43 protein-coding genes are annotated in these 57,671 nt (G+C 73.5%); 20 read left to right on the top strand and 23 right to left on the bottom strand.

Going from position 1 to position 57,671, the window contains the following annotated elements; translation table 11 throughout:
- Positions 1-303: 303 nt before the first annotated feature.
- Both CP982_RS08365 and yczE read right to left on the bottom strand, forming a co-directional pair.
- Positions 304-1,071 (bottom strand): glycerophosphodiester phosphodiesterase family protein, encoded by a 768-nt coding sequence (locus tag CP982_RS08365; RefSeq protein ID WP_150509939.1) that lies wholly within the window; start codon positions 1,069-1,071, stop codon positions 304-306.
- Positions 1,068-1,730, bottom strand: coding sequence for a membrane protein YczE (gene yczE / locus CP982_RS08360; RefSeq protein ID WP_372503339.1), 663 nt, complete (start codon positions 1,728-1,730; stop codon positions 1,068-1,070). Before yczE ends, CP982_RS08365 begins: the two co-directional genes overlap by 4 nt.
- Before the next feature lie 155 nt (positions 1,731-1,885).
- Between yczE and CP982_RS08355 the strand changes: the two genes are divergently transcribed.
- Positions 1,886-3,382, top strand: coding sequence for an SCO1417 family PLP biosynthesis transcription factor (locus CP982_RS08355; RefSeq protein ID WP_150509938.1), 1,497 nt, complete (start codon positions 1,886-1,888; stop codon positions 3,380-3,382).
- A gap of 10 nt (positions 3,383-3,392) precedes the next feature.
- Here CP982_RS08355 and CP982_RS08350 read toward each other — a convergent pair whose 3' ends face one another.
- Positions 3,393-4,970, bottom strand: coding sequence for a hypothetical protein (locus CP982_RS08350; RefSeq protein WP_150509937.1), 1,578 nt, complete (start codon positions 4,968-4,970; stop codon positions 3,393-3,395).
- 37 nt (positions 4,971-5,007) lie between these two features.
- Positions 5,008-5,202, bottom strand: coding sequence for a hypothetical protein (locus CP982_RS08345; RefSeq protein ID WP_030560547.1), 195 nt, complete (start codon positions 5,200-5,202; stop codon positions 5,008-5,010).
- A 323-nt stretch (positions 5,203-5,525) separates the two neighbouring features.
- Here CP982_RS08345 and CP982_RS08340 point away from each other — a divergent pair, with 323 nt between their 5' ends.
- The 5 genes from CP982_RS08340 to CP982_RS08320 all read left to right on the top strand — a co-directional run bounded on the left by CP982_RS08340 (position 5,526) and on the right by CP982_RS08320 (position 11,067).
- Positions 5,526-5,918, top strand: a complete 393-nt coding sequence (locus CP982_RS08340; RefSeq protein ID WP_150509936.1) for an ankyrin repeat domain-containing protein — start codon at positions 5,526-5,528, stop codon at positions 5,916-5,918.
- Between the two features lie 304 nt (positions 5,919-6,222).
- Complete coding sequence (locus tag CP982_RS08335; RefSeq protein WP_150509935.1) at positions 6,223-7,641, top strand: SDR family oxidoreductase; 1,419 nt, start codon at positions 6,223-6,225, stop codon at positions 7,639-7,641.
- 152 nt (positions 7,642-7,793) lie between these two features.
- On the top strand, positions 7,794-8,918 hold the full coding sequence (locus tag CP982_RS08330; RefSeq protein ID WP_150509934.1) for a glycosyltransferase family 4 protein: 1,125 nt from the start codon (positions 7,794-7,796) through the stop codon (positions 8,916-8,918).
- Complete coding sequence (locus CP982_RS08325; protein ID WP_150515377.1) at positions 8,918-10,213, top strand: glycosyltransferase; 1,296 nt, start codon at positions 8,918-8,920, stop codon at positions 10,211-10,213. The genes CP982_RS08330 and CP982_RS08325 overlap by 1 nt, the downstream gene beginning before the upstream one ends.
- Entirely contained in the window at positions 10,210-11,067 is an 858-nt protein-coding gene (locus tag CP982_RS08320; RefSeq protein ID WP_150509933.1) for an SGNH/GDSL hydrolase family protein, read from the top strand. Before CP982_RS08325 ends, CP982_RS08320 begins: the two co-directional genes overlap by 4 nt.
- Here the strand turns inward: CP982_RS08320 and CP982_RS08315 are convergent.
- The 5 genes from CP982_RS08315 to CP982_RS08295 form a co-directional block, all read right to left on the bottom strand.
- Positions 11,024-11,932: a 5-oxoprolinase subunit C family protein gene (locus CP982_RS08315; protein ID WP_150509932.1), complete on the bottom strand. Its 909-nt coding sequence runs from the start codon at positions 11,930-11,932 to the stop codon at positions 11,024-11,026. The genes CP982_RS08320 and CP982_RS08315 overlap by 44 nt on opposite strands.
- Positions 11,929-12,543, bottom strand: a complete 615-nt coding sequence (locus CP982_RS08310) for a 5-oxoprolinase subunit B family protein (protein WP_150515376.1) — start codon at positions 12,541-12,543, stop codon at positions 11,929-11,931. Before CP982_RS08310 ends, CP982_RS08315 begins: the two co-directional genes overlap by 4 nt.
- A gap of 23 nt (positions 12,544-12,566) precedes the next feature.
- Positions 12,567-13,331, bottom strand: coding sequence for a LamB/YcsF family protein (locus tag CP982_RS08305; protein WP_150509931.1), 765 nt, complete (start codon positions 13,329-13,331; stop codon positions 12,567-12,569).
- An 86-nt stretch (positions 13,332-13,417) separates the two neighbouring features.
- Positions 13,418-14,185, bottom strand: coding sequence for a putative hydro-lyase (locus CP982_RS08300; RefSeq protein WP_229879017.1), 768 nt, complete (start codon positions 14,183-14,185; stop codon positions 13,418-13,420).
- Positions 14,182-15,483, bottom strand: coding sequence for an MFS transporter (locus CP982_RS08295; RefSeq protein ID WP_150509930.1), 1,302 nt, complete (start codon positions 15,481-15,483; stop codon positions 14,182-14,184). Before CP982_RS08295 ends, CP982_RS08300 begins: the two co-directional genes overlap by 4 nt.
- 234 nt (positions 15,484-15,717) lie before the next feature.
- On the opposite strand from CP982_RS08295, the gene CP982_RS08290 reads away from it, so the two are divergent.
- The 4 genes from CP982_RS08290 (at position 15,718) to CP982_RS08275 (ending at position 23,792) form a co-directional block, all read left to right on the top strand.
- Positions 15,718-16,422 carry a GntR family transcriptional regulator gene (locus CP982_RS08290; protein ID WP_150509929.1) on the top strand — a complete coding sequence of 235 codons (705 nt, stop codon included), beginning with the start codon at positions 15,718-15,720 and terminating at the stop codon, positions 16,420-16,422.
- A 93-nt stretch (positions 16,423-16,515) separates the two neighbouring features.
- Entirely contained in the window at positions 16,516-18,042 is a 1,527-nt protein-coding gene (locus CP982_RS08285; protein ID WP_150509928.1) for a hypothetical protein, read from the top strand.
- A gap of 76 nt (positions 18,043-18,118) precedes the next feature.
- Positions 18,119-19,012 carry a hypothetical protein gene (locus tag CP982_RS08280; protein WP_150509927.1) on the top strand — a complete coding sequence of 298 codons (894 nt, stop codon included), beginning with the start codon at positions 18,119-18,121 and terminating at the stop codon, positions 19,010-19,012.
- Between the two features lie 91 nt (positions 19,013-19,103).
- Positions 19,104-23,792: a hypothetical protein gene (locus tag CP982_RS08275; RefSeq protein ID WP_150509926.1), complete on the top strand. Its 4,689-nt coding sequence runs from the start codon at positions 19,104-19,106 to the stop codon at positions 23,790-23,792.
- Between the two features lie 18 nt (positions 23,793-23,810).
- Here CP982_RS08275 and CP982_RS08270 read toward each other — a convergent pair whose 3' ends face one another.
- The 5 genes from CP982_RS08270 to CP982_RS08250 form a co-directional block, all read right to left on the bottom strand.
- Entirely contained in the window at positions 23,811-24,926 is a 1,116-nt protein-coding gene (locus CP982_RS08270) for an aromatic ring-hydroxylating oxygenase subunit alpha (protein WP_150509925.1), read from the bottom strand.
- Positions 24,927-24,936: 10 nt separating this feature from the next.
- The gene (gene solA / locus CP982_RS08265; RefSeq protein WP_150509924.1) at positions 24,937-26,133 is read right to left on the bottom strand and encodes an N-methyl-L-tryptophan oxidase; all 1,197 of its coding nucleotides are present in this window, start codon (positions 26,131-26,133) and stop codon (positions 24,937-24,939) included.
- A 30-nt stretch (positions 26,134-26,163) separates the two neighbouring features.
- The gene (locus CP982_RS08260; RefSeq protein WP_150515374.1) at positions 26,164-28,698 is read right to left on the bottom strand and encodes a GcvT family protein; all 2,535 of its coding nucleotides are present in this window, start codon (positions 28,696-28,698) and stop codon (positions 26,164-26,166) included.
- Positions 28,699-28,802: 104 nt separating this feature from the next.
- Entirely contained in the window at positions 28,803-29,888 is a 1,086-nt protein-coding gene (locus tag CP982_RS08255) for an S-(hydroxymethyl)mycothiol dehydrogenase (RefSeq protein WP_150509923.1), read from the bottom strand.
- Positions 29,889-30,078: 190 nt separating this feature from the next.
- Positions 30,079-30,822, bottom strand: a complete 744-nt coding sequence (locus CP982_RS08250) for an IclR family transcriptional regulator (RefSeq protein ID WP_150515373.1) — start codon at positions 30,820-30,822, stop codon at positions 30,079-30,081.
- 775 nt (positions 30,823-31,597) lie between these two features.
- On the opposite strand from CP982_RS08250, the gene CP982_RS08245 reads away from it, so the two are divergent.
- Together CP982_RS08245 and CP982_RS08240 are read left to right on the top strand one after the other, a co-directional pair.
- On the top strand, positions 31,598-31,954 hold the full coding sequence (locus tag CP982_RS08245) for a bifunctional 3-phenylpropionate/cinnamic acid dioxygenase ferredoxin subunit (protein ID WP_150509922.1): 357 nt from the start codon (positions 31,598-31,600) through the stop codon (positions 31,952-31,954).
- A complete protein-coding gene (locus CP982_RS08240; RefSeq protein WP_150509921.1) occupies positions 31,951-33,492 on the top strand; it encodes an NAD(P)/FAD-dependent oxidoreductase in 1,542 nt (513 codons plus the stop codon). The genes CP982_RS08245 and CP982_RS08240 overlap by 4 nt, the downstream gene beginning before the upstream one ends.
- A gap of 191 nt (positions 33,493-33,683) precedes the next feature.
- Here the strand turns inward: CP982_RS08240 and CP982_RS08235 are convergent, their stop codons facing one another.
- Positions 33,684-34,355, bottom strand: coding sequence for a hypothetical protein (locus CP982_RS08235; protein ID WP_372503338.1), 672 nt, complete (start codon positions 34,353-34,355; stop codon positions 33,684-33,686).
- A 669-nt stretch (positions 34,356-35,024) separates the two neighbouring features.
- On the opposite strand from CP982_RS08235, the gene CP982_RS08230 reads away from it, so the two are divergent.
- Genes CP982_RS08230 through CP982_RS08210 form a run of 5 tightly spaced genes read left to right on the top strand, consistent with a single transcriptional unit; the run spans position 35,025 to position 43,315 of the window.
- On the top strand, positions 35,025-38,075 hold the full coding sequence (locus CP982_RS08230) for a sensor histidine kinase (RefSeq protein ID WP_150509920.1): 3,051 nt from the start codon (positions 35,025-35,027) through the stop codon (positions 38,073-38,075).
- On the top strand, positions 38,072-38,512 hold the full coding sequence (locus CP982_RS08225) for a roadblock/LC7 domain-containing protein (protein ID WP_150509919.1): 441 nt from the start codon (positions 38,072-38,074) through the stop codon (positions 38,510-38,512). The genes CP982_RS08230 and CP982_RS08225 overlap by 4 nt, the downstream gene beginning before the upstream one ends.
- Before the next feature lie 9 nt (positions 38,513-38,521).
- Complete coding sequence (locus tag CP982_RS08220) at positions 38,522-38,929, top strand: DUF742 domain-containing protein (RefSeq protein ID WP_144002210.1); 408 nt, start codon at positions 38,522-38,524, stop codon at positions 38,927-38,929.
- 25 nt (positions 38,930-38,954) lie between these two features.
- On the top strand, positions 38,955-42,692 hold the full coding sequence (locus tag CP982_RS08215) for a hydantoinase B/oxoprolinase family protein (protein WP_150509918.1): 3,738 nt from the start codon (positions 38,955-38,957) through the stop codon (positions 42,690-42,692).
- 17 nt (positions 42,693-42,709) lie between these two features.
- Positions 42,710-43,315, top strand: coding sequence for a GTP-binding protein (locus CP982_RS08210; protein WP_144002206.1), 606 nt, complete (start codon positions 42,710-42,712; stop codon positions 43,313-43,315).
- A gap of 181 nt (positions 43,316-43,496) precedes the next feature.
- On the opposite strand, the gene glpK is transcribed toward CP982_RS08210, so the two are convergent.
- From glpK to CP982_RS08185, 5 genes are all read right to left on the bottom strand, one after another.
- On the bottom strand, positions 43,497-45,032 hold the full coding sequence (gene glpK / locus CP982_RS08205) for a glycerol kinase GlpK (protein WP_150509917.1): 1,536 nt from the start codon (positions 45,030-45,032) through the stop codon (positions 43,497-43,499).
- A 76-nt stretch (positions 45,033-45,108) separates the two neighbouring features.
- A complete protein-coding gene (locus CP982_RS08200; protein WP_150509916.1) occupies positions 45,109-45,864 on the bottom strand; it encodes an MIP/aquaporin family protein in 756 nt (251 codons plus the stop codon).
- Between the two features lie 398 nt (positions 45,865-46,262).
- Positions 46,263-47,453 carry a lipid-transfer protein gene (locus CP982_RS08195; protein ID WP_150509915.1) on the bottom strand — a complete coding sequence of 397 codons (1,191 nt, stop codon included), beginning with the start codon at positions 47,451-47,453 and terminating at the stop codon, positions 46,263-46,265.
- Positions 47,450-47,875, bottom strand: a complete 426-nt coding sequence (locus tag CP982_RS08190; RefSeq protein ID WP_150515371.1) for a Zn-ribbon domain-containing OB-fold protein — start codon at positions 47,873-47,875, stop codon at positions 47,450-47,452. Before CP982_RS08190 ends, CP982_RS08195 begins: the two co-directional genes overlap by 4 nt.
- Positions 47,876-47,959: 84 nt before the next feature.
- Positions 47,960-48,763 (bottom strand): M15 family metallopeptidase, encoded by an 804-nt coding sequence (locus CP982_RS08185; protein ID WP_150509914.1) that lies wholly within the window; start codon positions 48,761-48,763, stop codon positions 47,960-47,962.
- A 71-nt stretch (positions 48,764-48,834) separates the two neighbouring features.
- Between CP982_RS08185 and CP982_RS08180 the strand changes: the two genes are divergently transcribed.
- Positions 48,835-49,368, top strand: coding sequence for an NUDIX domain-containing protein (locus tag CP982_RS08180; RefSeq protein WP_150509913.1), 534 nt, complete (start codon positions 48,835-48,837; stop codon positions 49,366-49,368).
- 25 nt (positions 49,369-49,393) lie between these two features.
- Here the strand turns inward: CP982_RS08180 and CP982_RS08175 are convergent, their stop codons facing one another.
- Positions 49,394-51,763, bottom strand: a complete 2,370-nt coding sequence (locus tag CP982_RS08175) for a glycoside hydrolase family 31 protein (protein ID WP_150509912.1) — start codon at positions 51,761-51,763, stop codon at positions 49,394-49,396.
- Between the two features lie 213 nt (positions 51,764-51,976).
- Between CP982_RS08175 and CP982_RS08170 the strand changes: the two genes are divergently transcribed.
- Both CP982_RS08170 and CP982_RS08165 read left to right on the top strand, forming a co-directional pair.
- Positions 51,977-53,959 carry an acetoacetate--CoA ligase gene (locus tag CP982_RS08170; RefSeq protein ID WP_150509911.1) on the top strand — a complete coding sequence of 661 codons (1,983 nt, stop codon included), beginning with the start codon at positions 51,977-51,979 and terminating at the stop codon, positions 53,957-53,959.
- Between the two features lie 76 nt (positions 53,960-54,035).
- On the top strand, positions 54,036-54,926 hold the full coding sequence (locus CP982_RS08165) for a hypothetical protein (protein WP_150509910.1): 891 nt from the start codon (positions 54,036-54,038) through the stop codon (positions 54,924-54,926).
- Between the two features lie 94 nt (positions 54,927-55,020).
- Here CP982_RS08165 and ptsP read toward each other — a convergent pair whose 3' ends face one another.
- Positions 55,021-56,691 (bottom strand): phosphoenolpyruvate--protein phosphotransferase, encoded by a 1,671-nt coding sequence (ptsP, locus tag CP982_RS08160; protein WP_150509909.1) that lies wholly within the window; start codon positions 56,689-56,691, stop codon positions 55,021-55,023.
- Positions 56,692-56,771: 80 nt separating this feature from the next.
- Complete coding sequence (locus CP982_RS08155; protein WP_138958474.1) at positions 56,772-57,221, bottom strand: PTS sugar transporter subunit IIA; 450 nt, start codon at positions 57,219-57,221, stop codon at positions 56,772-56,774.
- Positions 57,222-57,671: the final 450 nt, after the last annotated feature.

Genomic DNA, 57,671 nt, shown 5'->3' with positions numbered 1-57,671 from the left:
ATCGTGCCTCCCGGGCTTGTCGCCCACAGGACAGGTGTCGCTGTCGTCGTCATCCGGACAACGTCCGGTCGGCGGTAAAGATTCCCGTACCGGGCCATGCGTCGCCGTCGTATGCCGCCCCTTGTTGTACCCACCGACGCCCGGTTTGTCACATCTGACAACAGATGTCACCCAGCGTTGCCGAAATCTCAGCACGCAGTAACGGTCCGCCTGGTAGGCCAAAGGCGTACACTACCGGCCTTCGCCGCTCGTTGCTAAATCAGGCCCGGAATCGGCTGGTCCGCGCCCTGCGCCCCGAGGTGATCACACCCAGGAGCCGCGGTCCTTGAGGACGTCGCGCAGTGTCTCTGTGTGATCCGTCATGATCCCGTCGACCCCGAGGTCGAGCAGCGCGTGCATGCGGGCCGCGTCGTTGATCGTCCACACGTGCACCTGGAGCCCGCGCGCGTGGGCCATGCGCACGAAGCGGTGATCGACCACCCGGACACCCGACTGCGCCTCGGGCACCTGCGCGCACACCGCGGACACCCGCGGGACGGCCGGGAAGCCCAGGGAGCGCAGCCGCAGCGCCAGGACGCCGCGCGTCCCGTACGACGTCGCGAGGCGCGGGCCCGCGAGCCGCTGGGCCCGCGCCACCCGCGCCTCGGAGAACGAACCGACGCAGACCCGGTCCCAGGCACGGGCGCGCTCGACCAGGTCGAGCAGCGGCACCAGCGCCGGCTCGGCCTTCACGTCCACGTTCCAGCGCGCCTCGGGGAACGCCTCCAGGAGGTCCTCGAAGAGCGGCACCGGCTCCCGCCCCGCCACGCGCGCGTGGCGCACCTCGTGCCACGGCAGCGCCGCGATGGAGCCGGTCCCGTCCGTGACCCGGTCGAGCGTGGCGTCGTGGAACGCCACGAGCCGGCCGTCCGCCGTGGCGTGTACGTCGGTCTCCAGATAGCGGTAGCCCTGGTCGACGGCGCGCCGGAACGCCACCGCGGTGTTCTCCAGGCCGTCGGCCGTGCCCCCTCGGTGGGCGAAGGCGAGCGGACCCGGATGGTCGAGGTACGGATGGCGTACGCGCGTGGTCACCGCCGCAGTATCGCCCGCTCCGATGGCCCGCCGGCGGCCACCACGCCCCTGGCCGATGGCGCCGGGACGGCGAAGAGGCGCAGGAAGAACTGGGCGAGCGGGCCGATCGCCACGGCGTATACGACCGTGCCCACGCCGAGGGTGCCGCCGAGCGCGAAGCCGGTGACGACCACGGCCACCTCCACCAGCGTGCGCATCAGCCGGATCGAGCGGCCGGTGCGCTCGTGCAGGCCCGTCATCAGGCCGTCCCGGGGGCCCGGCCCGAACTTCGCCGCGATGTAGAGGCCGGTCGCCACGCCGTTGAGGACGATGGCCGCCGTCATCAGCGGGATCCGTATGCCGAGCCCGTGCGCGTCCGGGACGAGCGCGAGCACGCCGTCCATCGCCAGGCCCACGACGAAGACGTTCGACACCGTGCCGAGGCCGGGGCGCTGCCGCAGCGGGATCCACAGCAGAAGCACCGCGGCGCCCACGAAGATCGACACGACGCCGATGGAGATCCCGGTCCGCTCGGCCAGGCCCTGGTGGAGCACGTTCCACGGCTCCAGGCCGAGGCCCGAGCGCACGAGCAGCGCCGAGCTCGCGCCGTACAGGACCAGGCCCGCGTACAGCTGCACGAGGCGCCGGGTGAGGCGGTCGCCGCCCGGCAGCCTCGGCACGGACCGGCCCCGGCGCGCCGGGGCCGGAATGGACGGATCTGGATGCTCCCTGGACAAGAGATGCCCCCCGTGGTGGTAGTGGCCTGACTCATGACACTCTGTGGCTTGGCGCAAGGCGCCAACCATGGCCAATTCGATGAAGGTGGACTGGGATCATGGCTCAGTGGACATCAGCGGTGGGCGCGACCCAGCTCGCCCGGCTGCTCACCTCCCAGCAGGCGCGCCCCGCGGGCGCGGGGACCCGCCGCCCGCCCGCCTACCGCGCCCTCGCCGACGGCATCAGGCTCCTCGTCCTGGAGGGACGCGTTCCCGTGGCCGCCCGCCTGCCCGCCGAGCGGGAACTCGCGGTCGCGCTCTCCGTGAGCCGCACCACGGTCGCCGCCGCCTACGAGGCGCTGCGCACCGAAGGGTTCCTCGAGTCCCGCAGGGGCGCGGGCAGCTGGACCGCGGTCCCGGCCGGAAACCCGCTCCCCGCGCGCGGGCTCGAACCCCTGCCGCCCGAAGCCGTCGGCTCCATGATCGACCTGGGCTGCGCGGCCCTGCCCGCCCCCGAGCCCTGGCTCACCCGTGCCGTACAGGGCGCCCTTGAAGAGCTGCCGCCCTACGCCCACACCCACGGCGACTACCCGGCGGGACTGCCCGCCCTGCGCGCCATGCTCGCCGAGCGCTACACCGCGCGCGGGATCCCGACCATGCCGGAACAGATCATGGTCACCACCGGCGCCATGGGCGCCATCGACGCGATCTGCCACCTCTTCGCGGGCCGCGGCGAACGCATCGCCGTCGAGTCGCCGTCGTACGCCAACATCCTCCAGTTGATGCGCGAGGCGGGCGCACGGCTCGTGCCCGTCGCGATGGCCGAGGGGCTGCACGGCTGGGACCTGGACCGCTGGCGGCAGGTGCTGCGCGACGCGGCGCCCCGTCTCGCGTACGTCGTCGCGGACTTCCACAACCCGACCGGTGCCCTCGCCGACGAGGACCAGCGCCGCAAGCTGGTGGACGCGGCGCGCTCCGCGGGCACCGTCCTGGTCGTCGACGAGACCATGAGTGAACTCGCCCTCGACGACGTCGAGATGCCACGGCCCGTCTGCGGCTTCGACCCCGCGGGGGCCACCGTCATCACCGTCGGCTCGGCCAGCAAGGCCTTCTGGGCGGGCATGCGGATCGGCTGGGTGCGGGCCGCGCCCGACGTGATCCGCAGCCTGGTGGCGGCGCGCGCGTACGCCGACCTGGGCACGCCCGTCCTGGAGCAGCTCGCCGTGAACTGGCTCCTGAACACCGGCGGCTGGAACGAGGCGGTGAACGTGCGCAGGGCCCAGGCCCGCGACAACCGCGACGCGCTGGTCGCCGCCGTGCGCAGGGAGCTGCCCGACTGGGAGTTCGAGGTGCCGCGCGGCGGCCTGACTCTGTGGGTGCGCACCGGCGGCCTCTCCGGCTCGCGCCTCGCCGAGGTCGGCGAACGCGTCGGCGTCCGGGTGCCGTCCGGGCCCCGCTTCGGTGTGGACGGCGCCTTCGAGGGCTATGTGCGGCTGCCGTTCACCGTCGGGGGAGCGGTCGCGGACGAGGCGGCGGTGCGGCTCGCGGCCGCGGCGCGCCTGGTGGAGACGGGGGCGGGCGGCGGGATGCAGGCGCCGCAGTCGTTCGTGGCCTGAGGCGCGCGCCTCAGCCCTCCGCGACGGCGGGTGCCGCCGCGAGGGCCGCGTCCGCGGGTGTCGTACGCCCCGGAAGGAGTTCGAGGACCGCGCGGCGGTGCGCCTCGCTCGTCGCGTCGTCGTAGGGGTCGGGTGTCGCCGGGACCTGGAGGCGGTGCACCGGGCCCGTGCCGAGGCGGGCGTAGCCGCGGCCTGCCGGGACCTCGGCCGTGGGGGTCGTGTGCGGCGCCGCCCCGAGGATCTGCTCCAGCTGGTCGGGGGCGGTGGGGCCGAGCACCACGCGCGCGCGGGTGTGCTGCCGCACCGCGTCGCTGAGGGCGTCCACGCTGTCGAGCTGGTCGGCGACGACGACGGTGACGCCCGCCGCGCGGCCGTGCCGCAGCGGCACCTGGAGCAGTTCCTGGGGGTCCCGGTGCCCGTCGGCCGCGGCCAGGTGGCCGAGCGTGCTCGGCCGGTCGAGGAGGATCCACAGCGGGCGCCTGGTGTCCTCGGGCGGCGACTGGCCCGCCTGCCGGGCCCGGTTGGCGGCGATGAGCCGCCGCTCGGTCTCGTGTGCCGCCCACTCCAGACTTGCGAGGGCCCCGGCGAGCCCGCATTCCACGGCCAGGACGCCCTCGCGCCCGGCGAGGCACGCGTAGTCGCCGGTGCCCGTGCCGTCGACGACCACGACGTCGCCGTGCCGGAGAGCTTGCAGGGCGATCGAGCGGAGCAGCGTGGTGGTGCCGCTGCCGGGCTGGCCGACGGCGAGCAGGTGCGGCTCGGTCGAGCGGGGCCCCGTGCGCCACACGACGGGCGGCACGTCGCGCTGGTCGTCGCCGTCGGCCACGGGCAGCGTGCGCTGGACCGAGGTCGGGTCGGTGAAGCCGAGGACGGTCTCGCCGGGGGCGGTGACGAACCGCTGGGCGGCGATGTCGGTGGGCAGCGGCGGCAGCACGTCCACGGTCAGGCTGTTGCCCTCCTCGTCCCACTCGAAGTGGTACTCGCGGCCGCGCCCCGACTTGGCGTGCAGCAGCTGCTCGATCCGCGCGCGGGACTCGGCCTCGCCGTCCGTGAAGTACGCGGGGTAGCGCACCACGAGGTGGGACACGCGCCCGGTGTCGTCGAACTCGTGGGCGGGGAAGGCCTTCTCCCACTCGCCGCCGTGTGTGAACAGCGGGCTGGGGTCCTCCGGGACGGAGAAGTACGGCACCAGCGCTTCGTAGAGGGACTGCAGGCGCTGCGCCTGCGCGTCGTCTGGGCCGGTGGGCGCAGGGACGGTGCGCTCGCGGCCCTTCCAGGCGGCCGCCGCCATCAGGCAGATGACGGCGAGCAGCGGTCCGTAGGGGATGAGGGCCACCACGAGGATCACCGACGCCACGAGGAACAGCAGCGGGCCCCGCCGGTCCTTGGGGGTCGCGGACCACTTGCGCCGCCCGGCTCCGGCGAGGCGGCGCAGCCCTCGGGTGATGGTGATCAGCGGATGCAGGACGTCGGTGGCGCTGTCGGCGGCCGACCGGGCCAGCTCGCGGCTGCGCGCGATGTGCTCCCGGCTCCGGGCGATCTGGGCGGTGCCGTTGCTCAGGATGCGGGGGAGAGGGCGCCGGGCCACGTCGGTCTCCTGGAGGTGGTGGTGAGGGGCTCAGCCGTCAGAACTTGATCCCGCCGAGCAGGCTCGCGAGGCTCGCGCTGCCCGCCTTGATGCTCGGCGCGATGGCGGTGCCCGCGAGGAAGAAGCCGAAGAGGGCGCAGACCAGGGCGTGGGAGGCCTTGAGCCCGTCCTTGCGGAAGAAGAGGAAGACGATGATGCCGAGCAGCACGACTCCGGAGATGGACAGGACCATGAGAGTTCTCCTGATTGAGGGGGACAGTCACCATCAGTACTTCCAGGCTCACAGCATGTATCCATACGAGATGGGGTGCAAATGGGGGAAATTCCTGAAATTTCCCCTGAACGGCGGCGGGTCGCCGAGCTGTCCGGGGTGAGGGGCGGGCGGTCGGCCGCGCCCGCAGTGATCTTTGCCGCCGATGCGGTCGGTCATGTGCCGTGACGGGCAGTACCCTGTCGATTCACTCGTACGGCTGCACGGCTGAGCAGCCGGGAACCATCCGGGCCCCCGCACGCGCCGGGGCCCGGCCACGCGCATCGCGAAAGGCGGGCACCACCATGGGCGAAGCCCTCGACCCCGAGGTCGTGGAGCTGGCGGGCAAGATCTTCGATCTGGCGCGCGCCGGTGACACCGACACCCTCGCCGCGTACATCGATGCGGGCGTCCCCGTGAACCTGACCAACGACAGCGGCGACTCGCTCGTCATGCTCGCCGCGTACCACGGTCACGCGTCCGCGGTGCGCGTCCTCGTGGAGCGCGGCGCGGACGTCGACCGTGCCAACGACAGGGGGCAGACGCCGCTCGCCGGCGCCGTCTTCAAGGGTGCGGACGACGTGGTCAGGGCGCTGGTCGACGGGGGCGCCGATCCGGCCGCGGGCACGCCGTCGGCGATTGACACCGCACGGATGTTCGACAAGGGCGAGCTGCTCACGCTGTTCGGGGCCGCCTGACCGGGGTACCCGATCTGGTGCGACGGGGGCGCCGGAAATGTGGTCGCGGCGGGTGTAACCGCTGGGTCATCATGACGACGTGATTCACGGACATGACGTCGGGGCAGGAGTTGCCGCAGCGCGTGGCCCGTGATCGGCCCGAACCCGGACCTGGAGTCCGGTATCCCCCCGGGCCACCGACGAAAGGCAGAGGAAAATGGTCTTCGACAAGCAAGAGACGGCGGCGGGCGGCCCGACGTGTTGGCGCACGGCCAGGTAATGCGGATTCCCGGTTGCGTCGACGCTTGATGTGAGGCTGTTTCCCATGTTCGAACCGGTCATAGCGCCCAGCGGTACGCTGCTCGGCCTGCTGCAGAGAGGCCGCGGCGACGGCACGCTGCACGCGCTCACCGCACCACGGGCCGAGGCGCTCTCCGCCCTCGACCACTGCGTGCTCCACGACCCGCGGCACGACTGGCAGGTGGAGAACCGCTCCCTGTACTACGCCCGTCTGTACCTCGATCTGAACGGCGAGCTCGGCGCCATCGAGCGCCACCTCTTCGACCCCGAGGACACCCTGGTCACGGACGACTCGCGCACCGGCCTCGCGCTCTCGGTGCTCGGTCACCTGGCCTCGTACGACCGCCTGGACGCCCTCAGGATGCTGCGCCGGTACGCCGAGTACGGCAGCAATTGGGCCTGGGCCCTGGACGAGCTGGCCCTGCGCGACGACGACGCGGCCCTGCGCGCCCTCGCCGGGCCCGTCCTGGCCCGCTTCCCCACCGACGCCGAGGGCGAGGCCGCCCTCACCGTCGCCGTCCGCGACGCCTTCGAACCACGGCCCTGGCGGCTGTGGGCCGAGGATCCGCGCCCGGAGATCGGCGCCCGCGTGCGCGCCGCCCAGGAGCGCGGCTCCTTCGACCGCTGGCAGCGGCAGCTGGAGCCGTCCGGGCCGCGTCCCGGCTGGAGCGTCAAGGCTGTGCTCGACTGGGCCCAGGAAGGGTTCGAACGCGGCGCCGCGCTGCACGCCCCGGCCGCCCGCTGTCTGAGCGCCGTCGCCGGACCCGAGGACCGCGCCGAGATCATCGCGGTGGCGCGGCACGGCGCGGACGGGGCGCGCGGCACCGCCCTGCGCTATCTCGCCGACGCGCAGGACCCCGACGTGCTCGACCTCATCGAGGAGGCGGCACAGAGCGCGTCGTCCGTCGTCGTGGACGTCGCCGCCGAGACCTTCGAGCGGATGCGCTCCGTCGCCGCCGTGCAGCGGGCCCGTCAGTGGGCGGGCCGCCCGGACGTCCTTGGCGCCGCCGCCGGACGCGTGCTCGCCTGCCGCGGCGGGGCCGAGGACAGCCAGCTGGTGCTCGCCGCGCTGCGCGAGGCCGTGCGCGGCGAGGGACCGGACGCGCCGACGCTGTGGCCGCTGGTCGACGGCGCGGGACGCCTGGGCATCTGCTGCGCGGCACCGGTCCTGCGCCACGTCTACCGCGAGACCGCCTCCTCCCATCTCAGGGGCCGCGCCGCCGGCGCGCTCGCCGCCACCGACCCCTCCTTCGCCGCGGGCTTCGCCGTCGAGTGCCTCTGGGACTGCGAGGAATCCACCCGCGAAGTCGCCGCGCGGCACGCGGAGACCGGTGACGCGCGCGTCGTCGCCCAGCTCAGGAGGCTCGCCACCGATCCCGCCGAGGAGGACGAGGTCCAGTCCGCGGTGCGGAACCGGATAGGGCCGGACGCGCCCGCCGTGTGAGGGCCCGGCGCGCGGCGGCAAGCCCGGCTCGGGGCGGTGCCGTGCGGTCCGCGGGGCCGTCGCCGCGCGCGGAGCGGAACGCTCATGGGACGTTCCTCGCCAGGAAAGATCCACGTTGACGTGGGCACGCCCCATCTGACGACAACACCGGTATGCGTGTCGTCATCGTCACCGAGTCCTTCCCGCCCGATGTCAACGGCGTGTCGCACTGCGCCCTGCAGACCGCGCGGCAGCTCGCCGCCCGCGGCCACGACCCCCTCGTCATCACCCCGGCCGCCGTGCCGGGGGCCGAGCCCGACGGCCGCGCGCCGTGCCCCGTCATCCGTGTGCCCTCCCTGCCGCTGCCCGGATACCCGCAGGTCAGGGTGGCGCTGCCGAGCCGCCGACTGGCCGCGGCGCTGAGCGCGCACCGGGCCGAACTCGTCCACCTCGCCAGCCCGTTCGTGCTCGGCGCCCGGGGCATGACCGCCGCGGCCCGCCAGGGCATCCCCACCATCGCCGTCTACCAGACCGACATCGGCGGCTACGCGCGCACGTACATGGGCGTCGGCGAGGCCACCGCGTGGCGGCGCATCCGGGGCGTGCACGCCGCCGCCGACCGCACCCTCGCGCCGTCCTCCGCCGCCCTCGCCGATCTGGCGGCCCACGGAGTGCCACGGGTGCGCCTGTGGCCGCGCGGCGTGGACACGGACCGGTTCCGGCCGTCGCTGCGCGACGAGGCGCTGCGGCGCGAGCTGGCCCCCGGCGGCGAACTCCTCGTCGGCTACGTGGGACGGCTCGCCCCGGAGAAGCACGTCGAGCTCCTGGCGCGGGTGTGCGGCCTCGACGGAGTGCGCGTGGTCGTCGTGGGCGACGGGCCGAGCAGGACGGCGCTGCGGACGGCGCTGCCCGGCGCGCGGCTGCTCGGACGCCGCACCGGCGGCGAACTCGCCCGGATCTTCGCCTCCTTGGACGTCTTCGTGCACACCGGGCCCCTGGAGACGTTCTGCCAGACCGTGCAGGAGGCCATGGCCAGCGGCGTTCCGGTGGTCGCGCCCGCCGTGGGCGGGCCGCTCGACCTGGTCGTACCCGGCCGCACCGGGAGCCTCGTCGCGCCGGGCGACGCCGAGGCCGTGCGCGACGCCGTCTGGGCCATGGCCGCCGATCCCGGCCTGCGGGCGGCGTACGGCGCCGCGGGGCGCGCCGCGGTCGAGGGACGGACCTGGGACGCCGTCGGGGACCAGCTCGTCGGGCACTACGAAGAGGTGCTCGCCGAGCGGACGGCGGTGGCGGCGTGATGCGCGGCATCCGCACGGCCCCCCGGGGCATCGGCACGGCCCCCGCGCGGCCCGGGGAGTCGTTCACCGTGCGGCACACCGGCCCCCTGCGCATCGTGCGCCTCGCCAACTTCGTGACGCCGTCGTCGGGAGGCCTGCGCACCGCCCTGCGCGAGCTGGGCCGCGGCTATCGGACCGCCGGACACGATCCCGTCCTGATCGTCCCCGGGGAACGCGCCTCGGTGGCCGACACCGAACAGGGCCTCGTCGTGACGGTGCCCGGGCCCGAGCTGCCCGGCACGGGCGGCTACCGCGTCCTCGCCGACCGGCGCCGGGTGACCCGCCTCCTGGAGCACCTGGCCCCGGACCGCCTCGAAGTGTCGGACCGTACGACGCTCCGCTGGACCGGCGCGTGGGCGCGCCGCGCCCGGGTTCCCGCCGTGATGGTCTCCCACGAGGCCGCCGACGCCGTGATGCGCACATGGGGACTGCCGCCGGGCCTGGCACGGCGGACCGCCGACTCCCTGAACTCCCGTACCGCGCACGCCTACGCGCGCGTGGTGTGCACCACCGAGTGGGCCGAGCGCGAATTCGTCCGCATAGGGGCGGGCAATGTCGTACGGGCACCCCTGGGGGTCGATCTACGGGACCGCCACCCGGGGCTGCGGGACGCTCGCCTGCGCGCCGCCCACGCGCGCGAGGGCGACGTGCTGCTCCTGTTGTGCTCACGGCTCTCGGTGGAGAAGCGGCCCGGGAGGGCGCTCGACGCCCTGGAGGAACTGCGCGTGCGTGGCGTGCCCGCCGTGCTCGTCGTCGCCGGGGACGGGCCGCTCGGGCCGCGCCTCGAACAGCGGGCCGGGGAGCGGCGGTTGCCGGTGACCTTCCTGGGGCACGTCGCGGGGCGCGCCGCGCTCGGCGCCCTCCAGGCCACCGCCGACGTGTGCCTGGCACCGGGGCCGTGCGAGACGTTCGGGCTCGCCGCCCTGGAAGCGCTCGCGTGCGGCACCCCCGTGGTGGCCAGCGCCTCGTCCGCGCTGCCGGAGATCGTGGACGGGGCGGGAGCGGTGGCCGCCGACACGGCGGACGCGTTCGCGGACGCGGTCCAGACCCTGCTCGACCGGCCCGAGCGGGACCGGAGACGGGCCGCACGCGCGCGTGCGGAGGGCTTCGGCTGGGACACCGCGGTGGCGGCGTTCCTGACGGCGCACGACGCGGCCACCGACGTGAGCGCCGCCGGCGGCGTCGGCGCCGCGCGGGACGGGGCACGGGAGGCTCTCGGCGTGGTGGCGCTGCCCGGGTACGGCGGTGGCGGATGAACGCGTTCACCTACGTGGCCCTCGGGGACTCGCTCACCGCGGGCGTGGGCGACCCCGTGGACGGCGCCTGGCGGGGCTGGGCGGCCCTGCTCGCCGCCGGCATCGGGCCGCCGGAGCGGCCCGTCGCGTTCCGCAACCTGGCCGTGAACGGCGCCCGGACCTGGGACGTCCTGCACCGCCAGACCCCCGAGGCGCTGGCCCTGCGGCCCGGCCTGGTGTCCGTCGTCGTGGGCGTCAACGACACGCTGCGCCGCACCTTCGACGTGCGTGCCGTGGCCGCCCGCCTCGACGAGGTCTACGGCGCGGTGACCGGGCGCGGCGCCGCCCTGCTCACCGCCTGTCTGCCCGACCCCGGGGCGATGCTCGGGCTCCCCGGTGCCCTCCGGCGCCCGCTGGCCCGGCGGCAGCGCGCGGTCAACGCGGTCGTGCACGCGCTGTCGGAGCGCCACGGGGCGCTGCACCTGCACGCCGCCGACGAGCAGTGGGTGGCCGACCGCACCCTGTGGAGCGCGGACCGGCTGCACCCCGGCGAGCGCGGCCACCGGGTGTTCGCCGCCCGCTGTCACGCCCTGCTCGCCGCCGCGGGCCTTGCCGTCGGCCCTCCGCCCGGGCACGAGCCGGAGCTGCCGCCGCCCACCCGCTCGGCGAGCCTGTGGTGGCTGGCCACGGAGGGCACGGGGTGGGTCGCCCGGCGCTGCACCGATCTGCTGCCCCAACTCCTCGCCCTGGCCGCGGCGGAGGTGCACCACGGCCTGTGCGGCACGAGCGGCGGCCTGGACGCACGGGCCGCGCGGTCCGTCGCGGCGGCGCTCACGGGCCTGACCGTGGCACCGGCGCGGCCGGAGGCGGCGTGAGCGCCCACGTGACCACGAACCGCACCCGCGTCCCCGGCACCGCCTGCGCCGCCCTCGCCAGGTCGGCGCCCCGCACCACGCCCACCACCGGATAGCCGCCCGTGGTCGGGTGATCGGCGAGGAACACCACGGGCCTGCCGTCCGGCGGCACTTGGACCGCGCCGAGCACCATGCCCTCGCTGGGCAGCTCCCCGCCCACCGCCCGGTCAAGGGGCGGCCCCTCCGTGCGCAGGCCGATGCGGTTGCTCGCCGACGACACGCGGTACGCGCGCGTGGCGAGGGTCCGCAGCGCCTCGGGCGTGAACCAGTCCGCACGCGGCCCGGCCGTCAGCCGCAGCACCAGCTCGCTCGGCGGCCCCGGCTGCGGAACGACGTCCACGCGCGCGTGAGCGAATGCCGCGTCCCCCAGGGGGAGGACCGCCCCGTCCACGAGAGGCGGCGGCCCCAGGCCCGAGAGCAGGTCCGTGGAGCGGCTGCCGAGCACCGGCTCGACGGCCACGCCACCGCTCAGCGCGAGGTAGGCGCGTACTCCGGAGACCGCGGTTCCCACGTCGAGCAGCGCCCCGGCGGGGACCCGTACCGGCATCCCCCAGGGGGCGGGCCGTCCGTCCACGGTCACCGGGCACGGCGCACCGCCCACCGCGACGGTGACCGCGCAGCGGGGCCGCACCGCACAGCCGTTGAGGGTGGTCTCCAGGACGGCCGCTTCGGGAGGGTTGCCGACGAGACGGTTCACGAGCGCGGCGGCCGGCCGGTCGAGGGCTCCGGACCGGGGCACCCCGAGGTGGGCGTGCCCGGGCCGCCCCTCGTCCTGCACGGTGGTCAGCGCCCCGGACCGTACGACGGCGAGGGCCCGGTCGGTCATCGGGCCTCCGGGACGAAGCGGACCCGCACGCCCGGCGTCAGGAGCGCGGCCGGTACGCGCGCGTGGTCCCACAGCACGGCCTCCGTGGTGCCGATCAGCTGCCAGCCTCCGGGCGACGGACGCGGGTACACGCCCGTGTACGGCCCGGCGAGGCCCACGGAGCCCGCGGGCACCGTCGTGCGCGGGGTGGCCCGGCGCGGCACGTCGGGCAGCCCGCCGAGGCCCGTCAGATAGCCGAAGCCGGGGGCGAACCCGCAGAAGGCGACGCGGAACTCGGCCGCCGCGTGGATCCGCGGCACCTCCCGCACCGGCACGCCCCACAGGGCGGCCACGTCCGCCAGGTCGGGGCCGTCGTACCGCACGGGCAGTTCGAGTACGTCCTCCGCGCGCGGGGGCAGCGGCGGGATCTCCCAGGAAGGCAGGCGGGCGGCGAGCCGCGCCGGGGCGTCGAGGCCGTTCAGAAGCACCGTACGGGCCGCCGGGACGACCTCCCGCACCGTGAGCTCACCGGTGGCGCGGCGACGCAGCAGCTCGGCGTGCAGGGCCTCGGCCGCGCTCCCGTCGGCGAGTTCGACGAGCAGCGCCCGCTCGCCCATGGGCAGCACCTTCATGCGCGGCCGCTCGCGGGAGGCGCTCACGCGAACGCCTCCACCCGGACGCCCGCCGCCTCCAGGCGCGCGCGGACCTGCCGGGCGAGCCCCACCGCCCCCGGTGTGTCGCCGTGCAGGCACAGGGAGCGGGCGCGGACCGGGATGCGCTGGCCGCTGTGCGCGGTCACCGTGCCGGACCGGGCGATCCCGACGGACCGCTCGACGACGGCGTCCGCGTCGGCGATGACGGCCCCGTCGGTGCCGCGCGGCACCAGGGTGCCCTCGTCGGTGTACGCGCGGTCCGCGAACGCCTCGGTGACGACGGGCAGTCCGGCCTTCTCCGCCGCCTCCAGGAGGCGCGATCCGGGCAGGCCGAGCACCGGCAGGCGGTCGTCGGCGAGCAGCACCCCGTCCACGACGGCGGCGGCCTGCTCGGCGTCGTGGACCACGCGGTTGTAGAGCGCGCCGTGCGGCTTCACGTACGACACGCGCGCGCCCGCGGCGCGGGCGAACACCTCCAAGGCGCCGATCTGGTAGGCCACTTCGGCCGCGAGCTCAAGGGGCGGTACGTCCATCGCGCGCCGCCCGAAGCCCGCCAGGTCGCGGTAGGAGACCTGGGCGCCGATCCGCACGCCCCGCTCGGCCGCCCGCTCGCACACGCGCCGCATGGTGGCCGCGTCGCCTGCGTGGAAGCCGCACGCCACATTGGCGCTGGTGACCACGGACAGCATCTCCTCGTCGTCGGTGAGCCGCCAGCGGCCGAAGCCTTCGCCGAGGTCGGCGTTGAGGTCGATCGAGGCCCAGGTCATGAACGTACTCGCTCCTGTTCGTTGTCGCGTGCCCACGCACGGTGCCCACGCGCGCGTGGGCACCGTGCGTGCCGCTCCGGGTCGTCTCAGGCCACGCGGTACTGCTCGTCGCGCGCGTCGGTGAGGAACATGTGGCCCGGCGCGTGCGTGAGCGCGAACGGCGGCCGGGAGGCCATCACGGCGGCCTGCGGCGTGACTCCGCACGCCCAGAAGACCGGGATGTCGTCGGCCTCGGCGTCCACCGGGTCGCCGAAGTCGGGCTTGTCGAGGTCGGTGATGCCGAGCCCGGCCGGGTCCCCGCAGTGGACGGGGGAGCCGTGCACGGCGGGCAGCAGGGAGCTCTCCCTGATCGCCGCCGCCAGGTGCATGGGCGGGACCGGGCGCATGGAGACCACCATGGGCCCCCTCAGCCGCCCCGCGGGCCTGCACGGGCGGTCGGTGACGTACATGGAGACGTTGCGGCCCTGCTCGATGTGGCGCAGCGGCACGCCCGCCGCCGCGAGGGACCACTCGAAGGTGAAGCTGCACCCGATGAGGAAGGCCACCAGGTCGTCGCGCCAGTGCGCGACCACGTCGGTGGGCTCCTCGACCAGCTCGCCGTGCTCCCACACGCGGTAGCGCGGCAGGTCCGTGCGCAGATCGGCCCCCGGGGCGAGCGGCGTGGTCCAGGAGCCCGCGTCGGTGACGTCCAGGACCGGGCAGGGCTTCGGGTTGCGCTGGCAGAACAGCAGCATCTCGTACGCCCAGTCGGCGGGGACGGCGATCAGGTTCGCCTGGGTGCGCCCCGGGGCCCAGCCCGCCGTGGGGGCGCTCAGGCCCGCCCGGAACCGCTTCCGTGCCTCGGCGGGGGTCACAGCAGCTCCCTGCCGCGCGTCTCCGGAAGCCCGAGCAGGGCGATGACGGCGAGCGCGTACCCGAACGCGCCGAAGATCAGCGCGCCGCCGGTGCCCCAGCTGTCCGCGAGGAAGCCCACGGTGGTGGGGAACACGGCGCCGATCGCACGCCCGGTGTTGTACGTGAAGCCCTGTCCGGTACCGCGCACGGCGGCCGGGTACAGCTCGCTGAGGAACGAGCCGAAGCCGCTGAAGATGGCCGACATGCAGAAGCCCAGCGGGAAACCGAGCACAAGGAGAAGGCCGTTGGCGCCGTCGGGGATGTTCGTGTAGGCGACGATGCTGGCCGCGGAGAGGAAGGCGAACAAGGTGATGTTGCGCTTGCGGCCCAGTTTGTCGGTGAGGTACCCGCCGGTCAGATAGCCGAGGAAGGCGCCGGAGATCAGGAACGTGAGGTACCCGCCGGTGCCGACGACCGTGAGGCCGCGGTCGTCCTTGAGGTAGGTGGGCACCCAGGTGGCGAGCGTGTAGTAGCCGCCCTGGACGCCGGTGGACAGCAGGACCGCGAAGAGCGTGACGCGCAGCAGGTCCGGCTTGAAGATGGCCGTGAAGGAGCCCTTGTCGGCGCTCTTCTCGCGCGCGGCGGCCGCCTCCGGGGCGTCGTGGACGTTCCGGCGTACGTAGACCACGAGCAGCGCGGGCAGGGCGCCCGTCCAGAACATCACGCGCCAGGCGACGTCGTCGTCCATGAACTGGAACACCAGGGTGTAGACGATCGCGGCGAGACCCCAGCCCACGGCCCAGGCGCTCTGGATCGCGCCGAGCGTGCGGCCGCGGTTCTTCGCGCTCGCGTACTCGGCGACCAGGATGGCGCCGACGGCCCACTCGCCGCCGAAACCGAGGCCCTGGAGGGCGCGGAAGACCAGCAGGGTCTCGTAGTTGGGCGCGAAGCCGCAGGCGACGGTGAACACCGCGTAGGTGATCACCGTGATCATCAGGGCCTTCACACGGCCGATGCGGTCGGCGACGACGCCCGCGACCGCCCCGCCCACGGCGGAGACGACCAGCGTGACGGTGGTGAGCAGACCGGTCTGGCCGCTGTTCAGATCGAAGTACGCCTTCAGGGCGACCATCGTCAGCGGCAGCGTGAAGTAGTCGTAGGAGTCGAGCGCGTACCCGCCGAAGGCGCCGGTGAAGGCCCGGCGGCCGCGCGGCCCGAGCGCGCGCAGCCAGCCGAACGCGCCGTCGTCGTCGGGGGGTCGGGCGTCGCCCCGGGGGTCGTCGACGGATATCGGGGAGGGCGGTGGGGTCGTGCTCATGGGCACCTCGCAGAGGGGTTGGCGGTGCTGGAGGGTGCTTGTGATGAGCGGTGCCGAAGGGGGTCCGGAAGCGCCGCGGGTGCTGTTGACGGGCTGAGCATGACGGCGCCCTGCGGGGAGCGGGAGCCGCTTGCCGGACAACGTAGAGGATTGTTCAACGATCCCTCAATACCCGTGTTGTTTCGTTCTTGTCCCTGCGGTTGAATCCCGGCATGGCTGAGGGAATCGCTGAGCATGGCTGAACTGACGGGTCTCGCCGACGACCGCGCGCTGCTGGGCCGCACCAGCACCGCCGAACGCGTCGCGGACATCCTGCGGAGCCGCATCGCCGAGGGGTACTTCCCACCCGGCACGCGCCTGTCCGAGGACAGCATCGGCGGCGCGCTCGGCGTCTCGCGCAACACCCTGCGCGAGGCCTTCCGGCTGCTCACCCACGAGCGGCTGCTCGTCCACGAGCTCAACAGGGGCGTGTTCGTGCGGGTCCTGACCGTCGACGACGTCGAGGACATCTACCGCATCCGGAAGCTGGTCGAGTGCGCCGTCGTCCGCGGCCTCGGACAGCCGCCGTACGCCGTCGACGGACTCGCGGCGGCGGTCGCCGAGGGAGCGGCGGCGGCCCGCGCGCGCGACTGGAAGGGCGTGTCCACCGCCAACATCCACTTCCACCGCGAGCTGGTCGCGCTCGCCGGCAGCGACCGCACCGACGAGCTGATGCGCAGCGTCTTCGCCGAACTGCGGCTCGCCTTCCACGTGGTGGACGACCCGCGCCGCCTGCACGAGCCCTACCTGGCCCGCAACCGACAGCTCCTGGAAGCCCTCCAGGCCGGCGCGGGGCCCGAGGCGGAGGGGCTGCTCGGGGAGTACCTGGACGACTCGCGGCGCGGCCTGGTCGACACCTACGCGCGCCGCGTGGCGGAGGGCGGCCTCGGCACCAGGTGAAGCGGGGAGCGGGCCCGTCGCCGGCGCCGGGTCCCGCACGGTGCATCTGCGTCGTTTCGACCGTTGTCAGACCGAGGACCTAGTCTGTGCACCGTGACTTCGCCTGCCGTATCGGACACCGCTCCGCCCCAGCTCAGCGCGGGGCCGCGGCCCGCGCCGGGCCCGGCCGCCGACGAGGGCCTGGCGCGGCGCCTGCGCGCGCTCGCGTGCACGGCGCCGCTGCACGACCTGGACGCCCGCAAGGCCAACCTCGCGGGGGAGTACTCGGTGTACGCGATGGCGGAGGTGGCCCTGTCCGCCATCGACCTCGTCACGCTGAACATGGACTTCGACACGGGCGCCGACCACGAGCAGATCGTCGCCCGCCTGCTGCCCCGCGTCGCCGCCCAGGCCCCGCGCCGCCCGGCCGCCGAGCACGAGCGCGTCGCCCGCTGGGTCCTGGAGAACCTGATCAACGTCGGCAGCGTGGACCGCGGCTTCCGCGCGGTCTACGGCACCTTCGACCAGGACGGGACGTACGTCCGCCGGGACTACGACTTCAAACTCATCGAGGAAGTCCCCGGATACGGCGGCGGTGTCTACCTCCGCACCACCGACGAGGCCGTGAACGTCCTGGTGGGCGCCCTCGACACGGACGTCACCAGCGCCCAGATCGCCGCCGAGGTGAAGCTGGAGGTGCTCATCAGCCGGGGCCGCCTCGCCGACGCCCAGCTCGCCGCCGAGCAGGCGCGCTACCGCACGGTGCAGTACTCGGAGACCCTCCGCAAGGCCCTCGACGCCACCCGGCGCAACGTCCGCGCGGTGGACTGGCTCAACGCGGTCCCCGACATGATCGCCGAGGCCCTCGACCACGTCGCCGACCGCTACCGCCACGAGAACGCGATCCTGACGAACATCCGCAAGGCCCGCGACGAGTCCGAGGACCCCGAGCAGAAGCGCCGCGCCGCCGAGCTGGTCGACATCGTCAAGGACTGCATCCGCCGCCACACCCAGCTCCAGTCCCGGCTCCTCGAAGCGGGCCCCCTGTTCCGCGCCGAGCAGGACCGCCAGGCCTTCGCCACCCCCGCCGCGCGCACCGGCCTCGACCTGTACGGCCAGCTCGTCGCCCCCGTGCTGCCGCTCCCCGCCGAGCAGGCCACCCGGGTCACGGACGCCTTCTTCGCGCACGGCACGGGCCTGCGCACCCCGGTGTCCGTGCGCGTCGGCGACCTCGTCGACATACTCCTGACCCCGCCGATAGAGCGTGAGCACCTGGGCGCCGAGATGCCCGAGCCCGACCTCATCGCCACGCCCGACGACAGCCGCTTCAGCGAGGAGCAGCTGGCCGGCGCGATGGAGCTGCTCGCCCTGCCGCCGGACGCGCCGCGCAGGCTCTCCGGGCTGCTCGCCGACGCCCGCCGCCGCGACCCCGACCTGCCCTATCTGGTCGCCCTGCTCGCCGTGCACGCGGCGAGCCCGCCGGTGGGCACCGCTTACCGCCAGGGCGAGGAGCGGCTCCTGTTCGCCGTGGACGACGGCACGGACCTGGACGACCCGGAGTTCGGCGGCGCCGACCTCATCGTCGGCACGGCCCTGCTCGACGCCGCGGGGATGGCCGCCGACCGCACGGAGGCGGCGTGACGCCCCGCGCCCGCGGCGCCGCCCCGGGCACCCCAGGAGACGTACGACCGAACCACCGCAGCAAGGAGCCGCAGCCGTGACCGACCACCCCGCAGAGCACGCCGCGTGGGGCGAGCCGGACTCCGCCCCGGACCCGGCGGCCGCCCCGGCCGTCACCCCGGCCGACGCCGCCGACGCGGCCCGGCTCGTGGCCTTCGGCCTCCAGCCCAAGCTCCAGCCCGCCCGCGACCAGGAGTACGGCGAGCTGCTCCGCCGCTACCGCGAGGACCCGTCCTTCGCGCGCCTCGCCGACGCCGTCGCCACCGGCCTCGGCCTCGTCGTCCTGGAGGTGTCCCCGCGCGCGGGGATGGCGGTCACCGCCGCCGAGGACTCCGTGTTCGCCGTGCGCATGGGCGACTACGCCCGGCGCGCCGCCGCCGACTCCACCGACCGCTTCCTGCACGGCCTCGCCCACCTCGCCGTCGCCGCGATGGCCTTCCCGCGCCCCGAGGACCTCGCCGACGACGGCTACATCGGCCGCGTCACCGTCAACGGGGTCGACGCGTTCGTCCGCCAGGCCTGCCGCCGTCTGGAGGAGCGCGCCGAGGAGCAGGGCGAGAACACCGACCCGGCCACGAACGCTCCCGGCCTGGAGTCCGCCTGGCGCATCTGGGCCCGGCGCAGCTCCACCGGAGCCACCAAGGACGCGCGCAGACTGGCCGGGTCCACCACCGGCATCGTCGGCAAGGCCGCCGCGTTCCTCACCGAGTCCGGCTTCCTCCAGCGCACCGGCGACGACTCCGGCGGGACCTACCGCACGACAGCGCGCTATCAGTTCCAGGTGCGCGACATGGCGGGCAGCGCCGCCATGGCCGAGCTCCTGGAGCTCGGCGTCGTCCCCGTCACCGATGGCTCGGCCACGCTCCTGCCCCCCGACGACACCGACGACCTGGAGTTGGTGGCCGACGCGGGCCTGCCGTTCCACTCCTGACCCCTCCCGGGGCCGGGCCCCGCCACCGGGGACCTGCCCCGCCGCCCGCCGTTCCGCACGAGTCACCGACTTACGACGAGAGTCCGCCGCCATGTACGAGCTGTCCCGGGTCCGCCTCTACTCCATCGGACCTGCCGGTGCCCGCTACGCCGACACCGTCCTCGACCTGCGCGGCGTCGGCGACGTGGTGCCCGACCCCGCGCCCGCGCAGGCGGAGTTCTTCGAGGAGGAGCCGGTCGGCCCGCCGCGCAGGCCCGCACCCGCCGGAGTGCTCTTCCTGGAGAACGGCGGCGGCAAGTCGGTCCTGCTCAAGCTGATCTTCTCGGTGATGCTCCCGGGCCACCGCAACACCCTGGGCGGCGCCAGCTCCGGCGTCCTGCGCAAGTTCCTGCTGGCCGACGACTGCGGCCACGTCGCCCTGGAGTGGCAGCACACGCTGACCGGCGAGTGCGTCGTCGTCGGCAAGGTCAGCGAGTGGCGCGGCCGCCAGGTCTCGAACGACCCGCGGAAGTTCGCCGAGGCCTGGTACTCGTTCCGGCCGGGACCCGGCCTGAGCCTGGACTCGCTGCCCGTCGCCGAGTCCACCGCCGTCCGGGCCGCCGCGGAAGGCGCGTCGGGCGCGCAGGGCCGCCGCCGCACCATGAAGGGCTTCCGGGACGCCCTGACGGAGGCGGGCAAGGCGTACCCGCACCTCGAAGTGCACTGGGAAGAGATCCACGACCGGTGGAACGAACACCTCGGTGACCTGGGCCTCGACCCCGAACTCTTCCGCTACCAGCGCGAGATGAACGCCGACGAGGGCGAGGCCGCGGGCCTGTTCGCCGTCAAGAAGGACTCCGACTTCACCGACCTGCTGCTGCGCGCCGTCACGGACACGCGCGACACGGACGGCCTCGCCGACCTCGTCCACGGCTTCGGCAACAAACTGGGCCGCCGCGCCGAGCTCATCGCCGAGCGGGACTTCACCGCGGGCTCCGTCGACCTGCTCGGCCGGATCGTCGACGCCGCCGAGACCCGGGCACGCGCGCGTGACGTGCACGCGGGCGCCGAGCGGCGCACCCGCACCCTCGCCCGGCGCCTGTCCGCCCGCGCCGTCGAGGAGCGCGGCCGCGCCGCGGACCTCGCCGAGCAGGTCACGGCCGCCGCGCACACCGTCACCTCGGCCGAGCAGGCCCGCGAGCGCTCCGCGCTCATCTCCGCCGAACTGGCCTACCGGCACGCCTCCTTGGCGCTCACCGTCGCCGAGAAGGCCGCCACCGCCCAGCGCCGCGAGCTGGCCGACGCCCGCACCCTGCACGCGGCCTGGCAGGCCGCAGAGGCCGTCCTGCGCCACCGGGCGGCCGCCGACCGCTCCGCGCGCGTGGCCGCCGCCATCCGCGAGGCCGAGCGGGACGCGGCCCCCGCGCTCGCCGCCCGCGCCAAGGCCGCCGCCGACCTCGTCCGGGCGCTGCACACGGCGGCCGAGGACGCCGAGGCGCACGCGAACGAGGAGGAGGAGCGCTCCGCCGCCCTCCAGGAGACCGGCGAGGCCGCCCACCGCGACGCCACCGCCGCCGCGACCGAGGCGCAGCGCGCCCGCAGCGAGACCGGTCACCTGCGCCAGCGCCTGGCCGAGGTCGAGCAGGAGACGGCGGAGGCCGTCCGCGCGGGCTGGCTCGACGACAGCGCGCCCGACGCCGACCCGGCGCGCGCGGCGCTCGCCGCGAGCGACGCCGAGAAGACCGCCGTCGCCGCCTGGGACACCGCCCGCGAGGCCGGGCGCAGGGCCGCCGAGCAGGCCAAGGAGGCCGCCGCCGCGGAGGCCCGTGCCGAGCTGACCGCGGCCCGCGCCGCCGACGCCGCGACGGCCGCCGAGCAGGCGTACGACGCGGAGCGGCGCACCGCCGAGTCCCTCGCGCGCGACGAGCGGCTCGTGGAGCTCCTCGGTCTGCCCGGTGCCCCGAGCGAGGGCGCGCCCGGCGCCGGAGTGCCGCAGCCGCGGCGCGCGGCCGCCGACGACGCCCCCGGCGGCACGCCCGACGCGGCCGCGACCGCCGACCACGAAGGCCGCCCCGGAGAGACCGCGGCCCTCACCGCCGAGCACCTCGACCACAGCGCCGACGATCTGCGCGCCCTCCTGGAGGACGGCGTGGCCGCCGCCGAGCGGCAGCTGTTCGAGCTGCGCACCGCGGCCGCCGACGACTCCCGCATCCTCGGCGCGCTCGGCGACGGCGGCCTGCTGCCGCCGGGCCCCGACGTCCTGGCCACCGTCGAGTTCCTCGGCGAGCAGGGCATCCCGGCACTGCCCGGCTGGCGCTATCTCGCCCAGGCCGTCGACCCCACCGACCACGCGCGCGTGCTCGCGGCCCGGCCCGAGCTCGTCGACGGCGTCATCATCACCGACCCCGACACGCACGTGCGGGCCCGCGAGGCGCTCGCCGGTGCCGCCCTGCTGCCGCGCTCCACCGTGGCCGTCGGCACGGCCGCCGCCTTCCTCGCCCCGGCCCCGGGCGACGAGGCCGCGACGGAGGACGCCGTCTTCCTGGTGCCGCCGAACCCGGCCATGCACGACGAGCACGCCGCCGACGAGGAGCGGCAGGCCCTGCGCGCCCGCGCCACCTTGCGCGACGACGAGATCCGCGTGCTCGCCCAGCGCCTGGCCAAGGACCGGGAGCTGGCCGCCCGGCTCACGTCCTGGCGCTCCGGCTGCCCGGCCGGGCGCCTCGGCGAGCTGGCCGTCGCCGCGCGCGAGGCCCGCGCCTTCGCCGAGGAGGCGGAGGCCGAGCTGACCGAGGCCCGCACCGTCCGCGCCGAGGCCGACGAGGTCGCGGGCGACGCCGCGCGCGTGCGCGACGAGCGGCAGGAGGCCGCCCAGCGCGCCCGCCGCGCCGCCGACGCACTCGCGGGCCTCGCGTTCCGACTGCGCGAGCGCGCCGGATGGCAGACGAAACTGCGCGAACTGGCCGACGAGGCCGTGGAGTCCGAGGCCCGCGCCCAGACCTGCCTCGACCGCGCCCGCGCCGCCGACGAGGACCGCCGGGCCGCGCAGCGTGCCGCCGACGACGCCCGGCGCACCGCCCGCGCGCTGCGCGCCGAGCGCGCCGAGATCGCCGGCGCCCCCGAGGACCTCGCCCTGGACGAGGACGCCCCCAAGACCTCGCTGCCCGCCCTGCGCGAGGCCTACCGCGCGGCCTCGCAGCTCTACGAGAAGGTCGGCGTCGGCGCCGACCTGCGCGCCGAGCAGGCCCGGGCCGAGAGCGACGAGTCCGCCGCCCTCGCCGAGCTCGACCGGCTCAGCAACAAGGTGCGCACCCGCGCCGCCCAGCTCCTCGAAGGCACCGACGGCGCCGACGGCCCCTCCCGGCAGGCCGCCGCCGCGCGCGCGGAGGCACAGGTCCAGCTCATCGAGTCCCGCGCGTCCGCCGCCAGCGAGCAGCTCGGCCGTCTGCGCGGCGAGGCCGAGCGGCACGCGCCCGAGGACGGCGACGCGCACACCGAGCTGCCCGAGGACCTGGCGCCCGCCGACGCCGAGCACGCCCAGGCGCTGCTGCGCACCGCCACGGGCGAACTGGCCGCGCACAGCGAGGCCCTGACCCGGGCCAAGGAGGCGCACGCCGTACTCCTGCGCACCCACCGCGCCACCGAGGACGCGGCAGGCGGTTTCGACGAGACGGCCGCGCTCCTGCGCGACCTGCTGCGCGAGCACCACGAAGCGGACGAGGACGAGCAGCCCGAGCCCCACCCCGGCACCCTGGAGGAGGCCCGGCAGGCCGCCGCCGAGGCCCGCCGCTCGCTGCGTGGCTGCGCCGCCGACCTGTCCGCGGCCGAGACGGCGGTGCGCGAGGCCAGCGACATCCTCGTCCGGCACGCCAACTCCACCCGCTACGAACAGGTCCGCACCCCGGCCCGCCAGCAGATCCGCGAGCTGCCCGCCGCGGCCCTGCCCGAGCACGCCAAGAAGTGGGCGGACGCCTTCGCGCCCCGCCTGCGCGTGCTGACCGACGAGCTGGAGCAGCTGGAGCGCAACCGCGACAGCATCGTCGACCGGCTGCGCGGCCTCGTCGAGTCGGCCCTCGCCACCCTGCGGTCCGCCCAGCGCCTGTCGCAGCTCCCCGAAGGCCTCGGCGAGTGGTCGGGCCAGGAGTTCCTGCGCATCCGCTTCGAAGAGCCCGACCAGGCCACGCTCGTGGAGCGCCTCGGCGTTGTCATCGACGACGCCACGCGCGCGGCCGTGAAGAAGAACTCCGACCTGCGAAGGGACGGAATGTCCCTGCTGCTCAGGGGAGTTCAGGCCGCCCTGGAGCCGCGCGGCATCGCCGTGGAGATCCTCAAGCCCGACGCCGTGCTGCGCGCCGAGCGCGTCCCCGTCGGCCAGATGGGCGACGTGTTCTCCGGTGGCCAGCTGCTGACCGCCGCCATCGCCCTGTACTGCACGATGGCCGCCTTGCGGTCGAACGACCGGGGCCGCGACAAGCACCGCCACGCGGGCACCCTGTTCCTCGACAACCCCATCGGCCGCGCCAACGCCACGTACCTCCTGGAGCTCCAGCGGGCCGTCTCGGACGCCCTCGGCGTGCAGCTGCTGTACACCACCGGCCTGTTCGACACGACGGCGCTCGCGGAGTTCCCGCTGGTCATCCGCTTGCGCAACGACGCGGACCTGCGGGCGGGCCTGAAGTACATCAGCGTCGAGGAGCACCTGCGGCCGGGCCTGCCGCAGGAACAGCAGGCCCCGGCCGAGGAGACGGTGCACGGGGAGATCACGGCGACGCGGATGTACAAGCGGCCCGCGACGACCTGAGGCACACGCGCGTGGTGCTCAGCCGAGCAGCCGGGTCACCCAGTCGTGGAACTCCCCGATGTGGTGCTCGGTCGGCACGAGCACCCCGCCCTGCCGGTAGGCCCGGGAGCTCATGGCGGGCTGGGTGCGCTCGCACGCCGCGAAGTCCTGCTCGTTGACCCGGTGGAAGAGCTCCACCGACTTCGACAGGTCGGCCCCGGAGGCCACGACGTCGGGTGCGTACAGCCAGTCGCACTCGACGACCGTCCGGTCCACGGCGAGCGGGAACATGCGGTGCAGGATCACGTGGTCCGGTACGAGGTTCACGAACACCGTCGGCCTGACGGTGATCGCGTAGTAGCGGCGGTCCTGGTCGTCGGCGACCTCCGGGAGGCGCGCGAAGCCCGCGCTGCCGTCGACGGTGAAGCCGCGCACCTCGTCGCCGAAGGCCGCGCCGTGCCCCACGTAGTACTGCGCGGCGAAGCCGTCGGTGAACTCCGGCAGGACGTCGGTCAGTTCGGGGTGGATGGTCGCGCAGTGGTAGCACTCCATGAAGTTCTCGACGATCAGTTTCCAGTTGGCGCGCACGTCGTAGCGGACGCGCCGTCCGATGGCCAGGTCGTGGAGGCGGTAGCGCTCGATGGCCGCCGGGTCGCCGAGGCGTGCGGTGACGTCGCCGACCACGGTCTCCTCGAAGGACGGCGGCTCGTCGGCCAGACACACCCAGGCGTAGCCGAGCCACTCCCGCAGCGCCACCGCCACCAGGCCGTACGCGGTGCGGTCGACGTCCGGCATCCCGGTGAGGTTCGGCGCCGCGACGAGCCTGCCGTCCAGGCCGTACGTCCAGGCGTGGTACGGGCACTGGAGGCCGCGCCGCACCTCGCCCGCGTCGTCCGCGCACAGACGGGCGCCCCGGTGCCGGCAGACGTTGAGGAAGGCGCGCAGGCCGCCGTCGCGGGCGCGGGTGATCAGGACGCTCTCACGGCCGACCTGGACGGTGCGGTACGCACCGGCCCTGCCGAGGTCGGCGGCGCGCACGGCGCACACCCACAGCGCCTCGAAGACGCGCTCCCGCTCCCGCTCGAACACCTCGGGGTCGGTGTACGAGCGGCCGGGCAGGGTCGCGATGAGACTCGTGGAGACCTGGGTCGTCACGTCGGTCCTCCTAAGCGGGCGCCGCGGCGGGCAGCGGGCCGGTGATCCGGCGCGGGTCGAACAGCTCGACGGGGTGCGCGGTGGCGCCGTCGAGCGCCAGGTCGGCGACGATCTCGCCGACGACCGGCACGAACTTGAAGCCGTGCCCGGAGAACCCGCAGGCGACCGTCACCGACTCCGGGTGGGCGGGGTGCCGGGCGATGACGAAGTGCTCGTCGGGCGTCGTCGTGTACATGCAGGTGGCGGCCTTGAGCAGGCGCCCCGGGAGCAGCGGGATCTGGCGGGACATGTGGCCGGCCATCGCGGCGACCTCGTGCGGGTGGACCGTGCGGTCGATGGTGTCCGGAGTGCAGACCTCGCCCTTGCGGAAGAAGGCCACCTTCGCGCCGAGTTCGGGGCCGTCGATCGCGGGGAAGCCGTACGCCTGGACGCCCTCCGGGTCCTCCCACACGTAGATCGGATGGTGCTCGGGCAGGAAGGGGCCCACGCCGCCGGTCGGCTGGAACCAGTACATGATCTGCCGCTCGATCGTGAACGGCACCCCGAGGTCCGCGAGCAGTTCGGGCGCCCAGGCGCCGGGGCAGATCACCAACTGGCCCGCGGTGTAGGTGTCATCGGGCGTGTGCACGCGTACGCCGGCGCCGCACGGCTCCCACCGGACGACCGGCTCCTCGAAGCGCAGGTCAGCGCCCTGCCGGGTGGCGAGCTGGAGGTGCGCGGCCACGGTGTTCTCCGGCCGCAGCAGGCCCGCGCGCCGCTCGTAGAGCGCCACCTCGTCGGCGCGGGGCGCGAGCGTCGGGAAGCGGCGGCGGATCTCACGGGCGTCGAGCATCTCGTGCGGAAGGCCCCAGGTCTCGGCGGAGAGCCGCGCCCCGGAGACGACCCGCCCGTCGGGCCTGCCCACCATCACGCCGCCGCACAGGATCGCGATCTCGCGACCGGTGTCCCGCTCCACCTGCTCGTACAGCTCGTACGCGCGCAGCAGCAGTGGTACGTACGCGGGGTCCTCGAAGTACGACTGGCGCGTGACCCGGGAGCCGCCGTGGCTGGAGCCGCGCTGGTGCACGGGGCCGAACCTCTCCAGACCGAGGACGCGGGCCCCGCGCGCGGACAGGTGGTGGGCGGCGGCGCTGCCCATGCCGCCCAGGCCGATCACGATCACGTCGTACGTGGGAGTGGTGCGGGTGGCGCGGGTGGTGCGGGACATGCGGTCTCCAGGGGGGCGGTGGGGGAGGGGCTAGCACCGGATGCGGGTCATCTCGGGGTCGAAGAGGGGTTCGTCGGCGACCGTCGCGGGCAGCCGCTCCCCGAAGTACTCGATGTGCGCGGGCGCTCCGGCGGGCAGCGGCGGCAGCCAGGCGTAGGCGACGCAGCGGCCCAGCGTGTAGCCGTACGCGGCGCTGGTGACGTATCCGGCCGCGGTCCCGTCGACGTACACCGGTTCTTTGCCGAGGACGACGGCGGCCGGGTCGTTCAGTAGCAGCGGGGTGAGCCTGCGGGGGCCGGGGGCGCGCTCCGGCAGGGCTGTGCGGCGCTGTGACGGGGGCACGGGGTGCTCACGCAGGGCCGTGCGGCGCTCCAGCAGGGCCGTGCGGCCGACGAAGTCGCCTTTGTCCTCCCGCACCGCGAAGCCGAGCCCGGCCTCGTAGGGGTCGTGTTCAGTGGTCATGTCCTGGCCCCAGGCGCGGTAGCCCTTCTCCAGGCGCAGGCTGGCGAAGGCGGACCGCCCGGCCGCTACGACGCCGAGGTCCCGCCCCGCGTCCCACAGCGTGTCCCACAGGCGCAGGCCGAGGTCGGCGGTGGTGTACAGCTCCCAGCCGAGCTCGCCCACGTAGCTCAGACGCAGTGCCGTCACGGGGACGTCGCCGATGTACGTCCGCCGGGCCTTGAAGTAGCCGAAGGCCGCGTGTGAGAAGTCGTCGTGGGTGAGCGGCTGCACGAGTGCGCGGGCGCGCGGGCCCCAGACACCGACGCAGCAGGTCCCCTGGGTGATGTCCCTGATGTGCACGTCGTCCGGCGCGTGCCACAGTAGCCAGGAGAGATCGGCGGGGGAGTTGGCGCCGACCTGGAAGTGGTCGGGGGCGAGCCGTGCCACGGTCAGGTCGGAGCGGATGCCGCCCGCCTCGTCGAGAAGGAGGGTGTAGGTGACCGAACCGGGCTTCTTGTGAAGGTTGTTGGAGGTCATGCGTTGCAGGAAGGCCGGCGCGCCGGGGCCCGTGACCTCCAGACGGCGCAGCGGCGTCATGTCGTACAGCGCGACCCGTTCGCGTGTCGCCCGCGCTTCGGCGGCGGCGATCGGTGACCAGTGACGGGCGGACCAGGCGTCCCGCGCGGGCAGCTCCAGGCCCGCGGTGAGCGGCGTGTTCGCCTCGTACCAGTGCGGGCGCTCCCAGCCGCCGCCCTCCAGGAACACGGCGCCGAGCTGTAGTTGGCGGGCGTAGAAGGGGCTGACGCGCAGCGGGCGCGGCTGGTCGATCGGCTGCTGCGGGTGGATCACGTCGTAGACCTCGACGAACTGCTGGGCGCCGCGCCGCGCGACATACGCGGGGGAGCGCTGCGCGTCCTCGAAGCGCGTCAGGTCGCAGTCGTGGATGTCCGTCGAGGGCCTGCCGTCGACCATCCACTCGGCGACCGCCTTGGCGACGCCCGCCGAGTGCGTGACCCACACGGCCTCGGCGAGCCAGAAGCCGCGCAGCGCCGGGGACTGACCGAGCAGGGGCATGCCGTCCGGAGTGAAGGAGAAGACACCGTTGAAGCCCTCGTCGACCGCCGACTCCTTGAGGGCGGGCAGCAGACCGCAGCAGTCCTGCCAGCTCGGCGCGAAGTCCTCCTCGGTGAAGGGACGCGCCGACGGCATCGCGGGCACGGTCCGTCCCCGCGCGGCGGCCTCGTCGTACGAGTCGACCGTGAACGGATCGACGGGCAGCGGCCGGTGGGCGTACGAGCCGATGCCGATGCGGTCGGTGTGCTCGCGGAAGTACAGATCCCTGTCCTGGAACCGGAGGATGGGCCGGGAGGCCTCGGTGCGCGGGTCGTTGAGGCCCGCGAGCTCGGGCAGCGGCCGCGTCTTCGCGTACTGGTGGGCGAGCGGCTGCAGCGGTACGTCGACGCCCGCCATCCGTCCGATCACCGGACCCCAGAAGCCCGCGGCCGACACCACGTGGTCGGCGGGGAAGGTGCCGCGGTCCGTGACCACGCCGGTGACCCGGCCGCCGGCGCGCTCGACACCGGTGACGGTGTGCCGGTCGAGGAAGCGGGCGCCGCGCCGGGCGGCCCGGTCGATCTGTGCGCGGCAGGCGGCCACGGCCCGGGCGATTCCGTCGTCGGGCGTGTGCAGACCGCCGAGCACCTGTCCGCTGTCGAGCAGGGGCCACAGCTCCGCGCACCGCTCCGGGCCGACGAGCCGCGCGCGCACGCCCCAGGACGCGGCGAGCCCGGCCTTGCGGCGCAGATCGGCCCAGCGCTCCGGGGTGGTGGCCAGCTCCAGGCCGCCGACCGGGTGGAAGCACGGCAGCCCGTCCACGGTCAGGGAGGTGAACTTCCGCACGGTGTAGGCGGCGAACTCGCTCAGCGTCTTGGACGGACTGGTCTGGAAGACGAGCCCGGGCGCGTGCGACGTGGAGCCGCCCGGGGCGGGCAGCGGCCCCTGTTCGAGGACGGTGACATCGCTCCAGCCGCGCGCGGTGAGCTCGTCGGCGAGGGAGCAGCCGACGATTCCGGCACCGATGACGACGACGCGGGGGCCGCGGGGGCTGCGGGGTCTGCGAGGGATGCGGGGGCCGCGGGAGTGGTCTTGTGGGCGGTCTTCCGAGAGGGCATCCGGGCGGTATCCCGGGCGGTATCCCGGGCGGTCTTGTGGGCGGTCTTGTGGGGGAGTCACAGGACCACCACCGAGCGCAGCACCTTGCCGTCCCGCATCCGGTCGAACGCCGCCTCGACCTCGTCGAGGGCGATCCGCTCGCTGACGAAGGCGCCGAGGTCCAGCCTGCGGCGCACGTACTGGTCGACGAGGATCGGGAAGTCCCGCGTGGGCAGACAGTCGCCGTACCAGGAGGACTTGAGGGCGCCGCCGCGCGAGAAGAGGTCGATCAGCGGCAGTTCGACGGTCGTCGCCGGGTCGGGCACGCCGACCTGGACGAGGGTGCCCGCGTGGTCGCGCATGTAGAAGGCCTGGCGGTAGGTCTCGGCGATGCCCACCGCGTCGATCGCCACGTCGACGCCGAAGCCGCCGGTGAGCCCGCGCACCGCCGCCACCGGCTCCGTGCCCCGGGAGTTGACTGTGTCCGTCGCCCCGAACCGCGTCGCGCCGTCGAGCTTCGCGTCGTCGACGTCGACCGCGATGACGCGCCTGGCTCCGGCGAGCGCGGCCCCGGCGATCGCCGCGCAGCCCACGCCGCCGCAGCCGATCACGGCGACGGTGTCACCGCGGCGCACGCCGCCCGTGTGCACGGCGGCTCCGTACCCGGCCATCACGCCGCAGCCGATGAGGCCCGCCGCCTCCGGGCGCGCGGCGGGGTCGACCTTCACGGCCTGGCCCGCCGCGACCAGCGTCTTCCGCGCGAACGCGCCGATGCCGAGCGCGGGGGTCAGCGGCGTGCCGTCGAGGAGCGTCATGGACTGGGCCGCGTTGCGGGAGTCGAAGCAGTACCAGGGGCGGCCGCGCAGACAGGAACGGCAGGTTCCGCACGGTGCGCGCCAGGCGATGACCACGTAGTCGCCGGGGCGCAGCCCGTCGGCACCCTCGCCGACCGCCTCGACGGTCCCGGCGGCCTCGTGCCCGAGCAGGAACGGGAAGCCGTCGCCGACCGCGCCGTCCCGGTAGTGCAGATCGGTGTGGCAGACCCCGCAGGCCTGCACGGAGACGAGTACCTCTCCCGGTCCGGGATCCGGCACGACGATCGTCTGCACCTCGACGGGTGCGCCCTTCTTCGCGGCGACGACGCCACGGACCTCGTGTGGCACGGCCAGGCTCCTCTGCGGGGGACCGTTGCGCGAGTGCGCGCAAACGCGGGCTGTTGTTGCGTACTCCACGGTTCGTTGCGCTATCAGGAACATCGTGCGAGCGGCATCGAGGAGCCGTCAAGAGGCCGTCAAAGGGTGAACGCGAACGCCCGGCGGCACGCCGACGGCGCCCCGTGGGTGCGGCTCGTGGTCAGAGGCCGTAGCCCATGCGGCGTGACAGGTCCACGGCCGCCGCGACCGTGCGCTTGGCCAGCTCGGTGAGCCGGTCCTCGGTCAGCCGGTACACCGGCCCGGACGCGCTGAGCGCCCCGATCACCTTGCCGTCGTGCGCGCGCACCGGCGCGGCCACGGCGGCGAGGCCCACCTCGAACTCCTCCACGGCCGTCGCGAAACCCCGCTCCACGACGGTCTCCAGCTCGCCCCGCAGCGCCACCGTGCCGGTCACGGTGCGCTCGGTGAGCCGCGGCAGCGTCCGGGCGACCAGGCCTTCGCGCAGCGTCGTCGGGAGATGGGCGAGCAGCACCTTGCCGCTGGAGGTGGCGTGCAGCGGGGTGCGGCGGCCGAGCCAGTTCTGCGCGGTCACGGACGCGGGTCCGCGCGCCTGCATGATGTTGACCGCGGCGTCGTCGTCGAGGACCGCGATGTTGACCGTCTCGCCCAGCTCGTCGGCCAGTTCGCGGCAGACGGGGCCGCCCTCCTGGGAGATGTCCATGCGCACGGCCGCGGCGCCCGCGAGGCGCAGCACGCCCGCGCCGAGGAAGTACTTGCCGCGGTCCTTGGCCTGGCCGACGAGGCCTCGGTTCTCCAGGACCCCGAGCAGCCGGAACGCCGTCGACTTGTGCACGCCCAGCTCGTCGGCGATCTCCGTGACCCCGGCCTCGCCGTGCCGGGCGAGGATCTCCAGGACGCTCACGGCCCGGTCCACGGACTGCACCGAGCCCGCGGCCGCGCGGGACTGCCGCGCGCGGGACCTTCCGGTCTTCGCCGCGTCCTGACGCGGCTCCTCGGTCTGGTCAGGGCTTTTCGGCGTGCGGGTCATATCTCAACTCTCACCACTCGGCGGCGATTGACGCCGCGTCTCAGGGAAGCCCTTGACTCCGTGGGCGTCCCACCGGATTCTGTTGCGCATAGCACTACGTGGTGCGCCATATGAAACTTCATGTTACCGAAGAGTCCTCAGCCGAAACGGGGCCGGACAGGGCTGAGGTCTCCTGACAGAGCTGGATATGGGGTCGGGGTCAGGGCTGCGGCCGCGGCTGTGGCCGGGCTCCGGGCGGGAGTTGAGCTTCCCCCTCGCCGGATCCCGACCTGGCCGGGGCCGGACGTCTCGGCCCGGGACTCGGCGCGGACCTCGGGCCTCACCGGGGCCTCGCCGCATCCGGCCAGGACCTGAGCCTCCACTCCAGGTCAGAAGCCCGAACCTCCGTGTCCGGACCAGGGCTTGAGCCCCGGCACCCGACCGGAGACCGAACTTCCGGTCCTGTCCGGGCACCGAAGCTCCACCCCTGCCGGGAGCCGAGCACCCGTCGGGCCACACGAACCGAGCCAAGCACCGAGACACCGAGGCACCGAGCCAAGCGCGAGCCACGAGCCAAGCACGAGGCACCGAGTCAAGCCTGAGGCACCGAGCCAAGCACCGACCCGGCCCAACCGCTCCGGTCCGGGCCCAGCTTTCCACCACATCCGACCGAGAGATCCAGAGGGACGCCATGATTCCCGTCTGCCGCCTCGACGACCTCCCCGCCGGCGCGTCCGCCCGTCTCGACACCACCCCGCCCATCGCGGTGTTCAACGCCGACGGCGCCCTGTACGCCATCGACGACACCTGTAGCCACCAGGACGCCTCCCTCTCCGAGGGCTGGCTGGAAGGCTGCCAGATCGAATGCCCCCTGCACGCCGCCTCGTTCGACCTCAGGACGGGCGAACCGACCTGCCTGCCCGCGCGCCGCCCCGTGCGCACGCACCGCGTGAGCGTCGTGGAGGGCATGGTCCACGTCCATGTGACAGACGCGCCTTCGATCCCGGCCGAGGCGGGCGCGGCGGCGGGGGAGGGCTCCGCCGCATGAGGACGGTCATCGTCGTGGGCGCCTCCCTCGCCGGGCTCCACGCGGTCCGCGAGCTGCGCGCCCAGGGCTTCGACGGCCGCCTGGTGGTCATCGGCGCGGAACCCCACATGCCCTACGACCGACCACCCTTGTCCAAGTCCTTCCTCAAGGGCCCGGCCTCGGGCCCGGGCCCCAAGGCGTCCATGGCCGATGGGGCCATCGCCGCTCCGACGGCCGACGTGACCGGCCCGGCCCCGACGGCCCCGACGGCCGACGTGACCGGCCCGCCCCCGACAGCCGATGCGACCGGCCCGGCCCTCACGCTCGCCGCCACCGGCACGGCCCCCGCCGCCGCCACGGCCCCCGGTGCCGCCGCCACGGCCCTGGGTGCCGACGCGACCGGTACGCCTCCGACGGCCGACGCGGTCCGTACTCCCGGCACGCCCGGCCCCAGCACCAGCACCGCCCCGGCCTCCGACACCACCGACGAGCCCACCCTCGCCCTGGCCGACGCCGACGAACTGGCGGACCTGGACGCCGAATGGCTCCTCGGCACCCCCGCCAGCGGCCTCGACACGGGCAGCCGCGCCGTACTGCTCGCCGACGGCCGCGCGGTCATCGGCGACGGCGTCGTCATCGCTACCGGCGCGGCGGCCCGGAGCTTGCCGGGCCCGCCCCTCGCCGGGGTCCACACCTTGCGCACCCTCGACGACGCCCGCGCTCTACGCACCGCGCTGACCAGCGGCCCCCGCCGAGTCGTGGTGATCGGCGGCGGTTTCATCGGCGCGGAGACCGCGTCGTCGTGCGTGACGCTCGGCCATGACGTCACCGTCGTGGAGGCGGCGCCGCTGCCCTTGGTCCCTCAACTCGGCCCGGACATGGCCGTGTTCTGCGCCGACCTGCACCGGCGGGGCGGCGCGCGGCTGCTCACCGGCACGGGCGTCGCGGGCCTGCGCCCCGGGCTTCGTTCGGCCACGCGAACGGCTTCCGCGTGGACGGCCTCAGCGTCCACCCCGGACGGCAGGGTCGCCGCAGTGGAGCTCGCCGACGGTCGCCTACTGCCCGCCGACGTTGTGATCGTCGGCATCGGCGCGTACCCCAACACCGCCTGGCTGGAGCACACATGGCTCGACGGTGGCCGTGGGGAGCTGCGCGGCGGAGTCCCCTGCGATCAGGGCTGCGTGACCGCCCTGCCGGAGGTGGTGGCCGTCGGCGACGTCGCCCGTGTCGGTGGCGTCCGTGCCGAGCACTGGACGAGTGCCACGGAGCAACCCCGCGTAGCTGTACGCAACTTGCTCGCAGCCCGCACCGTGGAGACCGCGAACGCTCTCCCCTACTTCTGGTCGGATCAGTACGGCTCCCGTCTCCAGTTCGCGGGCCACCGCCCCACCGAGGCCACGGTCCGCGTGGAGGAAGGTGGTCTCGCCCCGGACGACGATGGCTTCCTGGCGGTGTACGAGTACGAGGGTCGCCCGACCGCCGTCCTGGCGGTGGACCGCCCGCGCGCGTTCATGCGAGCCCGACGAGAGCTGCGGGCCAGGCTCGCGGCCGCGCTGTGACGGCACAGAGGACGCAGTGTGACGGCACGCAGGGCGCATGTGGTGGCCCGGACTGCGGCGCGCGGCACGTGCTACCGGCCGGGCGGCGTACGCCCGGGGGGGGCCTCGCCCATAAGCCGCAAGCCACACACCGCAACCCGCAACCCGCAACCCGCAGTGAAGAGGTGTGGTCGGCGAGGTGCGGCGCCCCGTCAGGAGTGCGACAGCTGTCGCGCCGCGCCCCGCCCCCGTATGCCCTCCTTGGCGCGGGCGGTCGCGCGAGCCGCCCGGCGGGCCCTGCGCCGCTCGCGCCGGAGTTGGCGTGCCGTGCTGCTGGGCGCCGACACGACGCCGTTGCGCTGGCTCCAGACCTGGCGGGTCACCCAGACGTCGAGGACGCCCCAGGTGGCAGCCACCGTGCTGGCGACGCTGCTGAGCACCATGGGAAAGGCCAGCCAGGACCCGGCCATCGCGCAGAAGAACGCCGTCATCGCCTGGATGAGGGTCAACGCCACGATGATCACGGCCCGTACGGCGGCGGTGCGCACCGGGTCCGGGAGGCGTCGGCGGACAGCGGGCTCCTCGATCCACAGTGGCCGCCGTGCCTCATACGCGTCGAGTCCCAAGTGCTCGCCTCCCGTTCGCGTGACCGGGCCGCCGGTGTCGGCTTCCCGCTGCTCGGCTCGGTCCGGGGCGGCGCGTTCAAGGGCGGCCCGGCGTGCGGCGCTCCGTGTCTCCTGTACGGGGAGGCGCTGGCGTGCTTCGACGTCCGGCAGCTCCACGCCCTGCGGCTCGCCGCCACCCGATCCGGCGATGGCGTCTCGCTCGGCCCGGTGCAGCTCACGTCTCCGCGCGCGCTCGGCCCGCCAAGGTGGACCCGCCACGGCCTGTCCGGCCTCCTGTCGCGCGGCCACCTTCACCTCCGGGCCATCCGCTTCACCGTGTGCGCCCTTCCGCGGCGCCGTGTCGTGCTCCGTCGTGCTCATCAACTCGTCACTCCCCCCGCTGCCTTACGGCGCGACGCGTGTCGCACACACGCTGTCCCGCGCCCCGCGGCCACCGAGAGTCTCCTGTCCGACTCCCTGGCTGCTGCCCGGTTTACGCTGCTTTACGCCATCCGCCAAGCCGTACATGCCCGTTCGAACCCGCGCCCCTCGTCGTGCGGCCCCCGCGCGCCCCACTCGGTCGCCTCGCCCATCCGTTCGACCTCGCGCTCACCTTCCGTACTGATCGACGAACGGGCCCCGCCGATGATTCCCGCTCCACGCGAGACGTCACTCGAAAGGGTGATCGGTTCCCGTCGTCGCACACTTCAGGCCAACTGGCCTTTGCGGCAAGGGGGATGGGGTCGCCCGGGGCGCGGCGCATGCGGGAGGCAATCTCCCGCAATGGGCGGACAACTCCCGACGTCCGTTTCGCGTCACGGCTGAAAAGCGTCCGGACGTGCCTTCGAGTTGCTCGTGTGTCAGTAGTAGGCTCACGCCGTTTGTTGACGCACATGCGTGCCCCTGGGCCATTCGCGCGGCTGCAAGGGGCCCGATCTAGGGGAGGCCATGCGCTTTCGCGGGAAGTCGATCCGCCGGAAGATCGTGGCATTGCTGCTCGTGCCGCTCGTGTCCCTCACGGCGATCTGGGGATTCGCCACCTTCGTGACCGGGCGTGAAGCCAACAAGCTGATCGACACCGCGTACATCATCGACGACTTGGCCAAGCCCATCCAGGACACCGTGCAGGTCGTCCAGGAGGAGCGGCGTCAGACGCTCGTCTACCTCGCGGACCCACGGGCGTCGGACGCGCTCGCCGCGCTGCGCAGCAGCCGCGACGCCACGGACGAACTCGTCGCCAAGGTCAGGTCCGCCGCCGACGACTCCGATTCCCGCGACGTCCTCGACGGCCACTCCGAGGAACGCCTGACCACCGTCCTCGACGCCTTCGCGGGCATCAAGGCCCTGCGCCGCACCGTCGAGGAAGGCACCATCAGCCGCGACAAGGCGCTGAAGATGTACACGCGTCTGACCGACCCCTGCTACGGCTTCCTGACGACGCTCAACGCCCTGGACGACGTGAGCATCACCGCGCAGAGCCGCGCCCTCGTCGGCGTCGACCAGGCCCGTGAACTCCTCTCCCGCGAAGACGCCTTGATCGCCTCCGCCCTGGTCACGGGCACCGTCACGAAGGGCGAGATCCGCCAGGTCACCGACCTGATGGCCCAGCGCTCGCTGCTCCTCGACAACAGCCTCGCCCAGCTCCCGGACGGCGAGCGCGCCCGCTACGAGCGGTACTGGAACGGCGCTGAGACCGCCCGCCTGCGCGACGCCGAGAAGACCCTCGCGGAGTCCGGCCCCGGCACCCCGCGCGCGGTCACCTCCTCCGACTGGAACCAGGAGGCGGACAAGGTCCTCCTGGGTCTCGCCGAGCGCAACGACGCGGCCATCGACCGGCTGCGCGACCGGGCCCGCCCCGAGGCCGTCGGTGTGATCGTGCAACTGGCCATCGCCGGTGTGGTCGGCCTGCTCGCCGTGGTCGTCTCCATCGTGCTCTCCGTCCGCATCGGCCGCGGCCTCATCCGCGACCTGCGCCGTCTGCGCCTGGAGGCCCACGAGGCCTCCGGTGTGCGCCTGCCCGGCCTGCTGCGGCGGCTCGCGGCGGGCGAGCAGGTCGACGTGGAGACCGAAGCGCCCCGCCTCAGCTACGAGAAGAACGAGATCGGCCAGGTAGGCCAGGCCCTCAACACCCTGCAGCGCGCCGCCGTCGAGGCCACCGTCAAACAGGCCGACCTGCGCCGCGGCGTCTCCGAGGTGTTCGTCAACCTCGCCCGACGCAGCCAGGTCCTGCTGCACAAGCAGCTGACGCTCCTCGACACCATGGAGCGCAGGACCGAGGACACCGACGAACTGGCCGACCTCTTCCGCCTCGACCACCTCACCACCCGCATGCGGCGGCACGCCGAAGGCCTCGTGATCCTCTCCGGCGCCGCGCCCTCCCGGCAATGGCGCAAGCCCGTCCAGCTCATGGACGTCGTACGCGCGGCCGTCGCCGAGGTCGAGGACTACGAACGCATCGAAGTGCGCCGACTGCCCCGGATCGCCGTCACCGGGCCTGCCGTCGCCGACCTCACCCATCTGCTCGCCGAGCTCCTGGAGAACGCCACGGTGTTCTCGCCCCCGCACACCGCGGTGCAGGTCCTGGGGGACCACGTGGCCAACGGCTTCACCCTGGAGATCCACGACCGGGGCCTCGGCATGGCGTCCGAGGCGCTCCTCGACGCCAATCTGCGCCTCGCGGAGACACCCGAGTTCGAGCTGTCCGACACCGACCGCCTCGGCCTCTTCGTCGTCAGCCGTCTGGCCCAACGCCAGCGTGTCCGCGTCTCCTTGCAGCCGTCTCCCTACGGTGGCACGACTGCTGTCGTCTTCATCCCGGAGTCCCTGCTCACGGATGACGTACCGGACACCGGCGGCGTCGGGTTCCGCCTCGACCGGCCGCAGCCCGCCACCCCAGTGGGCGGCGACCCGGCGGGCGACCGCGCCGCGGCCCTCGCCCAGGTCCCCGTCCAGCTCCCCGGCCTGCCCGCCTCCATCCTGGACGGGCCGGTCGAACTGGAGGCACCGGTCGGCATGGCGAGCCTGGAGGGCTTCTCGGGCTCCCTCGGCGAACTCGGTGACCTGGAGGACGCCGACAGCGAGCGCGGCGGCCTGTTCCGCCCCCGCCGCCGCGCCACCGACAGCCCCGGAGAGCAGCACCAGCAGGCGCGCGAACCGGTGCTCGACGAGCCCGCCCGGGCCACCGGCCCCACCGCCTACGACCTCCCCGGCCGCGACGACCTCCTGGACGACGAGCGGGCCCCCGGGGGCCCGGTGCCCCTGCCGCGCCGCAGCGCGCCGAAGCTGGTTTCCTCGCACGGCCGCCGCGTCGGCTCGACCCGCGCGCGGGACACGGACGCCCCCGACAGCGGCGACGATGCACGGGCCCGCCGCGACACCCCGGGCGGCCGCACCGGCCGCGACACCTGGCCGACCGGCCCGACCCCGCCGAACGCCCGGACCGACAGCGCCCCCGTCCGGGACGCCGCGGCCGACCGCGCGGGCCTCGAACTGCCGCGCCGCCCGCGCACCGACGACGGCTGGCCCGACCTGACGCCGCCCCGCCCGGAGCGGAGCGACCCCCAGGCGGACCCGCGGCCGCTGCCCCGGCGCCGCCCGGCGACGGACCCGCTCCGGGGCACGACCCGCACGGAGACAGCGCCCGGTGCGGACCGGGCGTCGAGGACGGACAGGGAAGCCATGGACCGGGCCGCAGGCAGCACCGAGACGCCGCCCCGCACGGCGCCCCAGGACACCGGCAGGCCCGCCCTGGGAGGGCTGCCGCGCAGGGTCCGGCAGGCGAACCTCGCCCCCCAGCTCAAGGAAGGCCCCGGACGCCGCACGGAGCGTGACACAGCCCCGGCCGCCGGGGGGCCGGAGGAGCGCGACGCCGACGAGGTACGCAGCCGCATGGCCTCGCTCCAGCGCGGCTGGCAGCGCGGCCGCGAAGAGAACGCCGCGGGCGACACCGCCCCTGACGGCACAGCACCAGGAACGACATCTGAGGGGGACGGTCGATGACCGCACCGAAGGCCGACACACGCACCACCGCGACCGGGGGATCGGGAGAGCTGAACTGGCTCCTCGACGACCTGGTGGAGCGCGTCGCCAGCATCCGCAAAGCACTCGTCCTCTCCGGCGACGGCTTGCCGACGGGCGTGTCCAAGAACCTGACCCGGGAGGACAGCGAGCACCTCGCCGCCGTCGCGTCCGGCTTCCACAGCCTCGCCAAGGGCGTCGGGCGCCACTTCGAGGCGGGCAAGGTCAGACAGACCGTCGTCGAGCTCGACGACGCGTTCCTCTTCGTCACGGCCGCGGGAGACGGCAGCTGCCTCGCCGTCCTCGCGGACGCGGACTCCGACGTCGGCCTGGTCGCGTACGAGATGACGCTGCTGGTCAAGAGGGTGGGCGTGCACCTGGGTTCGGCGCCGCGCACCGACCTGCCCACGGGAGGGTAGTGGGAGGGCATGAGCGACGACGACGGTCAGGCCCTTCCCTCGACGCCTCGCTGGTTCGACGACGACGCCGGCCCGGTGGTACGTCCGTACGCCATGACGCGCGGACGCACCACCAGCCCGGCCCAGCACCGCCTCGATCTGATCGCGGTCGTGGTCGCGGAGTCCCGCGCCGATGACACGGAGGCCGACCAGACGCTGTCACCGGAGCACGTGGACATCGTCGACCTGTGCCGCGACAGCCCCCAGTCCGTCGCGGAACTCGCGGCGGAACTCGACCTTCCGATCGGCGTGATCCGCGTCCTGATCGGCGATCTCGTGGACGACGAACTGGTGCACGTCACCCGCCCCGTACCCCCCGCCGAGCTGCCGGACGAGAGTATTCTGCGCGACGTGATCAGCGGCCTCCGGGCGCTCTGAACAGCGCGAAAGCGGGGATTGAGACGTGACTGGCTGGCAGTTCTGGGTCGACAGGGGCGGCACGTTCACGGACATCGTCGCGCGGCACCCGGACGGCCGCCTCCTCACCCACAAGCTGCTGTCGGACAACCCCGCGCGCTACCCGGACGCGGCCGTCGCGGGCATCGCGCACCTGCTCGCCGAAGCGGACACCCCCGAAGCCTCCGGGACCCGGGAGACCAGCGGCGCGAGCGCGCACACCGACGCCCCTTCGCGCGCCCCGCACCACCCGCCGCACGCCGTCGATCCGCGATCCGCACCGATCGACGCCGTCCGGATGGGCACCACCGTCGCCACCAACGCCCTCCTGGAGCGCAAGGGCGAGCCCACGGCACTCGTCATCACCCGGGGCTTCCGCGACGCCCTGCGCATCGCGTACCAGAACCGCCCGCAGATCTTCGCACGCGAGATCGTCCTGCCCGAAGAGCTGTACGCGCGCGTGCTCGAAGTCGACGAGCGGGTCGCCGCCGACGGAGAGGTGCTGCGCGCCCCCGACCTGGACGCGCTCGACGGACCGCTGCGGCAGGCCTACGACGACGGCATCCGCGCCGTCGCCGTCGTGTGCGTGCACAGTCACCTCCATCCCGCCCACGAGCAGGCCGTCGGCGCCCTCGCCCGTGCCATCGGCTTCCCGCAGGTCTCGCTGTCCAGCGAGGTCAGCCCGCTGATGAAGCTCGTGCCGCGCGGTGACACCGCCGTCGTCGACGCCTACCTCTCGCCCGTCCTGCGCCGGTACGTCGAGCACGTCGCCGACGAACTCCACGGCGTGCGCCTGATGTTCATGCAGTCCAACGGAGGACTCGCCGAAGCCGGGCAGTTCCGCGGCAAGGACGCCATCCTCTCCGGGCCCGCGGGCGGCATCGTGGGCATGGCCCGCATGTCGCGGCTCGCCGGATTCGACCGCGTCATCGGCTTCGACATGGGCGGCACGTCGACGGACGTCTCGCACTACGCGGGGGAGTACGAACGCGTCTTCACCACGCAGATCGCGGGAGTGCGGCTGCGCGCCCCCATGCTCGACATCCACACCGTGGCCGCGGGCGGCGGCTCCGTGCTGCACTTCGACGGCAGCCGCTACCGCGTGGGCCCCGACTCCGCGGGTGCCGACCCCGGCCCGGCCTGCTACCGCGGCGGCGGCCCCTTGACCCTCACCGACGCCAACGTCGCGCTCGGCCGCATCCCGGCGGCCCACTTCCCGCAGGTGTTCGGCCCCGACGGCGACCAGCCGCTGGACGAGGAGCTGGTCCGCGACCGCTTCGCCGCGCTGGCGCGCGAGATTACCGCGAGCACCGGCGACGACCGCACGCCGGAACAGGTCGCCGAGGGTTACCTCCAGATCGCCGTGGCCAACATCGCCGCCGCTGTCAAGCGCATCTCCGTCCAGAAGGGCCACGACGTCACGCGCTACGCCCTGACGACGTTCGGCGGAGCGGGCGGCCAGCACGCGTGCATGGTCGCCGACTCGCTCGGCATCCGCACCGTCCTGGTGCCGCCCATGGCGGGCGTGCTCTCCGCCCTCGGCATCGGCCTCGCCGACACCACGGCGATGCGCGAGCGGTCCGTCGAGGCACCTCTGGAAGCCGCGGCGATGCACCACATCCTGAAGACGGCGGACGACTTGGAGGAAGCGGCCCGCGCCGAACTGCGCACGGAGGACGTGCCCGACGACAGCGTCCGCGTCACGCGCCGCGCGCACCTGCGCTACGACGGCACCGACACCACGCTCACCGTGGAGCTCACCGAGCCGGAGGCCATGCGGCGCACCTTCGAAGAACACCACCGCGCCACCTACTCCTTCACCCTGGACCGCCCCGTCGTCGTCGAAGCCCTCTCCGTGGAGGCCACCGGCCTCACCGAGCCCCCGGACCTCTCCGCGCTCGGCGGCACCACGACGCCCGGTGCCACGGCTGCTCCGCGCCCCGTACGCCTGCACACCGGGGGCGCCTGGCGCGAGGTCCCCCTGCACCGCCGCGAGGAGCTGCCGCCCGGCCGGACCGTCACCGGCCCCGCGATCATCACCGAGGCCGGCGCCACCACGGTCGTCGACGACGGCTGGCAGGCCGCGACGACCGACGACGGGCACCTGGTCATGGAACGGGCCACGGAGCCCACGGGTTCCCGCGCGAGCACGGAGGCCGACCCGGTCCTCCTCGAAGTCTTCAACAACCTCTTCATGTCGATCGCGGAACAGATGGGCGCCCGCCTGGAGTCCACGGCACAGTCGGTCAACATCAAGGAGAGGCTCGATTTCTCCTGCGCCCTGTTCGACCCGGACGGCAACCTCGTCGCCAACGCCCCGCACATCCCGGTGCACCTGGGTTCCATGGGCACCAGCGTCAAAGAGGTCATCCGCCGCCGGGGCAGCGCCATGCGCCCCGGCGACACGTACGCGGTGAACGACCCGTACCACGGCGGCACCCACCTCCCCGACGTCACCGTCATCACCCCGGTCTTCGACACCCCGGGGGAGCGGATCCTCTTCTACGTGGCCTCGCGCGGCCACCACGCCGAGATCGGCGGCATCGCGCCCGGCTCCATGCCCGCGCACAGCCGCACCATCGACGAGGAAGGCATCCTCTTCGACAACTGGCTCCTTGTGGAGGCGGGCCGCTTCCGCGAGGAACAGACCTCACGCCTGCTCACCGAGGCCCGGTACCCCTCCCGCAACCCGAGCACGAACCTCGCCGACCTGCGCGCCCAGATCGCCGCCAACCAGAAGGGCGTCGACGAAGTCGCCCGCATGATCGACAACTTCGGGCTCGATGTCGTCCAGGCGTACATGCGGCACGTCCAGGACAACGCCGAGGACTCCGTGCGCCGCGTTATCGACGCCCTAGAAGAGGGCGAGTTCACCTACGAAACCGACTCGGGTGCCGTCATCGCGGTCCGCGTCACCGTGGACCGCGAGCAGCGCACGGCCACCATCGACTTCACCGGTACGTCACCCCAGCTGACGACCAACTTCAACGCACCGTTCGCCGTGGTCAACGCCGCCGTCCTGTACGTCTTCCGCACCCTGGTGGCCGACGACATCCCCCTCAACGACGGCTGTCTGCGCCCCTTGCGCATCATCGTCCCGCCCGGCACCCTCCTGTCGCCGGAGCCGCCCGCGGCCGTCGTCGCGGGCAACGTGGAGACCTCGCAGGCCATCACCGGAGCCCTGTACGCGGCGCTCGGCGTCCAGGCCGAGGGCTCCGGCACCATGAACAACGTCACCTTCGGCAACGACCGCCACCAGTACTACGAGACGGTCGCCTCCGGATCCGGCGCGGGCGACGGCTTCAACGGCGCGTCCGTCGTGCAGACCCACATGACCAACTCGCGCCTTACCGACCCCGAGGTCCTGGAGTGGCGACTGCCCGTCCTGCTCGACGAGTTCGCCGTCCGCCGAGGCAGCGGCGGAGACGGCCAGTGGCGCGGCGGTGACGGCGCCGTGCGCCGCATCCGCTTCCGGGAGCCCATGACGGTCTCCACGCTGTCCCAGCACCGCAGGGTGGCGCCGTACGGCATGGCGGGCGGCGAGCCGGGAGCCCTGGGCTCCGGCCGCCTGGAGCGCGCCGACGGCACCGTCGTACGGCTCGACGGCAGCGACACGGCGGAGGCTGGCCCCGGCGACGTCCTGGTGATCGAGACCCCCGGAGGCGGCGGCTACGGCCCGCCACCCGCGCAGGCCCGTCCGGCGCCCTCCACCCCGACTGACGCACGCGACACGACTGATGACTGATGCAGGAGAAGAGAGCAATGATCTTCAAGCGTTCTGAGCGCGGTACGGCCCCCGTCGAGCCGGTCACGCTGAAGATCCTGGTGGCGGGCGGCTTCGGCGTGGGCAAGACGACGCTCGTCGGCGCGGTCAGCGAGATCAAACCGCTGCGCACGGAGGAGACGCTCAGCGAGGCGGGCCGCCCCGTGGACGACGTCAACGGCGTCCCGGGCAAGCACACCACCACCGTGGCCATGGACTTCGGCCGGATCACGCTCCGCGAGGACCTCGTCCTGTACCTCTTCGGCACCCCTGGCCAGGACCGCTTCTGGTTCCTCTGGGACGAGCTGGCGACCGGCGCGCTCGGGGCCGTGGTGCTCGCCGACACCCGCCGCCTGGAGGACTGCTTCGCCGCCGTCGACTACTTCGAGCGCCGCTCCATACCCTTCGTCGTCGGGGTCAACTGCTTCGAAGGAGCCGACCGTTACCCGGCCGACGAGGTGCGCCTGGCGCTGGACCTCGACCCGAGCACGCCCGTGGTGCTGTGCGACGCGCGCGAGAAGGAGTCGGTCAAGGAGGTCCTGATCGACGTGGTGGAGCACGCGATGGCCGTCGGCGCCGCGGCCCGCGAGCCCGTCGCCACCTGAGCCCGGCGGGAGCCCGCGGCCCGGCGGGAGTCCGCGGCCGGACCGGACCCGCCGCCCGTGCCCCGCGAGCGGCCCGCACCCCCGCCGACCGGGGTACGAGCCGCCGCCACGCACGCGCGCGTGAGCCTCGATGGCCCTCTACGCGCGCGTGCCCGCCGCCGTCGTCTCGGCGTGCGGGGCCTCAGCCCTGGGTGTTGCCGTCGGTGCCGTCGTCGTGCCAGCCGAAGCTGCGCTCCACGGCCTTGCGCCAGTTCTGGTACTCACGGTCGCGCTCCCGCGCCTCCATCCGCGGAGTCCACTCGGCATCGCGCTGCCAGTGGCTCTTCAGCTCGTCCAGGTCGTGCCACACGCCCGTCGCGAGCCCCGCGGCGTACGCGGCGCCCAGACACGTCGTCTCGGCGATCCGAGGGCGGATCACGGGCACGCCGAGCACGTCCGCCTGGTGCTGCATCAGCAGGTTGTTCTTCGTCATGCCGCCGTCCACCTTCAAGGTGGTGATCCGCACCCCTGAGTCCTGGTACATCGCGTCGACGACCTCGCGGGTCTGCCAGCTCGTCGCCTCCAGGACCGCGCGCGCCAGATGCGCCTTGGTCACGTACCTGGTCAGGCCCGTGACGACGCCGCGCGCGTCGGAGCGCCAATACGGGGCGAACAGGCCGGAGAAGGCGGGCACGATGTACGCGCCGCCGTTGTCCTCCACACTCGCCGCCAGCGGCTCGATCTCGTCGGCCGTGCGGATGATCCCGAGCTGGTCGCGGAACCACTGCACGAGCGCCCCGGTGATCGCGATGGATCCCTCGAGGCAGTAGACGGGCGCCTCGCTGCCGATCTTGTAACCCATCGTGGTGAGCAGCCCGCTCTTGGACGGCACCGGCCTGTTCCCGGTGTTGAGCAGCAGGAAACTGCCCGTCCCGTACGTGTTCTTGGCCGTGCCGGTGTCGTAGCAGGCCTGCCCGAAGACGGCCGCCTGCTGGTCGCCCAGGGCGGAGGCCACGGGCACGCCGGCCAGCTGTCCCACGGCCGTTCCGTACACCTCGGCCGACGACCTGATCTCCGGCAGGACCGCCTCGGGCACGTTCATCGCGGACAGGATCGAGGAGTCCCACTGGAGCGTTTCCAAGTTCATCAGCATCGTGCGCCCGGCATTGGTGACGTCCGTGACGTGGACGCCGCCGTCGGTGCCGCCGGTGAGGTTCCAGATGAGCCAGGAGTCGATGGTGCCGAAGGCGATGTCGCCGCGGTCGGCACGCGCGCGCAGGCCCGGCACGTTGTCGAGGAGCCAGGCCGCCTTGGGCCCGGAGAAGTAGCTCGCCAGCGGCAGGCCGGTCTGCTCGCGGAAGCGGTCCTGACCGTCGGTGCCGCCCAGCTCGTTGCAGAGCGCGGACGTACGGGTGTCCTGCCAGACGATGGCGTTGTGCACGGGCTTGCCCGTGGAGCGGTCCCACAGGACCGTCGTCTCCCGCTGGTTGGTGATGCCGAGCGCGCTGAGCTGGTCGGCGCGGAGTCCGGCCTTGGCGATCGCGCCCGCAACCACGGCCTGCACCTTGGACCAGATCTCGGTGGCGTCGTGCTCGACCCAGCCGGGCTTGGGGAAGATCTGGCGGTGCTCGCGCTGGTCCACGGCGACGATCGCGCCGTCCTGGTCGAAGATGATGCAGCGGCTCGAGGTGGTGCCCTGGTCGATCGCGGCGACGAATTTCTCGGAGCTGTCCGTCATGGCTCCTCCTTGTCGGAAGCTGCTCGGGGAGCGTCGGAGGCGGCCCGGGGGCGCTGGAGGTCCCCCGGGCCGCCGCTCAGAAGGCTGCGTTGTAGATGAGGCCCGCGAGGGCGCCGCCGATCAGCGGACCGGCCACCGGAATCCAGGCGTAGCTCCAGTCGGACGTGCCCTTGTTGGGGATCGGCAGGAACTGGTGCACGATGCGCGGACCGAGGTCACGGGCCGGGTTGATGGCGTAGCCGGTGGGCCCGCCGAGCGAGAGGCCGATGCCGACGACCAGGAAGGCGACGATCAGCGTCTGCGTGCCCGACTCGCCGAGGCCCTTGGTGAGCCCGAAGGCGAGGATGGGAAGGACCAGGCCCACCGTCGCGATGACCTCGGTGACCAGGTTGGCGACCGGGTTCCGGATCTCCGGGATGGTGGAGAAGATGCCGAGCGTCGGCGTGGCCCCCTGGGCGCCCGCCCGGCCGTCCTTGCCGCCCGTCGGCACATTGGCGTTGAACTGCGCGAGGTAGGTGAGGTACGCGAGGACGGCGCCGAGCATCGCGCCGACCATCTGCCCGGCCAGATAGATCCAGACCTTGTCCCACTTGTCGGTGTCGATGGCGATGCCGAGCGTCACGGCGGGGTTGAGGTGGCCGCCGGACAGCGGCCCCGCGGTGTAGGCCCCCGCCAGCACGCCGAAGCCCCACCCGAGGGCGATGACGACCCATCCGGAGGCCTTGGCCTTCGAGTGGTTGAGCGTGACGGCGGCACACACGCCGGCGCCGAAGAGAATCAGAATCGCGGTGCCGATGACCTCACCGACGAAGATGTCCCCGTTCGAGTACATGGCGGCTCCTAGTCCCTCGCCCGGGGCGAAGAGCCCCGGTCCTCCGTGCAGGGTGTGCTTCCCACGACTACAGCCCGCTCACGCACGGCAGCATCCGCCGTGGCAGGGGACTCCCGCGCCCCGGTGACGAGCGTGCCGTCACAGTCGCATCGCCCATGGGGGGATAGCCCGCTGAACAGGCCCTTCTGTGCAGAGCCTGGGAGAGCACACGGGCCCTGAGCGGCACGGAGCCGAAGAACGGCGATGCCGACTGACACCGGGAAGTGTTCACCGCCAGTGATGGAGCGTCAAGGTCGCCGACACCACCGGTTAACCGGCGCACCGCCTTCCGAGATCGGCCCCGTGCCGTACGACGGAACGGCTTCGTGCCGCACGGTGGAACGCCGCCTCCACGAGGCTCAGCGCACCGCTATCACCGAGGAGCCGTGCCCGAACAGCCCCTGGTTCGCGGTGAGGCCCACCCGCGCCCCGGCCACCTGACGGCCACCGGCTTCGCCCCTCAACTGCCACGTCAGCTCGCAGACTTGGGCTATCGCCTGGGCGGGAACGGCCTCTCCGAAGGAGGCGAGTCCACCGCTGGTGTTCACCGGTATGCGCCCTCCCAGGGAGGTCGTTCCGTCGCGCAGCAGCTTGGCCCCCTCGCCCTCGCCGCACAGTCCCAGGTCTTCGTACCACTGGAGCTCCAGCGCGGTCGACAGGTCGTACACCTCGGCCAAGGAGAGGTCGTCCGGGCCGATGCCGGCCTCCTCGTACGCGGCGTGCGCGATGGACGCCCGGAACGTGCGCTCGCCGGGCGGCACGGCGGCGGCCGAGTCGGTGGCGATGTCCGGGAGGTCCAGGACCGTGTTCGGATACGTCGGAGTGACCGTGGACACCGCGCGGATGCGCACCGGGTCGGCCACGCCGTGCCGCCGGGCGAAATCCATCGTGGACAGCACCAGGGCCGCCGCCCCGTCGGAGGTCGCGCAGATGTCGAGCAGCCGCAAGGGGTCGGCCACCACGGTCGACGCGGCGACCTCGTCGGCGGAGACGGCCTTGCGGTAGCGGGCGTGTGGATTCAGCGCCCCCAGGGCCGCGTTCTTCACCTTGACCTGGGCGAAGTCCTCCAGCGTGTCACCGTGCACGGCCATGCGACGGCGGGCGTACAGGGCGAAGTACGCCGGGTTCGTCGCTCCCAGGACGCGGAAGCGCAGCCAGTCCGGGTCGTCCGGACGGTCGCCGCCGGCGGGCCGGAAGAATCCCTTGGGGGCGGCGTCCGCGCCGACCACGAGCACGACGTCAGCGAGCCCCGCGAGCAGTTGCGCGCGTGCCGTGGCGATGGCCTGGGCCCCGGACGCGCACGCCGCGTACACGCTCGCCACGCGCGCGCCCTGCCAGCCGAGGGCCTTGGCGAAGGTCGCCCCCGCCACGTACCCCGGATAGCCGCCGCGCACCGTGTCCGCGCCGACGACCGACCCCACGTCCCGCCAGTCGACCCCCGCGTCCGCTAGGGCGGCGCGGGCCGCCACTGTGCCGTATGCGACGAAGCCGCGGCCCCATTTGCCCCAGGGGTGCATGCCCGCGCCGAGCACCGCCACCTCGCCCGTCATGCCGTCACCCCCACCGGACGCCAGTGCCACGTGGTCCAGACCGTGTCCGCGTCCTCGTGGAGCACGCCGGATACGACCTCGACCTCCATCCCGACCTCCAGGTCGGCGACGGTCACGCCGGGAGCCCCCTGGCCGAGCACGACCATGCGCTCGGCCTCGAGCTCCACTGCGATCAACGTGTAGGGCTCCCAGGGAAGTTCCGGATCGGAGACGTACGGCTCCGGCGGGCGATAGCGCCCGTCGGTGTACGACCACACCCGCCCCCGCCGCGACAGCGCGACCTCGACCAGCTCTCTGCCTCCGCACCCCGGATTGCGGCAGAAGTCGTCCTCGCGGGGGAAGTGGACCGCGGCACACCGCGCGCACCGCGTCCCGAGCAGTCGGAAGGATTCCCCCTCCCCGGCGAACCACTGCGCCACCACAGGCGCCCGCTTCGGCGACATGAGCCCTCCAGGAAAGCGAATCTGACGGGACGTCAGAAGTGTGTCATGGAGGAGGCCGCCGCGTCAGTGGGGCAGCGAACGGCGCGACACCGGGAAGTCGAAGTACGTGTCGGGAAAGAGCTCCGGCTTGTACGTGAAGTGCCACCATTCCTCGGGCAGGTTCACGAAACCGGCCTTGGCCAGCGTGGACCGCAGCAGATCCCGGTGCGCGCGCTGCTTGCCGGTGACGCGCGGGTCGTCCGTGTGGGACAGCGTGTCGAAGCAGTCGTAGCCCGTGCCCATGTCGAGGGAGTTGTCCGGGAAACGCTCGCTCCGAGGCGCGTAGCACGGCTTCAGGGGCTCCCCGGGGACATAGGGCCGCGTGGGCAGGGCGGGCAGTCGCACAACCGTCAGATCGACCGTCGAACCCCGGCTGTGCCCGGACTTCTTCGCGATGTAGCCGTCCTCGAAGAGCCGCGACTTGTCGACCCGGGGGTAGAACTCCGCCTTCATCCGCTCGTCACCCAGGTCCTCGGCCCAGCGCACGAAGTGGTCGACGGCCCGCTGCGGCCGGTAGCAGTCGTAGACCTTGAGGGAGTAGCCCTTCCGGAGGAGTGCGCGCTGAGCCGTGCGGAGGGCCCTGGCCGCCGGTTCGGTGAGGATGCACATCGGCTGCCGATAGCCGTCGACGCGCTCGCCCACGAAGTTGTGCGGCGTGAAGTAGCGCATCTCCTGGATGATCGTCGGGTCGACGTCCCTCAATGCCACGAAGCCATCCGGAGCTTCAGGTTCTGTGCGCGCCTCGGCCGGCGCGGGCGCCGCCGCCACGGCGAAAAGAGCGACGGCGGCAAGGGCGAGTCTCCGCAGAGCGGGAGCGATTACTGTCATGCCCGAGCGTCTATCAGCATCTCCGTAGTCCACGGAAGACCGACGCCCGGAGATCGGCTACAGTCCGCCGCGTGTCCCCATCCCAGCACCCCACCAACTCCGCGCCGGACGCCCACTGCTCGAGCTGCGGCGCGCGCTACGGAGACCACGTCACCGGCTGGCCCCGCACCTGCTCCGCATGCGATGCCGTGGTCTACCGCAACCCCCTGCCCGTGGCCATCGCCCTCCAGCCGGTGTACGACACGAAGGGCACCTCCCTTGTCGTCGTGACCCGCTCCATCGCCCCCGCGCGCGGGGGCTCCGCTCTGCCCGGCGGCTACGTGGACCACCGGGAGGACTGGCGCCACGCCGTCGCCCGTGAGCTCAAGGAAGAGACGGGCATCAGCGCCGCGAGCCGCGACGTGCGCATCGTGGAGGCCCTCAGCTCCCCCGACGGCCACCTGCTCCTCTTCGGGCTGCTCCCGGAGCGCCCCGCGGCCGACCTGCCCCAGTCCACCCCCACGGACGAGACCGAAGGCTGGGAGCTGCTGTACCGCCCCGCGGAACTCGCCTTCCCATTGCACACGTCGGTGGTGCGGGCCTGGTTCGAAGGGCGCTACATCTGAGCCGCGGAGCGCCTGAGGGCGGGCCTTAGGGCGCCGAGAGCCCCCGGATCCGCACCGCGTACTCCACCGGATACCCGCCGCCCTTCTCGCCCTCCCGCTCGACGAGCAGCTCGTCCCCGCTCCAGCGCACGCCGTAGCGCTGGAGCTCCGGCTCGTCCCACCCGTCTCCGGGGTCGGCTATGACCAGGCCCCCGCCGGTGCGGCCCTTGGGGGGCGCCCAGACGTCCAGGGCGAGCCGCCCGTCCTCGCCCCGCACGGGCAGCACCGCACCGGCCCGCGCGAGCACCGGGACACGGGACAGCGGCGCCTCCAGAACCGCCTTGCAGGGGCCTTCGTACGCCTCCCCGGTCACGGTGTCGTACCACCGCCCCGGAGGCAGCTGTACGGTCCGCCGCGCGGCCCCCTCCGACAGCACCGGCGCCACGAGCAGCCCGTCCCCGAGCAAGAACGCGTCCTCGCAGTCCCGTAGGGCCCTGTCCTCGGGACTGGCCCACCACAGGGGACGCACATACGGCGCCCCCGTACGGCGTGCCAGCTGCGCCAGCGTGACGAAGTACGGCAGCAGCCGACGGCGTTCCTCAAGCGCCACGCGCGCGTGCTCCAGGACCTCGGGACCGAACTCCCAGGGCTCCCTGCGCCCCGCCCGCAGCGCCGCGTGCGTACGGAACAGCGGCAGATAGGCGCCGAGTTGGAACCACCGTAGAAACAGCTCAGGGGAGGGGCTGCCGTCGAAGCCGCCCACATCAGGCCCCGAATAGGGCACCCCGCACAGGCCGAGACCCAGCACCAGCGCCAGCGAGGCCCGCAACCCCTCCCAGGTGGAGGCCACGTCCCCCGACCATGTCCCTCCGTAGCGCTGCATCCCCGCCCAGCCGGAGCGCGAGAACAGGAACGGCCGCTCCGAGGGCCGCAGTTCGCGCATCGCCTCGTACCCCGCCCGGGCCATGCCCAGGGCGTACACGTTGTGGGCCTCCTGGTGGTCCCCGCCGCGGCCCTCCAGCGCGTGCCGGGCCGAACGGGGCAGCGTCGTCTCCCCGAAGGCCGCGAACGACACCGGCTCGTTCATGTCGTGCCAGAAGCCGGAGAACCCCTGCGCCAGCCGCTCGTCGTACAGACCGCCCCACCACTTGCGCACCCGCCCCGCCGTGAAGTCCGGGAACACCGATTCCCCGGGCCACACGAGCCCCCGCACGACCCGCCCCGCCGCGTCCCGCACGAACGCGTCCGCCGCCATACCGCCGTCGTACACGGCGTTGCCCGGCGCGGCCTTCACGGCCGGATCCACGATCGACACCAGGCGGATCCCGCCCCGGCGCAGCTCCCCGGCCAGCTGCGGAAGCGTCGGGAAGCGCTCCTTGTCGACCGTGAACACCTGGTGCGCGTCGAAGTGGTCGATGTCCAGATGGACGGCGTCCAGCGGCAGCCCGCGCTCCTGGTAGCCCGCCACGACCCGCCGCACCTCACGCTCGCTGCCGAAGCCCCAGCGCGCGTGATGGTGGCCGAGCGCCCACGCGGGCGGCACCGCGGGCGCTCCCGTCAGCGACGCCCAGGAGTGCAGCACGCGCGCGGGAGTCCCCACCATCGCCCAGCACCGCAGCGGCCCACCGTCCATCCGCACCTCGCACGACCCCAGCCGGTCATGACCGGAACCGGCCCCCTCCAGGCCCTCGCGCAGCGTCACCGAGCCGTCCCAGCTGTTGTCGTGGAACACAAGGTGAGTGCCCGCGTCGGCGACCACCAGCTGCACCGGCATCGTGATGTACAGCGGATCGTCACCCGGCCCGAACGAACCGCCCGGATCGGTGTTCCACAAGCGGTACGTGCCATTCCGCAGCCGTGGCCCCGCGGCCCTCCCGCCGAGCCCGAAGAACCGCGCGTCCGCCGCCACCTCCGACCGCTGCACCCAGCGCGCCGTCCCCCCGCCCACCGGCTCCCACCAGCGCGGCGGCAGATCGCGCCGCAGCACCACACCACCGGGCGTCCGCAGCTCCACCGCCCCGAGGCGCGAGACGACCACCGTCGCCCGCTCCGACACCACCCGCCAGCCACCCTCCTTGTCGGGCTCGAGAACCGCCCTGGGGTCCGCCTCGGGACTCCCTCCCACCAGCGCGTACGACGGGCCGGGCTCGGCCCCGTCCCAGCCCCAGAACACCGCACCGCCCGCCGTCACCCGCACCCGCAGCTCGGACCGGGCGAACCGCACCACGCCACCGCCGGGCCCCGGCTCGACCACCGTCACAGGACCCGGCGTGCGGGCCCGCTCGGCGCCCCGAGGGGCCAGACCAGCCGCGTCGGCCCGCCGCCGACGCCATGCGGAGCGCACCTCGCGCACCCTGCGGGCCGGGTCGGACAAGCCGACCGCCTTCACCGAACGCACCAGGTCACGACCGTTCATGCTGCTCACCCTGCCACCGAAGGAGGAGCGGGTGCACCGCGTTCAACTGCCGTTCACTCAAGGGCCCCGTCGGCCGTCGCCCAGCCGCCCCGGAGAGGCAGACCCTGGTGCGGAAGTCGATCACGTGGCATCGTCCTGTCAGCCGTGTCACGCGCACACCGAGCCCGTGCGCACGACAGCCGCCCACGACGCGTACAGCCCAGGAGCAGCCGCATGTCCACTGCGAACCCCTCGCCGCTCTGGCAGCCGGACCAGGAGCGGATCGCCGGTGCCCAGATCACGCGCTTCCAGGCCTGGGCGGCCGAACACCACGGAGCTCCCGCCACCGGCGGCTACGCGGCCCTGCACCGCTGGTCCGTGGACGAACTCGACAGCTTCTGGAAGGCCGTCACCGACTGGTTCGACGTGCGCTTCAGCACTCCCTACGCGCGCGTGCTCGGCGATCGCTCCATGCCCGGCGCCGAGTGGTTCCCCGGCGCCACCCTGAACTACGCCGAGCACGCCCTGCGCGCCAGTGAGGACCCCACGCGCGCGGACGCCCCCGCGCTCCTGTACGTCGACGAGACCCACGACCCGACCCCCGTCACCTGGTCCGAGCTGCGCCGCCAGGTGGGCTCCCTGGCCGCCGAGCTGCGCGCCCTCGGCGTACGCCCCGGAGACCGCGTCAGCGGCTACCTGCCGAACATCCCGCAGGCCGTCGTCGCGCTCCTCGCCACCGCGGCCGTCGGAGCCGTCTGGACCTCCTGCGCGCCCGACTTCGGCGCCCGCAGCGTCCTCGACCGCTTCCAGCAGGTCGAACCGGTGGTCCTCTTCACGGTCGACGGCTATCGCTACGGCGGCAAGGAGCACGACCGCCGCGACACCGTCGCCGAGCTGCGCCGCGAACTGCCCACCCTGCGCGCGGTCGTTCACATTCCGCTCCTCGGCACCGAGGCCCCCGAAGGCACCCTGGAGTGGTCCGCGCTCACCGCGGCGGACACGGCCCCCGTCTTCGAGCCCGTCCCCTTCGACCACCCCCTGTGGGTGCTCTACTCGTCCGGCACCACAGGCCTGCCCAAGGCCATCGTCCAGTCCCAGGGCGGCATCCTCGTTGAGCACCTCAAGCAGATCGGCCTGCACTGCGACCTCGGGCCCGACGACCGCTTCTTCTGGTACACCTCGACCGGCTGGATGATGTGGAACTTCCTCGTCTCCGGCCTGCTCACGGGCACGACGATCGTCCTCTACGACGGCAGCCCCGGCCACCCGGACACCGGCGCCCAATGGCGCGTCGCCGAGCGCACCGGAGCCACGCTCTTCGGCACATCGGCTGCGTACGTCATGGCCTGCCGCAAGGCGGACGTGCACCCCGCGCGCGACTTCGACCTCTCGCGCGTGCAGTGCGTCGCCACCACCGGCTCACCGCTGCCGCCCGACGGCTTCCGGTGGCTGCACGACGCCTTCGCCGAGGTGACGGGGCCCGTGTGGATCGCCTCCGTCAGCGGCGGCACCGACGTGTGCTCCTGCTTCGCCGGAGCCGTGCCCACGCTGCCCGTGCACATCGGCGAGCTCCAGGCCCCCTGCCTCGGCACCGACCTCCAGGCCTGGGACCCCCAGGGCAAGCCCCTCGTGGACGAGGTCGGCGAACTCGTCGTCACCAACCCCATGCCGTCGATGCCCATCCACTTCTGGAACGACCCGGACGGCAGCCGCTACCACGACAGCTACTTCGACACCTACCCCGGTGTCTGGCGCCACGGAGACTGGATCACCCTCACCGCGCGCGGCTCCGTCGTCATCCACGGCCGCTCCGACTCCACGCTCAACCGCCAGGGCGTCCGCATGGGCTCGGCCGACATCTACGAAGCCGTCGAACGCCTCCCGGAGATCCGCGAGTCCCTCGTGATCGGCGTCGAACTGCCCGACGGCGGGTATTGGATGCCGCTCTTCATCCACCTCGCCCCCGGCGCCGCGCTCGACGACGACCTGCGCGCCCGCATCAAGGCGACCATCCGCGAACAGCTCTCTCCGCGGCACGTCCCCGACGAGGTCATCGAAGTCCCCGCCATCCCGCACACCCTCACCGGCAAGCGCATCGAAGTCCCGGTCAAACGCCTCCTGCAGGGCACCCCGCTCGACAAGGCCGTCAACCCCGGCTCCGTCGACAACATCGAGCTTCTCCGCTTCTACGAGCAGCTGGCCCGCGACCGCGCCTGACGCCCGCCCGGCGGCCGTTGTCAGTGCCACCCGTTACGTTGGGTGAGCGTTGATCGACAGACCGCAGGGGGAAATCATGGGGCACAGCCAGCACCACACCATGCGTCGCGCCTTGCGCCGCGAAGTCGCCGGGACCATCGGCCTGCTGGCCGACGAGGACGACTTCGCGGCGATGCGCCGGTATCGCACCTTCACCTTCGACGACCACGTGACCTACCTCCAAGAGGTGGAGGGCCTGCTCAAATCCCTGGCCGCCCAAGGCAGGCTCACGAGCATCGCCCTCTTCGACCCGGAGGAGTACGAGGAGTTCTGCGCGGACACCGGCCTCGCCCCGGACGCCTCCGCCAGCCGTGCCCGCTTCGCCGCCGAACTGGCGGCAGCGGGCCCCACCGTTCCGTACGAGGGCCAGGCGCTGACCGACCTCGTCCCCGACCTCGTCGACGAGACGGTGCGGCAGACCACATGGGAGTACGCGACGATGCTCCTGGCCGGCATCGGCGCCTGCGCCGAGTGCGGCGTCGACATCGGCAGGTCCGCCTTCGCCCGCGCCTCCGACCTGCTCATGCGCGTACTGGACACAGCGGGACCGGGCCCGCGCCACCTGGTGTGCAGCGTCCCGTGCGACGGCCAGACACTCCTCGCCGCCCTCCACACCGGACATGACGACGACGGAAACGCCCGCCTGGACGAGGCCGAAGCCCTGGAGTTCACCACGGTCCTCGCGGTCGGCATCGCCACCCGCAGCTCGGGCGGCCTCGTCATGCGCACCGGCGGAAAGACCGGCGACCGCGTCCAGGGCTGGCGTCTGGAGGGCGAGCGCCTGCACCCGCTCACCGCGGCCGAGGTCTTCGACGCCTACTGCACCGACGCGCTCTCCGGCGACCTGATCGCCCCGGAGTCGGGCGTCGACTACAGCGCGGCACCCGACCTGGGCGACGACGAGCCAGGGGGAGGACACCACCACTGAACGCCCGAGGGGCGCCCCACCTTGCGGTGGAGCGCCCCTCGAAGCAGCCGTTCTGCGCCGGGCCCGCTGATCAGCCAGACCCGTTCGCACTCTCCTACTCGCCGGAGAGCACGGCCTGCGCGGCCTTGCGCGCCTCCTCGGCGCTGTCCGCGGCCCGAGCGGCGGCCGCGGCACGCTCGCACTGGGCCAGCGTGTACTTGCCGAGCGTCGTGCGCACGTACGGAATCGACGCGGCACCCATGGACAAGGAGGTGACACCCAGACCCGTCAGGACACAGGCAAGCAGCGGATCCGACGCGGCCTCACCACAGACGCCACAGCTCTTGCCCTCGGCCTTCGCCGCCTCGGCGGACAGCGCGACCAGGTCGAGCAGCGCGGGCTGCCACGGGTCCTGGAGCCGGGACACCGCACCGACCTGACGGTCGGCGGCGAAGGTGTACTGCGCCAGGTCGTTGGTGCCCAGGGACAGGAACTCGACCTCCTGGAGGATCGAGCGCGCCCGCAGCGCGGCAGAGGGGATCTCCACCATCGCGCCGAACTTCGCCTGCAGCCCGGCCTCGCGGCAGGCGTCGGCGAACGCCTTGGCGTCGGCGCGGTCCGCGACCATCGGCGCCATGACCTCGAGGTAGACGGGCAGCCCCTCGGCGGCCTTGGCCAGCGCGGTCAGCTGCGTCCGCAGCACCTCGGGGTGGTCGAGCAGCGACCGCAGCCCACGCACACCCAGAGCCGGGTTCGGCTCGTCGGTCGGCGTGAGGAAGTCCAGCGGCTTGTCGGCACCCGCGTCCAGGACACGCACGACGACGCGCCCCTCGGGGAAGGCCTCGAGCACCTGGCGGTACGCCTCGACCTGCTTCTCCTCGCTCGGCGCCTTGGCGCTGTCGTCGAGGAAGAGGAACTCCGTACGGAACAGGCCGACGCCTTCGGCGCCCGCCTCGACCGCGGCGGGAACGTCGGCGGGACCGCCGACGTTCGCGAGCAGCGGCACCTTGTGCCCGTCGGAGGTCGCGCCCGGACCGGTCGACGCGGCGAGCGCGGCCTTGCGAGCGGCGGCCGCGGCCTCCAGCTCGGCGCGCTTCTCCGCGCTCGGGTCCACGAAGATCTCACCGGTGCTGCCGTCCACGGCCACGACCGTGCCCTCGGCCAGCTCACCGGCGCCGGGCAGGGCCACGACGGCGGGGACGCCGAGCGCCCGCGCCAGGATCGCGCTGTGGCTGGTCGGGCCGCCCTCTTCGGTCACGAAGCCGAGGACGAGCGCCGGATCGAGCAGCGCGGTGTCCGCCGGGGCGAGGTCACGGGCAATGAGGACGTACGGCTCGTCGCTGTCCGGGACGCCCGGCATCGGAACGCCGAGAAGCCGGGCGACGATACGGTTCCGCACGTCGTCGAGGTCGGCGACGCGACCCGCCATGTACTCGCCCGCGCCCGCGAGCAGCTCGCGGTAGTGGGAGAAGGCGTCGTAGACGGCACGCTCCGCCGAGCTGCCCACCGCGATGCGCCGGTCCACGTCGGCCATCAGCTCGGGGTCCTGCGCGATCATCGCCTGGGCCTCGAGCACGGCCTGAGCCTCACCGCCGGCCAGGTTGCCGCGTGCCATCAGGTCGGCCGCGACGGCCTCGACGGCCTGACGGGCGCGCCCCTGTTCGCGCTCCGCCTCGTCCGCCGGGATCTGCTTGGCGGGCGGTTCAAGCACCGCCGTCCCCATGTGCCGTACCTCGCCGATGGCCACCCCGTGGCTTACGCCGACGCCTCGCAGCGTTGTCTCCATCTCACCGTCTCCGATAGTGCGGCGGGCCCAGCCGCCGCGGTGGTTGTACTGCCTGCCGTCGCACACCGACGGCGCCGACGTCACTTCCAGCTGAAGAGAGCGTCGCCGGACTTCACGTCGCCGTCCTCGACGACGTCGGCCAGGGACTCGGCCGTCGCCTCGAGCGCCACGACGGGGCACACCGGAGACTTGCCGGCGGCCTCGACCGCCGCGGGGTTCCAGCGCACGACGGCCTGGCCGCGCTGTACGGTGTCACCCTTATTGACAAGAAGTTCAAAACCCTCGCCGTTGAGCTGAACGGTGTCGATGCCGAGGTGCGTCAGCACACCGTGGCCCTGGTCGTCGACGACGACGAAGGCGTGGGGGTGGAGCGAGACGATGATGCCGTCGACGGGGGCCACGGCCTCGGACGCCTCGCGCACGGGGTCGATGGCCGTGCCGGGTCCGACCATGGCGCCCGAGAAGACGGGGTCCGGTACCGCAGCGAGTCCGATGGCGCGTCCGGCGAGCGGGGATGAAACGCTGGTCATGGCAAGCCTCCCAGGGGGTGGAGATGGGTAACCGCCGCCACTACCTGTCCTGGACGACGCACTGTTCAGAAGGGTAAGTCATAGGAAGTCCCGGTTCCGCACGAAGGTCCTGGTTGGCGGACGTAGGAGCGCTGCACAAACGATTTGCGCCGCCCGGGACCCGCATGTAGAGTCGGGTTCCTGCCCGGAGCCAAGCGACGCGGTCAGCGTCCAGGCTCGGCAGCATCTTTCAAGTCAGATCCTAACGCGGGGTCTGGTTCCGTATGTCTGCGAATGATCGTGGTCAGCAAGACGGAAAAGACTTGATAGAGTCGGAACCGCCGGAAGGCCGAAAGGCCGGAAAGCACCGAGGAAGTCGGAACGGACCGGGAAGCCGGAAAGAGTCTGATAGAGTCGGAAACACGAAATACCGAAGGGAAGCGCCCGGAGGAAAGCCCGAGAGGGTGAGTA

The sequence above is a fragment of the Streptomyces spectabilis genome (assembly GCF_008704795.1).
Lineage (GTDB): Bacteria > Actinomycetota > Actinomycetes > Streptomycetales > Streptomycetaceae > Streptomyces > Streptomyces spectabilis.
Note: the sequence above shows the minus strand (reverse complement) of the source record. Positions and strands in the feature narration are given on the sequence as shown.

Excerpts from the sequence above, each read along its gene's own strand:
- CP982_RS08355 (WP_150509938.1), top strand. The coding sequence starts at position 1,886 with ATGGCTCAGTGGACATCAGCGGTGGGCGCGACCCAGCTCGCCCGGCTG.
- CP982_RS08345 (WP_030560547.1), bottom strand. The coding sequence starts at position 5,202 with ATGGTCCTGTCCATCTCCGGAGTCGTGCTGCTCGGCATCATCGTCTTC.
- CP982_RS08340 (WP_150509936.1), top strand. The coding sequence starts at position 5,526 with ATGGGCGAAGCCCTCGACCCCGAGGTCGTGGAGCTGGCGGGCAAGATC.
- CP982_RS08335 (WP_150509935.1), top strand. The coding sequence starts at position 6,223 with ATGTTCGAACCGGTCATAGCGCCCAGCGGTACGCTGCTCGGCCTGCTG.
- CP982_RS08330 (WP_150509934.1), top strand. The coding sequence starts at position 7,794 with ATGCGTGTCGTCATCGTCACCGAGTCCTTCCCGCCCGATGTCAACGGC.
- CP982_RS08325 (WP_150515377.1), top strand. The coding sequence starts at position 8,918 with ATGCGCGGCATCCGCACGGCCCCCCGGGGCATCGGCACGGCCCCCGCG.
- CP982_RS08320 (WP_150509933.1), top strand. The coding sequence starts at position 10,210 with ATGAACGCGTTCACCTACGTGGCCCTCGGGGACTCGCTCACCGCGGGC.
- CP982_RS08315 (WP_150509932.1), bottom strand. The coding sequence starts at position 11,932 with ATGACCGACCGGGCCCTCGCCGTCGTACGGTCCGGGGCGCTGACCACC.
- CP982_RS08310 (WP_150515376.1), bottom strand. The coding sequence starts at position 12,543 with ATGAAGGTGCTGCCCATGGGCGAGCGGGCGCTGCTCGTCGAACTCGCC.
- CP982_RS08305 (WP_150509931.1), bottom strand. The coding sequence starts at position 13,331 with ATGACCTGGGCCTCGATCGACCTCAACGCCGACCTCGGCGAAGGCTTC.
- CP982_RS08295 (WP_150509930.1), bottom strand. The coding sequence starts at position 15,483 with ATGAGCACGACCCCACCGCCCTCCCCGATATCCGTCGACGACCCCCGG.
- CP982_RS08290 (WP_150509929.1), top strand. The coding sequence starts at position 15,718 with ATGGCTGAACTGACGGGTCTCGCCGACGACCGCGCGCTGCTGGGCCGC.
- CP982_RS08275 (WP_150509926.1), top strand. The coding sequence starts at position 19,104 with ATGTACGAGCTGTCCCGGGTCCGCCTCTACTCCATCGGACCTGCCGGT.
- solA (WP_150509924.1), bottom strand. The coding sequence starts at position 26,133 with ATGTCCCGCACCACCCGCGCCACCCGCACCACTCCCACGTACGACGTG.
- CP982_RS08245 (WP_150509922.1), top strand. The coding sequence starts at position 31,598 with ATGATTCCCGTCTGCCGCCTCGACGACCTCCCCGCCGGCGCGTCCGCC.
- CP982_RS08240 (WP_150509921.1), top strand. The coding sequence starts at position 31,951 with ATGAGGACGGTCATCGTCGTGGGCGCCTCCCTCGCCGGGCTCCACGCG.
- CP982_RS08230 (WP_150509920.1), top strand. The coding sequence starts at position 35,025 with ATGCGCTTTCGCGGGAAGTCGATCCGCCGGAAGATCGTGGCATTGCTG.
- CP982_RS08225 (WP_150509919.1), top strand. The coding sequence starts at position 38,072 with ATGACCGCACCGAAGGCCGACACACGCACCACCGCGACCGGGGGATCG.
- CP982_RS08220 (WP_144002210.1), top strand. The coding sequence starts at position 38,522 with ATGAGCGACGACGACGGTCAGGCCCTTCCCTCGACGCCTCGCTGGTTC.
- CP982_RS08210 (WP_144002206.1), top strand. The coding sequence starts at position 42,710 with ATGATCTTCAAGCGTTCTGAGCGCGGTACGGCCCCCGTCGAGCCGGTC.
- glpK (WP_150509917.1), bottom strand. The coding sequence starts at position 45,032 with ATGACGGACAGCTCCGAGAAATTCGTCGCCGCGATCGACCAGGGCACC.
- CP982_RS08200 (WP_150509916.1), bottom strand. The coding sequence starts at position 45,864 with ATGTACTCGAACGGGGACATCTTCGTCGGTGAGGTCATCGGCACCGCG.
- CP982_RS08195 (WP_150509915.1), bottom strand. The coding sequence starts at position 47,453 with ATGACGGGCGAGGTGGCGGTGCTCGGCGCGGGCATGCACCCCTGGGGC.
- CP982_RS08185 (WP_150509914.1), bottom strand. The coding sequence starts at position 48,763 with ATGACAGTAATCGCTCCCGCTCTGCGGAGACTCGCCCTTGCCGCCGTC.
- CP982_RS08175 (WP_150509912.1), bottom strand. The coding sequence starts at position 51,763 with ATGAACGGTCGTGACCTGGTGCGTTCGGTGAAGGCGGTCGGCTTGTCC.
- CP982_RS08170 (WP_150509911.1), top strand. The coding sequence starts at position 51,977 with ATGTCCACTGCGAACCCCTCGCCGCTCTGGCAGCCGGACCAGGAGCGG.
- CP982_RS08165 (WP_150509910.1), top strand. The coding sequence starts at position 54,036 with ATGGGGCACAGCCAGCACCACACCATGCGTCGCGCCTTGCGCCGCGAA.
- ptsP (WP_150509909.1), bottom strand. The coding sequence starts at position 56,691 with ATGGAGACAACGCTGCGAGGCGTCGGCGTAAGCCACGGGGTGGCCATC.
- CP982_RS08155 (WP_138958474.1), bottom strand. The coding sequence starts at position 57,221 with ATGACCAGCGTTTCATCCCCGCTCGCCGGACGCGCCATCGGACTCGCT.